This is a genomic window from Streptomyces sp. NPDC051041, assembly GCF_044456065.1.
In the GTDB taxonomy this organism is placed as follows: Bacteria; Actinomycetota; Actinomycetes; order Streptomycetales; family Streptomycetaceae; genus Streptomyces; species Streptomyces glaucus.
Genome location: NZ_JBITFM010000009.1, coordinates 46211 through 101684, shown reverse-complemented (window position 1 = coordinate 101684; position 55474 = coordinate 46211). Strand labels below are relative to the sequence as shown.

Sequence of the window (55474 nt, the reverse complement as noted above, 5' to 3'; positions counted from 1 at the left end):
GACCTCCGCCGCCGGGCGGGAAACCCCCATGACCGGGCCCCCGCACACCTTCGAGTCCCGGAAGAGGATCCGGCCGGCGGCCGGTTCCGCGACCTCCACACAGGCGCCCTGAGGGTTGCTGTGCGAACTTTTTCGCCATGTCGGCGACGTGTCGCTGCGCGTCACTGTCGTCCCGGCGGGCGCATACCTCTGCTTCTTCACCGGTGCACCTCCGCGGTGAACAATTTTCCCCGTTATCCGAATGCAATTGCATTCCGGCTGCCACCTGGAGAATCGCCGGACCCGACGGCATGTATGCGCGCCTGCGGCGAATCTGTCGCAAATACGCCCCAGGGTGGCATGCAAATGCGCCCGCCTCCGAAAACGTTCATCACATGGTCGGACCGTCACGGCGGTTTCCTGGAACACCTGGGCAGCAGTCGAATACCCGTGGGGGTCGCGCGGGCCGGACGGCACCGCTCTCACCAGGTCAAAAGACGGCGCGCGTCCCGGCGCGCGCGCCCTGTGCCGGATTCGAACATCTCCGGTTGCCGTCGTCGCGGAAGGCCACCGGGCGGGTGCCGGAACGGTGCCCCGGGGAAGCACACCGGCCGCGCACCCGGCGTATTCCGTTTAGCGTCGGCCGCGCTCGGCCACCGTGGCCGATCGACAGCAGGACCCCGGCAGTTGTGGTTGGCGCCGCCGCCGGGGCCCTGCGTCCACGACTCCGAAGGAGAAATCGCGATGGCGACTTCCCCCCGGCACCGCCGCCGTAAACCTCGGCACGCGCGCCCCCGTCCCCGCCGGATGGCGCGCCCGTGCGCGAACTGCCTGCTGCGCGGCCTGGAAGCGATGACCTCGCCGGCAGGACACGCCCTGCTCCTGCAGCAGCCCGAGCCCCACACCGTGCTCACCGCGCTCCTCCTGTTCTGTCTGCAGCCGGCCTTCCACCGGGCCGTCTGCGTCCCGGACCGCCGTCCGATATGACCGCGTGCGGGGCGCCGCACCCCGGCGGCGCCCCGCACGCCTCCAGCACTCGGCCACCCCCCACGCCAGCGGAGCCCCTCCCATGTCCTCTCAACCGCAGCACCGCCCGTCGCCGGCACCCACTCACATCGGCCTCGTCATGGCATCGGTCTGGCAGCGAAGCCGCCTCCCGCTGGACGCCGTGGCCCGGAGAACCGGAAGCGACGTGCGCCACATCACCGCCGTCCTGGCGGGAGAGCGCTTCCCCAGCCGCCGCTTCACCGACCGCTACGCACGGGTCTGCGGAGCCGATCCGCTCGTCCTGCTGCGGATATGGGAGGACGAGCACGAACGCCGGCGGCGCTCCGGCGGCGGCCGGCAGGAGCTGCCCGGGGAGGGCCGGCCATCGGTGCGGCGCTGACGGCGAAGGCGCGCTCCGGCGCCCTTCCGTCCCGGCCGGCGCCCGCAGGAGCCGTCGGCGCTCCGGCGGCGTCGCCCCGGTGGCCGCCGGTGCCGTGCGACGACGTGCGGAGCGGGCCCGCCGCCGGTCGCCCGGCGGCGGTCGTGACGGGCGGCCACGGCGCGCGGCAGGGCTGTGACACGTCCTCGCCGACGGGACCGGTGCCGCGGCGCTCGCCGCGGCAGTGCGCCGGTCGGCGCGGGCGGGCGGCGAGTCGCCCGTGCCCCGGCGTCGTCCGCGAACGGCCGAGGGCCCTGCCCGGCGTACCGGACAGGGCCCTCGTTCCCGAGCGCCGGGCAGGCCTTGCACCTGCATCTCCCCGCAGGAAGCGGGGCGTCTTTCCTTGGACCACCAACGCGTCGTGGGCCACCGGGAGTCCCGGCGCCCATCTCAAGATCCACTGTACAGCATGCGTCCGCCGGGACCGGCCCGGACCGGCCGCGGGGGCGGCCGGCCGGGCCGGCGTCCGCGGGCTCAGGGCAGCGGCGTCCCCCCGGTCGCGTTGAGGATCTCCGCGGTGATGAAGCTCGCCTCCTGGGAGGCCAGGTAGACGTAGGCCGGGGCCAGCTCGGCCGGCTGGGCCGGGCGGCCCATGGGGCTCTGCTTGCCGAACTCGGCCGTGTCCGGCATCGTCGCGGGGATGAGCGGGGTCCACACCGGGCCCGGCGCGACCGCGTTCACGCGGATGCCGCGCTCCGCGACCATCTGCGCCAGCCCCTGGGTGAAGGTGACGATCGCGCCCTTGGTCATCGCGTAGTCCAGCAGGTGCGGACTGGGCTTGTACGCCTGCACGGACGTGGAGTTGATGACGCTGCCGCCCCGGGGGATGTGCGGCAGGGCGAACTTGGTCAGCCAGAACATGCCGTAGAGGTTCGTCCGCACGACCCGGTCGAACTGCTCGGTCTCGATCGCCTCGATTCCCTCCGGCTGCGACATCTGGTAGGCCGCGTTGTTCACCAGGACGTCGATGCGGCCGAACTCGGCGACCGCCCGGTCGATCAGCGCCCGGCAGTTGGCCTCCTCGCGGATGTCGCAGGAGACGGCCACCGCCTTGCGTCCGGCGTCCTCCACCAGGCGGGCGGTCTCGCGCGCGTCGCTCTCCTCCTCCTGGAGGTAGGTGAACAGGACGTCGGCGCCCTCGCGGGCGAAGGCCAGGGCCACCGCCCGGCCGATACCGGAGTCCCCGCCCGTGATGACGGCCTTGCGGCCCTCCAGCCGGCCGGAGCCGCGGTACGACTCCTCACCGTGGTCGGGCGGCGGATCCATCGGTCCGGTCCAGCCCGGATGGGCCTGGTCCTGGTCGGGAAAGTCGGGGCGGGGGTGCTGGGTGGTCGGATCCTGCTGGGTGTGCTGCTCTTCCGCCACGTCGGCCTCCTGTCTGTCGAACGGACCGGACAGGAGGCCGGGTTCCCTGATCGCCCGGCCCGAAAAGTGTTCCCACCTGCCGGAATCGCCGAGCGTCCCGCGGCTCGGCGGCGACCGCCGCCGGGCCGCGGTCCGGCACGCCGTGCCGCGGCCGCGGTCCGGCGCGCCGAGGGGCCGCGGGGCCCGGCGAACACCGACCGTGACCGCTCATCTGAGACTTGTGCGACACATGGTGCGGTCGGCGGGCTTGCACCGGCCGTCTCAGGGCACCCGACTTGCACGGATCGGCCTCCGCTTCGGCCCCACGGGCCGCGGCCCGGAGCGGCCGACCGGAGGACACGGCAAGGGGAGAAACCGACGTGCGCATCGGGGCAGAGGAAGAGTTTCACGTACTGGACGTGGAGAGCGGGCACCTGGTGCCACGCGCCCGCGCCGTGCTGGACCGGCTGGACAGACCCGGTTTCACCACCGAGCTCCAGCAGTCGGTCGTGGAGAGCAACAGCCGGGTGCACGACACCCTCGACGACCTGTACACCGACCTGGCCGGGGCCCGGCGCCGGCTGGACGCGGCGGCCTCCTCGCTCGGCCTGGCCGTGGTGGCGGCCGGCACGGTGCCGCTGGCCCGGGTCACCCCCCGGGACGTCACCGCCGACGCCCGCTACCGGCACATGGCCGAGGAGTACCGCAGGGTCGCCGACGAACAGCTCATCTGCAGCGCCCAGGTGCACGTCGACGTGCCCGACCGCGACACCGCCGTGCGCGCCATGTGCCTGGTCTCGCCCTGGCTCGCGCCCCTGCTGGCGCTGTCGGCCAGTTCGCCGTTCTGGCTAGGCGCGGACACCGGGTACGCGAGCTGGCGCACCATGCTGTGGCAGCGCTGGCCCACCGCCGGGCCGGTCGGCTGCCACGCCAGTGCGGCGGACTACGACACGGCCGTGCAGGAGCTGATCGGCTCGGGCGTCATCAGCGACGCCGGGATGGTCTACCACGACGTACGGCCCTCGGCCCACCAGGGCACCCTGGAGCTCCGGATATGCGACGCCTGCCCGCGCGCGGAGACGGTCGTGCTGGTCGCCGGTCTCTTCCGGGCGCTGGTGCGGGACGCGTGCGAGCGGCTGGCGGACCGGGACGGCCCGCTGTGCGACGGCCACCACGACTGGCTGCGCGCCGCCGCCTGGCGTGCCGCCCGCTCGGGCCTGGAGGGGTACCTGGTGGATCCGGCGACCCGGCGGGCCGCGCCGGCCCCCGAGGTGCTGCGCGGGATGCGCGACCGGCTGCGCCCGGCCCTGGAGGCGTCCGGTGACTGGGACACCGTGCACGGCCTGCTGGAGGAGGCCCTGGCCGCCGGGAGCGCCGCCCACCGGCTGCGGCGCGCGGCGGCGGCCGAGGACCTGCTCGCCAGCGTCGACCTGATGGTCGACGAGACCCGCGGCGGGCGGGCCGGCCGGCGCGCCGCCCCGGCCGCCCGGCGGCCGGTCCCGCCGGTCGGAACCGGCGGCGCCCGCCTTCGCCGTACGACGGCCGGGGGCACGGCCGCCTGATCCGATGCCGCACCGCCCCTTCGTCACCTCCCGCGTCGGCCGGGCAGCCGCCGGACCGGCTGTGCCGCCCGCCCGGGCCGCCGTACGCCGGTCCCGGCCGGACGAGCCGACACCCAACCCTGTGATCGAGGAGAGTTCCACCGTCATGCCCAGCATGTCCCCGTCCCCCGTCGGCCTGTGGAGGGGCGCCGCCGCACGGCGGTCCGCACCACCCGAGCACCTGCGCGGAAGGGGGTCCGTCTGATGTGCGGCCTCAGCGGTGAGATCCGCTTCGACGACGGGCGGCCCGACATGGCGGCGGTCGAGCGCATGACCGACCGGCTCGCGCCCCGGGGTCCCGACGGCCGCGGGCTGTGGTCGCAGGGGCCGGTCGCCCTCGGCCACCGCCGGCTCAAGATCATCGACTTGTCGGAGAGCGGCGCCCAGCCCATGGCCGACCCCCGGGCCCGGATCGTCGGCGTCTTCAACGGGTGCGTCTACAACTACCGCGAGCTGCGCGAGGAGCTGCGCGGCCGCGGCCACCACTTCTTCTCGGACTCCGACACCGAGGTGGTGCTCAAGGCCTACCAGGAGTGGGGCACGGCCTGCGTCGAGCGCTTCTACGGCATGTTCGCCTTCGTCGTCGTCGAGCAGGACACCGGGCGGGTGGTCCTGGCCCGCGACCGGCTCGGCATCAAGCCGCTGTACCTGGCCGAGACGCCGGACCGGCTCCGGTTCGCCTCCTCCCTGCCGGCTCTGCTGGCGGGCGGCGGCGTGGACACCTCGCTGGACCCGGTGGCCCTGCACCAGTACCTCAGCTGGCACGCCACCGTGGCCGCGCCCCGGACCGTCCTCAACGGCGTGCGCAAGCTCCCGCCGGCCACGGTCCGCGTGATCGAGCCGGACGGCACGCACCGTGACCACTGCTACTGGCAGCCCTCCTACACCCGCCGGCCCGAGTACGCCGGCCTGAGCGCCGACGACTGGACGGACGCCGTGCTGGAGGCGCTGCGCACCGCCGTGCGCCGCCGGATGGTCGCCGACGTGCCGGTCGGCGTGCTGCTGTCCGGCGGGCTGGACTCCAGCCTGATCGTGGCCCTGCTGGCCGAGGAGGGGCAGCAGGACCTGGCCACCTTCAGCGTCGGCTTCGAGTCGGAAGGGGGCGAGGAGGGGGACGAGTTCCGCTACTCCGACCTGGTGGCACGGCACTTCGGCACCGACCACCACCAGCTGCTGGTCCCCTCCGACCGGGTCTCGCACGCGCTGGACGGGGCGGTCCGGGCCATGAGCGAGCCCATGATGAGCCACGACGTGGTCGCCTTCCACCTGCTGTCCGAGCAGGTCGCCAAGGAGGTCAAGGTCGTCCAGAGCGGCCAGGGCGCCGACGAGGTCTTCGCGGGCTACCACTGGTATCCGGACATGGCGAACGCGTCCCGGCAGCACGCGGCCCGGGCGTACGTCGACACGTATTTCGACCGGTCGCACGCCGACCTCGCCCGGATCCTGGAGCCCGGCCTGCTGCCCGACCACGACGCGTCCGGCGACTTCGTCCGCGCGCACCTGGCGGCCCCGGGCGCAGAGACCGCGCTGGACGCGCAGCTGCGGCTCGACACGCACGTGATGATGGTCGACGACCCGGTCAAGCGGGTCGACAACATGACCATGGACTGGGGTCTGGAGGCCCGCGTGCCGTTCCTCGACCACGAGCTGGTCGAACTGGCCGCCGCCTGCCCGCCCGAGCTCAAGCTCGCGGACGGCGGCAAGGGCGTGCTGAAGGCCGCCGGGCGCAAGGTGCTGCCGCGGGAGGTCGTCGACCGGCCCAAGGGCTACTTCCCGGTCCCGGCCATCAAGCACATGGCCGGCCCGGTGCTGGAGCGGGTCCGCGAGGCCCTCACCGCCCCCGAGGCGAAGGCCCGCGGCGTCTTCCGCCAGGAGTACGTCGCCCGGTTGCTCGCGGAACCCAACGCGCACCGCACCCACCGGGGAGCGAACACGCTGTGGCAGGTAGCTTTGCTGGAGATATGGCTGCAGACGCACGGGATCAGCTGACCGGCGGCCGGGCCCCGCGGGCGTCCGCGTCCCCCCGGCCGGGCCCCGCGGACGTCCAGGCCCCGCCGTCCCCGGACCCGGCGGCGACGCCCCTGGCCGGCGACGGGACGCCCCTGCCGGGGGCCGCCCCGCGGGCGGGCGCGGCCTTCGTGCCGTCCGCCCGTCCCGACGGCTCCGGGCCCGCCGCCCACCGCCGGGACGCGGTGAGCCCGGTCCGGGGCGTCCGGGCGGCGGACCTCCCGGACGACGTGCCGTCCCGGGCGCCGCTGCCCGCGCCGGCGCCGGTCGCGCTGCCGGACACCGCCGTGGCCCACGACGCGCCCCACCTCGTGACGGCCCACGGCTGCTGGTACCCCTCGGTGGACCCCAGCGGCCGGCACGTCGCCTTCATCTGCGACCGGGGCGGTGTGCCGCAGCTGTGGACGGGGCCGGTCGACGGCGGTGACGCCCAGCTGCTGGACGCCGGGCCGGACCCGGTGACCGAGGTGTCCTGGTCCCCCGACGGCCGGTGGATCGCGTACACCACCGCCCCGGAGGGCGGGGAGCTCACCCGGGTGCTGTGCGTGCGCCCCGACGGCACCGGGCGGCGCGTCCTGGCCGGGGCCGAGCCGGGCAGCTCCGCGCACCTGGGGTGCTGGCGGCACGACGGCTCGGCCGTCGCGGTGACCGTCGCCGAGCCGTCCGCGGGCGCCGAGCCGGGCGAGGCGGAGGCCGCGCCCGTGCGCGCCGAGCCCGGCACGGCCGCCGCGGGCCTCCCGCCCGGCTGGGCGGCGCGGGACGGCCGCGCCGTGCTGCTGGGCGGACCGCCGCCCGCCGCGGCCCCGCGGCCGCACGCCGTCACCGACGGCGGCGCGGCCGCCCTCGACGAGCCTGCGCCCCTGACGCTGTCGGCGTACCTCGTCGACCCCGAGGGCGGGTCGGCTCCCGTGTTCCTCGCCGGTGAGCGCGGCGCGGCCACCCTGCGCGTGTGCGACCTCAGCCGGGACGGCCGGCTGGCCCTGCTGCGGCGGGGGCCGCGCGGCCGCCGCGAGGCCCTCGTCGTGCGCCTCCCCGACCTGCGGGTCACCTGCGCGGTGCCGGTCGCCGACGGCGATCCCTGGATCGGCGGCTTCGCACCGGACGGCCGGACCCTGTGGCTGCGCAGCGACCACGGCCGGGAGTACGCCGCCCTGTACGCGGTCCGGCTCGACGCGCGGGGACGGCGGCTCGGGCTCACCGTGGCCGCCGAGCGCGCGGACTGCGGCCTGGAACTGCTGGCCCTGGACCCCACCGGGCGCGGCGCCGTGCTGGCGTGGAACGTGCGCGGCGTCAGCGAACTGCAGATCGCCGAGGTGCGCACCCCCGCCGGGGCCGGAACCGGAGGGGTTCCCGCCCCGGTCGCGGAGTTCGCGCCGCCCCCCGCCGCGCTCGGGTCCTGCCGTACCGTGCCGCTCCCCCACGAGGTGGTCACCCGCGCCGTGCCCACCGCGGACCCGGACGCCCCCGTCGTGGCGCTGTCCGGGTCGCAGCGCCGCCCCGGCGTGTGGTGGCTGCCCCGGGGACGGGCCCTGCGCACCCCGTGGTCCTCCCGCGACGAGGACGCGGTGCGCGGGGGCCGCCCGCCCGTGCGGCCCGTGCCGATGCGGCCCGTCGCCCGGGACGGGCTCGCCCTGGGCGGCTGGTACTACCGCGCGCCGGGCCGTTCCCCCGGCGAGCCCGCGCCCTGCGTCGTCCACCTGCACGGCGGCCCCGAGGAGCAGGAACGCCCGGTGTTCCACCCCCTCTACCACGAGCTCCTCGGCCGGGGCCTGGACGTCTTCGCCCCCGACGTGCGCGGCTCCTCCGGCTACGGGCGCTCCTTCGTCGACGCGGACCTGGGCACGGGGCGGTTCGCCGCCATCGACGACGTCGCCGACTGCGCGGCCCACGTGGTCCTGGCCGGGCTGGCCGACCCCCGGCGGCTGGCCGTCATGGGCCGCTCGTACGGCGGTTACCTGACGATGGCCTCCCTGGTGTGGCATCCGGACCTGTTCCGCACCGGCGTGGCGGTGTGCGGCATGTCGGACTTCGCCACGTTCTTCGCCGGCACCGAGCCGTGGATCGCCCGGTCGGCGGCCCACAAGTACGGGCATCCGGAACGCGACCGGGACCTGCTGCGCGCGCTGTCGCCGATGAGCCGGATCGACGCCCTGCGCGTCCCGGTGCTGGCCGTCCACGGCGAGCACGACACCAACGTGCCGCCGGGCGAGTCCGAGCAGTTCGTCCGCGCCGCCCGGGAGCGCGGGCTGGAGGCCGAGCTGCTCGTCCTGCACCACGAGGGGCACGACTTCCAGCGCGCCGACAACCGCCGCCTGTTCCGCCGGGCCGCGGCGGACTGGATCCAGCGCCATCTGACGGCCTGACCCCGGCGCCGCCCGGGCCGGCTCGAAGCGCGCCGGGGAGCCGGACCGGACCGGCCGCGGCGACGCCGGCGGCGTCGCCGCGGCCGGAGCGGGTACTCCATCGGCATGGCTCCTCATCAGCACACGGTGGCGCCCGCCCGCCCGCGTACCGCGCTCCGCGTACCCGCGACCGGCTTCGGACCTCCCGGCTCGTCCCCGTCGGGGCAGCGGAGGGCCGGATGACGGCCGATGCCACGAAGGCGGCGAGGATGGTCGCGGAGGCCGCGGCGGACGTCCCCGCCGAGGAGGTCCCGCGGCGGGTGTGCGCGGCGGCGTGCGAAGGGCTCGGCATGGACGGCGCCACCTTGTCGCTGCTCACCGACACCCCCTCCCGCCAGCTGCTCGCCGCGTCGGACGGCGCCGCCCTGCTGCTGGAGGAGATCCAGTTCACGGTGCTGGAGGGCCCCTGCATCAGCGCCGCGCGCACCGGCGAGCCCGTGGCCGTGGACGACCTGGACGGCGAACCGACGCCCTGGCCCCTGTTCGGGGCGACGATGCGTGAACGGCTGCCGCAGGTGCGGTCGGTGTACGCGCTCCCCCTCTTCTTCGGCGACTACGTCCTCGGGACGGCCGATCTGCTGGCCCTTCGCCCGCACGCGCTCGACGCGGACGCCCTGCGGGAGGCGTCCCGGGTGGCCGACGCGGTGACGGCCGCTCTCCTGCCGACCCGCCAGATGCTCCTCACCGGGACCCGGGCCCCGGCCTGGGAGCCGGAAGAGGTCGTCCGCGCCCACTGGTTCGACACCGCGCGCGCCATCGGAGCGCTGGTCTCCCGGCGGGGGGTCGCCCCGGAGGACGCGCTGGCCCTCATGCGCGCCGAGGCCTTCCGCACCGGCAGATCGCTGGCCGACATCACCGCGGACGTCCTGCGTGATCCGCCCCGCGACCCGTAGGGCGCGCGGGGCGGACCGCGCCCGGCACCACGCCCGGCCGCGGCGGCCCGTCCCTCAGCCGGCCGGCGGGCGGCCGAGCGGGGCGGCCGGGCCTTCCGCACGCGCGCCGGGGCCGGCGCCGGTCCGCCAGAACTCGCGCAGGGCGGTGACGAGCGCCTCGGGCGCCTCCTCGGCGATGTGGTGGCCGGAGTCGATCGGGCCGCCGGTCAGCCGGTCCCCCGCCCAGTCCCGCCACACGCCCAGCACGTCGCCGTACAGGTCGGCCATGTCGTCCCGGGTGGCCCACAGCACCTGCAGCGGGCAGCCGACGCGCCGGCCGGCCCGCCGGTCGGCGTCGTCGTGCTCCCGGTCGACGCCCAGTCCGGCCCGGTAGTCCTCGCACATGGCGTGCACGGTGGCCGGGTCGTGGACGGCGCGCCGGTAGTCCTCGTAGGCCTCGGCGCCCATCTGCTCGGGGGTGCCCCGGTACCAGGCGTCGGGGTCGGCGTCGATGATCCTCTCGGCGGGCTTGTCGGTCTGGCCCAGGAAGAACCAGTGCCACCAGCTCGCGGCGAACCCCGCGTCGCAGCGTCGCAGCGCCTCCCCGATGGGGACGGCGTCCAGCACGCTCAGGGCGGTGACCGCCTCCGGGTGGTCCAGGGCCAGCCGGGTGGCCACGTACGCCCCCCGGTCGTGGCCGACGACGGCGAACCGCTCGTGGCCCAGGCCCCGCATCACCGCCAGGCAGTCCGCGGCCATGGCCCGCTTGGCGTACGGACGGTGTTCGGGGTCGGTGGGCGGCTTCTCGGACCGGCCGTAGCCGCGCAGGTCGGGACAGACCACCGCGTGGCCGGCGGCGACCAGCAGCGGGGCGACCCGGTGCCAGGTCGCGTGCGTGCGCGGATGGCCGTGCAGGAGCAGCACGGCCGGGCCGGTGCCGCCGTGGCGCACCCGTAACCGGGCCCCGTCCCCCTCGCACTGCCTCAGCTCGAACCCGTCGAACATCTGACCTCCCCGTGCCTCGGCCGGTGCCGCTCGTCTGCCCCGGACCGCCTCGCCCACACGGCCGCCGTCCCGCTCCGGCCGGGCGGCCACCGGTTCAGGACGGGCGGGACCGCGGCGGCGGGGTCATCGCCCAGCGGATCGTCCGGGTCAGGGCCTGGCCGGCGGGCCGTACGGCGATGTCCTCGACGACGGGCAGACGGGGCAGCCACAGCACGCCGCGCGCCCACGGCGGCAGCAGGGCCACGGCGTTGGCGGCCAGCCCGGCGTAGAAGGGCCGGGCCGGCAGGGGCAGGGGCGGCTGGAGCAGCAGGAAGCGCGCGGCTGCCCGCGCCTGTGCGGTGACCCGCAGCTCGGGGCGGTAGGCGTCCAGGACCTCGGCCAGCTCCCGGCGGTCGCGCGGGGGGTCGGTCACGCCCAGCGCCTCGGCGACCCGTGCGGTGTCGGCGACGTAGGCGTCGTAGCCGGCGGCGTCCAGCGGGCGGGCGCCGAAGCGTTCGTGGGCCCGCAGGAAGCTGTCCGTCTCGGCGGCGTGCACCCAGCCGAGCAGGTGCGGGTCGGCCGCGTGGTAGGCGATGCCCTCGGGCGTCGTCCCGCGGATCCGCTGGTGGATGCGGCGGACGTGGTCGACCGCCTGCTGGGCGTCCGCCGCGGTGCCGTAGGTCGTCACGGCCAGGAAGGTGCTGGTGCGCTGCAGCCGTCCCCAGGGGTCGCCGCGGTAGCCGGAGTGCGCGGCCACGGCCGCCATGGCCAGCGGGTGCAGGGACTGCAGCAGCAGCGCGCTCAGCCCGCCGATGAACATCGACGCGTCGCCGTGCACCGTGCGGATGGGACGGTCGGGTCCGAACCAGCGCGGACCGGGGGTGTGGTGGATGCGGACGCGTGCGGCCGGCCCGTCCGGTCCGGCCACGCGGTGGAACAGGGCCTTGCCCAGCTGTGCGCGTACGTGGGTCAGCATGGTCGCCTCCCGTCTCCCTCCAGTGTCCGGCATGTCCGCGGCCCGCACGGCACCCGGCCGCCGCGCTGCCGGTGCGTCCCCGTGCGGGGGCGGCGGTCGTGGCCGCCCGGTCCGCAGGGGGCCTCCCCCGGGTGCGCCGGCGGTCCGCCCGCCCCGCTCCCCGGCCGCGGGCCCCGCCTCCGGGCCGCCGGGGCGCTCCGTCCCTCCCCTCCGCCCGGCATCCCGGCCACCGCCGCCGGTCCGCGCGGTGGCCGGGTCCGCGCTCGGACCCCCGCTCCAGCCGCCCTTCCTCGGGAGCGGGGAAGCAGTTCTCCCGCCCCGCTCGTCCGAGTCGCTCCGGCCGCACAGGCCACGGAGATGACCGAAAACCACTCACGTTTCGGTGAGAGCGGCGCCGGCGGCTCGAGGAAGCCCGGCGGGCCGACACCTCGAGAAGGTGCGTTGCCGGACATTCGCCGTGGCCGGCAGCGGCCGGTCCACCCCCTGCCCTTTACCACTCCCAGCCGCCCGGGCAGCGGGTTCGCGACGAAATCGCCTGCCCGGCCAACTGCGCGGTTCCATGGATCACTTCACCTGAAAGGGTGACTAGCATGAGCCCGTACCTGGTCCGGAAGATCACGTCCGTCTGACGCTCTCATCCTGGCCCGCGGCCGCCGTGCGCCGGCCGCGACTCGTCTCTCCCGCAGCAAGGACCGAGGAACCGCGGAATGTCAGAGCCTGCACCGGCCGGCCAGCACCGGCCGGTCACCACGCGCCCCGCCTCGCCGGCCGTGCCCGCGGCCGTGCTGCTGGTGAGCGCAGCAGCCGCCGGCGCGGCGATGGCGGCGGCGCCCGCGGGCGCCCGTTCCTGGACGGTGGCCACGGCCCTGGCCGCCTGGTCCGGCGTGGCGGTCACCGTCGTCGTCAGCGCCCTGCTGATCCGGCGCGCCCGCCGGTCCTCCACCGCGCGGAGCGACGAAGTCAGCCGTCTCGGCGCCCAGTTGGCGCGGCAGAAGGCGGAGTCGGCGCACCTGGTGAACGTCACTCTGCCCGCCGTCGTGAAGCGGCTGCGGGACGGGGACGGCGCGAGCGGCGCCCTGGCGGGGGTGACGCCGCCCGACGATCCGCAACTGCGCCGGATCCTGCACACCTTCACCTCCTCGGTGGAGGAGGCCGTGCAGTACGCCACCGCCCTCGACACCGAACTGCGGCACGCCCGGCAGGAACTGGCCCGGGCCGCCGAGGAGACGGAGCGGCTGACGCGCGAGGTCCTGCCCGCCGCGGTCGCCAGGCTGCGGGAGGGCACCTCGGCCGACACCGTGCTCGCCGAGGCGGAGCTGCCGCGGTCCCCGCTGCTGCGGACCCCGGCGGAGTCGTTCGTCCGGGAACTCGCCCAGAGCGAGCGGCGGGCCGCCGCCGCGCAGGCCGCCTCCGCGAAGGCCCTCAGCCGCGTCCAGGCCAAGGCCGTGAGCATGCTGGCCGACCTGCGGGAGATGCAGGAGCGGCACGGCGAGGAGGTCTTCGGCGACCTGCTGAGACTGGACCACAGCACCTCGCAGCTCGGCCTCATGACCGACCGGCTGGCGCTCCTGATGGGCGGCCGGTCCAGCCGCGCCTGGAACAAGCCGATCGTGATGGAGAGCATCCTGCGCGGCGCGGTCGGCCGGATCGCGGCCTACCAGCGCGTGCGGCTGCACTGCTCCACCGACGCCGCGATCTCCGGCTTCGCCGCGGAGGGCGTCATGCATCTGCTCGCCGAGCTGATGGACAACGCCACCACCTTCTCGCCGCCCGTCGACGAGGTGCACGTGTACGTCGAGGAGCGCAGCGCCGGACTCGTCGTCACGATCGAGGACAGCGGGCTGAAGATGGCCGACGCGGCCATGCGCCGCGCCGAGGAGGCGGTGGCCGGGCGCATGACGGACCTGGCCTCGCTGCAGGGCACCCGGCTCGGCCTGGCCGTGGTCGGGCGGCTGGCCGTCAAGTACGGCATCAGCGTCAACTACCGGCCGTCGTCGCGCGGCGGCACCGGCGTCGTCGTCCTGCTGCCCCCGCAGCTGCTGGCCCAGAAGCGCGAGCCCGCGCCGGGCAGGGCCGCGCGGCGTCCCTCCGCCGCGGCCCCCGCCCCCGCCGCGCGGCCCGCGGCGCCGGAGCTGCCGCACCCCGCCGCGCGGCCGGCCGTCACGGCGCGGCCCGAGCGTCCCGGACCGGACGCGCCCCACCGCCCCGCGCCGGCCACGCCGAACGGCCTGCCCGTGCGGGCGCCCGGCCGCACCATGGCCGAGGCCGAGCGCGAGCGCCGGCAGCGCAGGGCGGCGGCCGAGACCCCCGCGCGGGACGACGCGCGGGGGGAGGAACGCCGCGACGCGGGCTCCCGCTTCGGCGCCTTCCACCGCGGGCGCCGGACCGGCGGCGAGTCCGGGGCCGGCCCCGGATCCGGGCCGTCGGCCGCCGAGTAGGTCCACGCCCTTCCCGTACGGCGCCCGGGGCTCCGGCGCCCACTTCCCCGCTTGAGTTCGTGAGATAGGAGGAACGGGCCGGTGGCCGGGACACCCGGACGCCGGCCCCATCACCTGCCATGCAGACCACCGACAACAGCCTCACCTGGCTTCTGCAGGGCCTTCTGGAGCGCACCCCGGGCACGCGGCACGCGCTGGTCCTGTCCCGGGACGGCCTGAAGCTCTGCTGGACCGAACACCTGACGCTCGACCAGGCCGACCAGCTGGCGGCGATCTGCTCGGGCATGCAGGCCCTCGCCCAGGGCGCGTCCGTGGAGTTCGGGGACGGGAGCGGCGGGGTCCGCCACTCCATGACCGAGTTCCACGGCGGCCTGCTCTTCATCGTGGAGGCCGGGGAGGGCGCGCATCTGGCGGTCCTCGCCGAGGAGGACGCCGATCCCGGGGTGGTGGGCCACCGGATGACCGAGCTGGTCGAGCAGATCGGCGAGCATCTGCGGGCCGAGCCCCGCCAGGGCGCCCGGGGGAGCGCCTCGTCGTGACGCGCAGGCCCGTGGACACCGGTGATCCCGACCGGCTCTACACGGTCACGGGCGGACGCAGCCGCGCGGACGACGCGTTCGACCTGGTCACCCTGGTGGTCAGCGAGTGCGAGCCCACCGCCGGGATGCAGTCGGAGCACGCCCGGATCCTGGAGCTGTGCCGTCATCCGACGGCCGTCGTCGAGATCGCCGCGGAGCTCAGGCTGCCGATCACCGTGGTGCGCATCCTGCTGGGCGACCTCCTCGCCATGGGCCGCGTCACCGCCCGTCATCCGCGCGCGGCCCGGTCCGCCGCGTCGCTTCCCGATCCCGCCCTTCTCAAGGAGGTGCTGCATGGGCTCCGCAACCTCTGAGCTGCCTTCCCGGCGTACTCCCCTGTCCCTCACCGCGGAGACCGGCCTGAAGATCGTCGTCGTGGGCGGATTCGGTGTCGGCAAGACGACCCTGGTCCGCTCGGTCAGCGAGATCCGGCCGCTCAACACCGAGGAGGTGATGACCCAGGCCGGCGTCGGGGTCGACGAGACCCACCCGGTGGCGGCGAAGACCACCACGACGGTGGCGTTCGACTTCGGCCGGATCAGCCTCAACGAGCGCATGGTCCTGTACCTGTTCGGCGCTCCGGGGCAGGAACGTTTCTGGTTCCTGTGGGACCGGCTCTTCTCCGGCACGCTCGGCGCGGTCGTGCTGGTCGACACGCGCCGGATGGACGACTCCTGGTACGCGATCGACCGGCTGGAGCACCACAGGACGCCGTTCGTCGTGGCCGTCAACCGGTTCGACGACGATCCGCACCGGTACTCCCTGGACGAGATCCGCCAGGCGTTGTCCCTGCCCGCGCACGTGCCGCTGGTCGACTGCGACGCACGGGTCAGGTCGTCGGGCAAGGACGTTCTGATCACCCTCGTGGACCACCTCCACGACATGGCCGTGGCGCAGGAGACGACACCGTGACCGACACCGGATCCCCTTCCCCGAGCACGGCCGCCCCGGGCTGCCCCGCCCACGCCGACGCGGTGCCTCTGGCCGGCCTGGAGTACCAGCAGACGCCGTCGCAGCTGTACCGCGCCCTGCGCCGGGAGCACGGGGCGGTCGCGCCCGTGCTGCTCGACGGGGACATCCCCGCCTGGCTGGTCCTCGGCTACTCCGAGGTCACCTATGTGACCTCGCACGACGAGCTGTTCGCGCGCGACTCCCGGCGCTGGAACCGGTGGGAGGACATCCCGCCGGACTGGCCGCTGCTGCCGTTCGTCGGCTACCAGCCGTCGGTGCTGTTCACCGAGGGCGACGAGCACCGGCGGCGGGCCGGGGTGATCACGCAGGCGCTGGAGGGCGTCGACCAGTTCGAGCTGGCCCGCGCGTGCGAGGGGATCGCCGACCGGCTCATCGCCGCGTTCGCCGGGAGCGGCCAGGCGGAGCTGATGAGCGCCTACGCGCACGCCCTGCCGATGCGCGCGGTGGTCCAGATGTGCGGGATGCCGCACAGCGGGACCGACACCCAGCAGCTCGTGGACGACCTGCGGATCTCCCTCGACGCGGCCGAGGGCGACGATCCGGTGGCCGCGTACGCGCGGGTGGGCGAGCGGATCCGGCAGCTGGTGAAGGAGAAGCGGGAGCGGCCCGGCCCGGACGTCACCTCGCGGATGCTGCTGCATCCGGCCGGGCTGACCGACGAGGAGGTGGTCCAGGACCTGATCTCCGTCATCGCCGCGGCGCAGCAGCCGACGGCCAACTGGATCTGCAACACGCTGCGGCTGCTGCTCACCGACGAGCGTTTCGCCCTGAACGTCTCGGGGGGCCGGCTCAGCGTGGGCGAGGCGCTGAACGAGGTGCTGTGGCTGGACACGCCGACGCAGAACTTCATCGGCCGCTGGGCGGTGCGCGACACCCAGCTCGGCGGGCGGCGGATCCGGGCGGGCGACTGCCTCGTGCTGGGCCTGGCCGCGGCCAACACCGATCCGCAGATCTGGCCCGAGGGACACGTCGGGGCGGAGAACGCCGCGCACCTGTCGTTCAGCAACGGGGAGCACCGCTGCCCCTACCCGGCCCCGCTGCTGGCCGACGTCATGGCCCGTACGGCGGTCGAGACGCTGCTGGAGCGGCTGCCCGACCTGGTCCTGGCGGTGGAGCCGGAGGAGCTGACCTGGCGCCCGTCCATCTGGATGCGCGGCCTGACCGCCCTGCCGGTGGAGTTCACGCCGGTGGTGCAGTAGCGCACCGGACCGGGGCGGCCGCCGTCCGGGCCGCGGGAGCGCCGCCGTCCGGGACGCCGTGCGAGGCCCGGCGGCCGTCCGCCCGCCGGGCCCGCGGGCTCAGGCCGCCGCGGGGGTGAACCGCACCGGCAGGGACTGCGGTCCACGGGTGAAGACGCCCTGTTCGACGGGGTCGAAGCCGTCGGCGAGCCGCAGGTCGGGCATGGCGTCCAGGAGCTGGGAGACCCCGGTCTCGACCTCGGCCTTGGCGAGCAGGGCGCCCACGCAGAAGTGCCGGCCGAGCGCGAAGGCGAGGTGGTCCGCGGCGGCCGAGAAGGCGGTGGTCACCGTGAGGTCGTCGCGGAAGATGTCGAACCGGTCGGGGTCGCGGTACCGGCTCTCGTCCCGGTTGGCGGCGCCGATCAGGCAGGTGACGGTGGCCCCGGCCGGGACGGTGCCGCCGCTGAGCGTGACCTCGGTGGCCGACTGCCGCATGATCATGTGGACCGGGGGTGTCCAGCGCAGCGTCTCGGCGAAGGCGCGGGGGATCAGGCCGTGGTCCTCCCGTACGGCCGCCAGCTGCTCGGGGTGGAGCAGGAGGTTGGCGAAGATGCCGGCGATCGCCTTGTCCGTGGTCTCGCCGCCCGCGGCGAGCAGCAGGCTGCAGAAGGCCTTGATGTCCTCGTCGCTCATCCGCACGCCGTCGACCTCGGCGGCGCACAGGGTGGACAGCAGGTCGTCGCCGAGGTTCTCGCGGCGCTCCCTGATGATCGGGAACATGTACTCGGCGAACTCCGCCCGGGTCCGCTCCCCGGCCGCGGTCACCTCGGGGTCGCCCGAGAGGTTGCCGAGGAAGGCGATGACCGAGGTGTACCAGCGGTGGAAGCGCGCGTGGTCGGCCTTGTCCAGGCCCAGCATGTCCGCGATCACGTTGACGGGGAAGCGGGTCGCGTAGTCGGCCACCAGGTCGGCGGATCCGGTGTGCCGGAACGCGTCGATCAGTTCGCGGGAGTTGCGCTCGATCACGGGCAGGAACTTCTCCCGCAGGTCGCTGCCGCGGAAGGCCGGGGCGACGAGCGCGCGCCGCACCGCGTGCTCGCGCCCGCTGAGCTGGAGGATCGTCCTGCCGTGCACGGGCTCGATCTGCCAGGTGTAGTTGTCGGTGGTGAACTCGCCGTTCTTGTCCTTGAAGACCCGCTCCACGTCCTCGTAGCGCGAGATGATGTAGCTCCGGGTGGCCTCGTGCCAGAAGAGGGGAGCGCTCTCCCGCATCACGCGGTAGGCCGGGTAGGGGTCCGCGGCGAACTCGGGCGAGAGGATGTCGGGGACCTGCTGCGCGGTGGACATGGAGCTCCCTGGGCTCGGTGACGGGCGTACCGCGCAAGGCTATTGATCATCGATCGGCCCGAACAGCGGAGTCCTGGCCGACTGGTGCGCGAGGAACGGCCGATGGCCGGAAATCGCCCCTGGGCCGTACCGCGTGGCCCCGGCTCGGTCACACCTGCCGGTGGTCGATGCCGAGCAGGCTCGCGGCGGCGCGGAAGTCGGCCGCGTGGTGGCCGACGGCGAGGGACCAGTGGTGGCCGACGCCGGTGGCGCTCCAGGCGTCGACCCACTCCCCGGGGTCGCGGCCGAAGTCCACCCGGCTGGTGGTGTTGCCGATCTCCAGCAGCGGACCGGGGACGACGGTCCCCTCGGAGGTGACGAAGGAGAGGGCGCCGCCGGGGTCCTGGCCGAGGCCGAGGAGGGTGACGGGGCCGTGCCGGACGTCGAACTCCACGCTCACGCCCCAGCCGCGCTTGCCGTGGTAGACGCCGAGCCCGCGCAGCAGCGGGTCGCGGGAGCTGACGGCGAGGTGGCCCGGCCCGTCGTGGCCCATCTCCACCACGCCGTCCCGGAAGTCCAGGGCCTGGATCTCGGTGAAGGACCCCCCGGCGCCGACGCACTGGGTGGCCAGCTGGGCGACGCTGGTGCGCAGTTCGTACTCACCGGCCGCGGGCACGCCTCGGGCGGTGAGCAGGGAGGCGCCCAGGATCATGCCGGCGCCGAGCCGCTCGTGCAGTTCGCCGTCGAGCCCGCGGTGGTAGTACGCCAGGGTGTCGAGCCCGAAGTCCTCGACGAGCCGGTCGAGCGCGACCGACACGGTCGCGCCCCAGGCGAAGTCCTCGTCCACGACGCTGTCGTCGAGGGTGAAGACCCGCCGGGCGAGCGCCATGCGCTCCCGGGTCTGCGCCTCGGTGACCTGCTCCACCCGGTGCCGCAGATCGTCGAACTCCAGCACCTCCACGTGCGAGCCGAACGTGGCCGCCAGCAGCGTCGGATCGGTCGACACGTCCAGCATCCCCGGATACAGGTGCCCCATGAGGCCGTGCCGGGCGTGCCGCAGCGCTGCGCGGACGTGCGCGGCGCGGATCCACTGCTCGACGCGCCGCCAGGCGGACTCCTGGCGCAGCCAGCCCGAGACCGACCGGAAGGGGATGCCGGCCCGGCGGAAGACGTTGCCGGTCTCGGGCACCGGGCACTGTCCGCAGTAGGCCAGCCAGGCGCCGGTGTCGAAGGACGCGTGGTCCATCCTCTCGGTCGGCTGGAGGTCGACGACGAGGACCGGGGCGTGCGCGCGCTGCGCGATCGGAAGCACCATCGACGAGGTCAGGTAGGTGGCCAGGAACAGCACGATCAGGTCGCAGTCGGTCCGGCGCAGCTTCTCGGCGGCGGCCGCCGCCTCCTCGGCGTCGGAGACGAATCCGGCGTCGGTCACCTCCGCGTCCATGCGCCCGAGGCGCTCGGCGACATAGTGGGCCGACTCCCGCAGTTGCGGGAGGAGACCGGGGAACTGCGGCCAGTAGGTGCCCAGTCCGCCGGCGACCAGCCCGATCCGGGTGCGGCGGCGGACGGCCGGCGGGAGCAGGTCGCGCAGGACGGCGGTCCGTGCGGCGGCGCGGTCCTCGGTCGTGCCCGTCCGGGGTTGGGTCGTTGCCATGGTCGGTGCTCCTTGTGTGGTCCGGTGAGGGCCGGCCCGGCCCGGGCGGCCCTCGGCTCCGGGCGGCCTTCAGGTGCGGGCGGCCCTCGGGTGCGGGCGGGCGGCGGCGCCGGGGGCGCGCGGGACGAGGACGCGGATGACGAAGACGCCCGCGAACGCCGCCAGTGCCATGCAGGCGGTGATCGACCAGAGGAGGACGGCCGCGCTGTACTCGGCCAGCGCCGGGGTGAAGAACGCGGCGACCGCGAAGACCCCGCGCGACAGGGCGTAGGTGAGGCCCTGGGTGGTGCCGCGGGTCTCCGCGGGCAGCGTGAGCTGCGACCAGACCTTGTAGTTGGCCTCGCCCGCGAAGGGGTTGGAGAGCTGGTAGAGGACGAAGAAGACGAGCATGCCGGCCAGGGCGCCGGCGGTGAGCGCGGCGACGACGAAGGCGAGCACCTGCACGGCGGCGGCCACGTGGAACAGCCGGTCGCGCCAGGGGCTGTCGGCGACGCGGACGAAGGCGAGGGTGAGCGCCACGCCGATCGGGATGAAGGCCAGGTTGATCCCGGTGGCCAGGCTCTGCGAGGCGTCGCTGACGGTCACCAGCAGATAGGTGCCGAACTGGCCGAGGGTGTTGGCGCCCAGGCCCCAGGTGACGTAGAAGACGAACGTCGCCGCCATCGGCAGCAGGGCGGCACGCGTCCAGATGTCCTTCGCCCTGACGCCGTGCGGGACGGCCGCGTCCTCCGTCTCCCGGCCGGCGGCCCGGTCCTCCGGCGCGTCGTGCCCGGCGGGCGGCTTCAGCCGGGCGCGCAGCAGCCAGGTGACGAGGGCGGCGAGGGCCAGCTGGCCGGTGACCAGCCGCGCCCCGGTCATGCCCGCGGTCGACAGGACGAAGCCGAGGAGGGCGGCGACGGCGATGCCCAGCATCCACATGACCTGGGTGAAAGCCACGAGCCGCCCCCGCGCCCAGGCCGGGGCGGCGTCCGAGACCACGGCCAGGGAGGTCGGCAGGTCGGCGCCGGCCGCGAGCCCCGCGACGAGGACGCCGACCAGCAGCACGATGTCGTTCGGCGCCAGGGTGACGACCACCGCCCCCAGCGCGAAGCAGAAGATGTCCCAGTTGTAGACGCGGCGCCGGCCGAACAGGTCCGCGAGCCATCCGCCGACGAGGGATCCGACGGCGATGCAGACGGTGACGATCGCGCTGATCGCCCCGGCCATCCACACGCCCATGCCGTAACCGTCCCGGTAGACGGCCAGGTTGACGGAGATGCTGACGATCAGTCCGGCGTCGAGGTACGAGGCCATGCCCGACAGGGCCGCCGCCCGCCACAGATGTCTCGGGATCGGCCGCCGGGCGGGGTCCGGGGCGGCCGGGCCGGGGACGGGCGGTGTGCGGGCCATGATGCGACTCCGTCGTCTGGGGACCTCGCGGCCCCGGGGCCGGGTCGCAGCGAATATAGGGGCGGAAAAACGTTGCAACAAGGTGTCGGGCACGCATCCGCCGCATGACGCCGCTTTCCCGCCCCTCTTGCGGGATATGGCGCGAACGCCCCGGGCCGCCTACGGTGAGGGGACGTCAGAAACGTTCCAGGGGAAGGAGCGCAGCCGTGCTCTCCCCCTCGCTGCGGCGGCTCTTCGACGCACCGCCCCGGGACTTCGGCCCCACTCCCCTGTGGTGGTGGTCGGGCGCGGAAGTCACCCGCGAGCGTCTGAGGTGGCAGATGCGCCGGTTCGCGGACGGCGGCGTCCACAACCTCGTGGTGATCAATCTGGCGCCGGCCGGCCCGGGGTTCGGCGCCCGGGCCGACGAACCGGCGTGGTTCGGCGAGGAGTGGTGGGCCCGCTTCACCGACGCCTGCGAGACCGCCGCGGACCTCGGTATGCGCCTGTGGTTCTACGACCAGATCGGGTTCTCCGGCGCCAACGTGCAGGGCGGCGTCACCCGGCGGCACCCCGAGGCCGCCGGCCGGGCCCTGCGCTCGCGTACCGCGGCCGTCTCCCGGGGCGCGGTCGCCCTGCGGGACGCCGAGACGCTGGTGGGCGCGTACGACGCCGACGGCCGGCGTCTGCCGGTCACCGGGCCCGCGCGGGTCGCGGCCGCCGACGGCACCCGCGTACGGCTCGTCACCGCCGTCCCCACGGCGTTCGACTACCTGGACCCGCATGCCGTCGGGCTGCTGATGGACGCGGTCCACCACGAGTACGACCGGCGCGTGCCGCGGTACCTGGGCGGGGTCGTCGCGGGCAGCTTCCAGGACGAACTGCCGCCCACGAACGCCTGGACCGGCCGCTTCCCGGCGGAGTTCCGCGCCCGGCGCGGCTACGACCTGCTCGACCACCTGCCGGCCCTGTTCGGCGCCGGCGCCGGCGGGCAAGCGGCGAAGGTCCGCGCCGACTACTACGCCGTCCGCGCGCAGCTCACCGAGGAGGCCCTCTTCCGGCCGCTCGCCGCCTGGCACCGCGAGCGCGGCATGCTGCTGGGCTGCGACCAGGCGCATCCCGCCCGCGCGGGCCACCCGGTCCAGTCGACGCAGCTGTACACCGACTACTTCCGCACCCACCGCTGGTACGGGGCCGCCGGCACCGACCACCACGGCGACGCCAAGGTCCACTCCTCCCTGGCCCATCTCTACGGCCACGAACGCGTGTGGATCGAGGCGTTCCACTCCTCCGGCTGGGGCGGCACCCTGGAGGACACCTACGACTGGCTGCTGCCGTTCCTGCGCAGCGGCGCCAACCTGTACAACCCGCACGCGAGTTACTTCGGCACGGCGGGCGGCTGGTTCGAGTGGGCGCCGCCGTCCACCGACTGGCGCCAGCCCTACTGGCGGCAGTACCCGGCGTTCGCGCGGGCCGTGGCCCGGATCTGCTCGATCATGTCCTGGGGCAGCTACGACACCGCCGTGGCGGTGCTGCACCCCACCGCGACCGTGCAGGCCCTCGTCCCGCTGGACGCGCCCGTCCGCCACTTCGGCGACGGCCGGCTCGGCGACGGTTACGCCGACGCCGACGAGACGCAGCGGCACTACCTGGACCTGTGCGGCACGAACAACTGGCTCGCCCCCCGGATCGGCGCCCTGGACCTGCACCGCGTGTCCTTCGACGTCATCGACGACGACTCGGTCCGGCGCGCCCGGGCCGCCGACGGCGCCCTGCGGATCAGGGACCTGGCGTACCGGGCGGTGCTGCTGCCGTCGGCGAGCGTGCTGGAGGAGGACACGGCGCGCCGGCTGACCGAGCTGCTCGACGCCGGCGGGCGGGTCGTGGTCGTGGGGCGTCCTCCCGCCACGGCCGCCGGTCTGGCCGGTGACGACTCCGTGGTCGCGGCGCTGTCGGCGCATCCGCGGCTGGAGCGGGTCCGCGACGCCGGGGCCTGCGCGGCCGCGGTGGCCGACGCGGCCGGGCACGCCACGGGCGAGGTGCCGCTGCTGGTCAGGAGGCGGGGGAACGAGGGGGTCGCCCTGGTGACGGGCGCCTTCCCCGACGCCGGCCTGCCCGGGCCGCGCGCCGGCTCCCCGGGGCCGCGCGAGAGCCACGTCGTCGACCCCTCCCGCTACGCCCGCGCCTCGTCCGTGACCGTGCGGGCCCCGGTCGCCGAGGCCGAGGTCTGGAACCCGGCGACCGGCACCCGCGTCCCCGCGCCCGTCGCGGTCTCCGCGGAAGGGATCTCGACCGTCGAGGTGCCGCTGGAGGGCGCCCCCGCCGTCCTCGTCGTCTGGCGCGAGGGCCCGCCCGCGCACCCGGCTCCCGCCCCGCCGGCGCGGGAGCCGGAGGAGGCGGCCGACGTCTCGGCCGGCTGGCAGGGCCGGCTGGTCCCCACCCTGGACAACACCTGGGGCGACCTGGCGCTGCCGCCGGGGACGCCCGTCGACGAGCCGCAGATCTGGGACATGCGGTGGACCGAGGGCGACGCGCCGGACGCGGAGTGGGGACGGGCTCGGGCGACGTACGGCGACCGGGTGCGCGTCCTGCCCCCGGTGCCCCGCGCGCGGGCCCCCGAACCGCTGGACGCGGTGTCCGCCGCACGGGTCCTGGCCGGAGAGCTGCCCCTCGTACCGCCGGACGCGGGCTGGGAGGTGTCGGTGTACTCGCCGAGCCGCGGCATCCCGGACCAGGGCGGGCTGCTCGGCACCAAGGGGCTGGTCGCCGAGGAGTTCGTCCGCGTCCCGGTGCCGGGGAGCGGGCGGGCCGCCCGGGTCCGGGCGATCGTGGAGACCGGCCGCCGGGGACCCGCCGACCTGCACGTCGGCGCGGAGGCGGCCAAGCGCGTGTGGTGGAACGGCGAGCGGCTGGCCGCGGGCGACGGCGGGTACCTGGCCTCCGCCCGGGTGGTGGTGGAGCGGTCCCGCAACGTCCTGGAGTACGAGCTGTCCGACGCCCGGGACCGCCCCTCGGTGATCTCCGCCTCCGCCGGCACCCCGCTCGGCAGCTTCTTCTGCCTGTCCGCGCCGGGCGCGTTCGCGCCGCGTCCGCGCTTCATGCGCCTGCCGGACGGCGTACGGCCGCGGGGCCAGGTGACGTACCGCGCGCGGCTGCGGATCCCGCGCGGCGGCGCGGAGGCGGTGCTCGTCGTGGGCGCCGCGGCGGCGGTCACGGTGCTGCTCGGCGAGGCCGTCGTGGCGCGGCAGGAGAAGGCGGAGTACTACGAGGCGGACTGGGGCGCGGTGCCGGTGTTCTTCCGCCACGCGCTGACCCTCCCGGCGGGCGAGCACACGCTGCGCGTCGTGACGGACGGCGCACGCCTGCGGGACGCGGTCTACGCCGACCTCGTGGCGCGGTCGGGGTCCACGGTGACCGCGCTGGTCAGCGGCGCGGGCTGGGAGGCCGCATCGGGCCGGTGGCGGGGCCGCGCCGTCGAGGACGAGGACAGGCGGGGCGAGTTGCAGCACTGCCACGCCGCGGTACGGCCGCACCCGTTGCCGGACGCGGAGTGGCTGGCCGGCCCGCCCGTGCTCGGCCGGCGGGCGTGGCCGCTGCGCAGCACCGACGACGTCCGCGAGGCGGTGCAGCGCTTCCGCTTCACGGTGCCCGCGGGCACCGTGTCGGTCGATCTTCCGCTGGCGCTTCCCGCGCGGGTGCGGGTCGGCGGCGGCCCGCCGCGTCCCCTCGACGGCCCGGTGCTCACGCTGTCCCCGCCGTCTCCCGGGCCCACGGTCGTCGAGGTCGTCACCGCGCCCACGGCCGTCCTGCGGGGCGGCTCGGCCTGGCGCGGGCCCGTGCGCGTGCGCACCGTGCCCGCGCCGCTGGGCCTGGGGGACTGGCGGTCGCTGGGGCTGGGCGGCTGGAGCGGGGGCGTGACCTACTCGCGTGCGCTGCGGGTGCCGCCGGGGCCGGATCCCGTGCTGGATCTCGGACGGGTGCGGGGCAGCGTCGAGGTCTGGCTGGACGGGGAGCCGGCCGGCGAGGCGTTCTGCGCCCCGTACCGCTTCCCGCTGCGCGGCGCGGCCGGGCGGACCGTCCGGGTCGACGTGACCGTCCGCAACACCCTGGCGCCGTATCTCGCCGAGGCCACGCCGACCGCGTGGGCCTTCCCGTCCCAGCGGGTGTCGGGCCTGCTGGGACCGGTGACGCTGCGGATCCCGCGGCCCGGCGGCGACGGCGCCCGGTGACCCGGACCCGGGGTTCCCGGGGGTGCGCCGGGTGTCCGACGCGCCGGCGGCGGCCGGGTCCGGCGACGCGCGTGAACGCCGCCGGACCCGGCCGGCGGACCGTGGTCGGCGATCCGCCGCAGGCCTTCCGGCCCGGCTCACCGGGCGCCGGCGGCGTGGGGCCCCGCGGGCCGGGTCCGGGGCGAAGACGTGTGTCCCTGGACGTGTCCGTCGCGGCGGCGGACCGTGCGGGGCACAGCGGCGCGGGCGCGGCCGGTTCCGGCGTTCGTGGCCGCCGCCCGGTGTGCGTACAGTGGAATGTCTGGTTCCGTCCGCGGCACACCGCCGCCGTCGGCGCCCGTCCCGCCGTAGCACCCGTCCCGGAGCAGTCATGTCCCTCCCCTTCACCGCCCCGGACGACGACGGCTCCGGCGCCCTGTTCGGCCTCGACGCCCTGGGATCCCCCGATCCGGACCGCTCGCCCCGTACCGGGCCGCTGTTCCGCGACTCCCCCGCGGCCCGCCGTCTGCTGCCGGTGGGGGAGATCCACGCGGAGCCCGCGGCCGCCGCGTCGCCCCGCGGCCGGCAGATCCTGGCGCGGTTTCCCGCCGCGCGCCTCGTCGAGGTGGACTCCCACTGGCGCATCCCGGGGCTGCACGGCAACGCCGGGCACGTCGGACGGTGGGTGCGGGTCAAGGGCGAGACGCTCGTCCTGGGGGAGAAGAAGACGCTGACCGTCCGCCCCAACGGCCGCTCCGCGGACTGGATCGCCCCGGGCGCCTCCAACGGCTGCGCGATGGCCTGCGCCTACTGCTACGTCCCCCGCCGCAAGGGCTACGCCAACCCCGTCACCGTCTTCACGAACATCGACCGGATCATCGCCCACCTGGGCCGGCACGTCGCGCGCCAGGGGCCCAAGACCGAACCCAACCAGTGCGACCCCCAGGCGTGGGTGTACGACATCGGGGAGAACGGCGACTGCTCGGTGGACGCCCTGATCTGCGACAACACCGCCGACCTCGTCCACGCCTTCCGGCAGTGGCCGACCGCCAAGGCCTCCTTCGCCACCAAGTTCGTCAACCCCGACCTGCTGGACCTGGACCCGCGCGGCCGTACCCGGATCCGCTTCTCCCTCATGCCCGCGGACGACTCCCGGCTGCTGGACATACGCACCTCGCCGGTCGCCGACCGCATCGCCGCCGCCGGTGACTTCCTGGACGCCGGCTACGAGGTGCACTTCAACCTCTCCCCCGTCGTCGTCCGCCCGGGCTGGCGGGAGGCCTGGACCGAGCTGCTGAGGCAGCTCGACGACGTCCTGCCCGACCGGGTCAAGCGGCAGGCGGCCGCGGAGGTGATCATGCTGACGCACAACCAGGAGCTCCACGAGGTCAACCTCGGCTGGCATCCGCGGGCCGAGGAGGTGCTGTGGCAGCCGGCTCTCCAGCAAGCCAAGCGCTCCGAGAACGGCGCCCTGAACGTCCGCTACCGCAGCGGTGTGAAGGCCGGGGCGGTGCGCGTCCTGCGCGGACTCGTCGCCGCCCACGCCCCCTGGCTGCGCGTCCGCTACGCCTTCTGAGCGCCGCCCCCGCGGACGGGGCGGCCCGCCCCGGTGCGCCGGCTCCGCCCGTTCGCGGGGCGGCGGACCGGCCGGATGCCCGAGACTGTCAGGTGTGACCGCGCCGTGCCGCTCGCCCGCGCCGTGTCGGCGAGCACGGACCGGGGAAGGACGACGACATGATCATCTTCGGCACCAAGGGATACCTGTACCAGCTCGCGATACTGACGCTGGTGTGCGGCCGCTGCGGCAACCCCTCCGCGCACACGCTCAGGAAGCGCGTCACGAAGTTCACCCTGTTCTTCGTGCCCCTGTTCCCCCTCTCGACGAAGTACACGACGCAGTGCACCTTCTGCGGGACGGAGCAGAAGGTGACCGAGGAGCAGGCGGAGCAGCTCCGGGCGCAGGCCGCCGCCGGGCACGGCGGTCAGGCGCACGGGCAGCCGCGGCAGCAGCCGTACCAGCCCTGAGCGGCGTCCGGCGGCCGTCCGGCGGGCGCCGGCCGGACGGCGCGTGCGGGCCGGACGGCGCGTGCGGGCCGGTCGGTTCGCCGGCCGGCGAACCGGTCAGCCGGTGTACGACTCCAGGGTGCCGCGACGCCGCACGTCGAGGGTGGCGCAGTGGAAGGAGCCGCCGAACGGCGCGTAGTGCAGCAGGTCGCAGGGGATCGGCTCGAAACCCCACTTCTCCAGTGCGCGCAGCATCTCGGTGTGGTGCCGCTCCGCGATCACCCGTTTCTCGTCGACCATGAGCACGTTCATGCTGAGCCATCTGCCGCACATCGAGGTGATCTTCAGCAGGTGCTCGTCGATCGGGTCCGGCTCGGGGGCGATCAGGATGTCCCACGAGCTCAGGACGTCGGGCAGGCGGTCGACGTCGACGTACTCGGGATTGACCAGTGCCTTGCCGGGCGCGAGCGGGATGAAGGTGGTGTCGATGTGCATGGGCGTACGGCAGCGGCTCTCGATCTCGTGGATGCGGTAGCCGGGTCCGAGGTGGCGGCGCAGCCATTCGATGCCCATGCGGTTGGTGACGTTGCTCCGCGTCACGAACAGGTCGCGCCCCGCGCGGACGAAATCCGCCGCGTCGAAGACCGGCTCGAACTCGGTGAGGATGTAGCGCATGGGCTCGCCCGGCCCCGGGACACGGAAGTCCTTCTCGAACAGCGCGTCGGTGAGCTGCGGCTTCGGCGCCGCCGTCCAGCGCGCGCCGCGCCGGAAGTAGTCCTTGAGGATCTCCCGGTAGGAATGGGTCTCGAAGTACCGGCACGGCCATGCCATCGGGGTCTCGATGATCTCGTCGCCGATCACGAGCATGCTGTCGCGCGGGCAGGAGTTGCAGAAACCGCGCGACGACCAGTCGGGGGTGCTGAAGCGCTGCCGGTGGTCGACCGGGGCCGGGCGCCTGACCGTGACGTCGAGGGACTCCAGGAGGGCGATGAACTGGTCGAGCTCTTGGCGCGCCCGCTCGACCAGCAGCCGCGGGTATCTGAAACCGGCGGCCAGTCCCTGCAACCGCGCCGCCCACGGCGGGATGTTGCAGGTCACCACCGGGTGGTCGGAGGGGATCGTCGCGCCGTCGAGGCGGCCGACGATGATCTCCTCCAGCGGGTCCCACTCGTTGTGCGAACCGACCGGTGAGACGAGCGGTTCCGCCGCGTCGGCAGTGGTGACTGATGGTGTCGACATCACACGTGGCCCCCAGGGCGTGTATGGGCAATCGTTGTCCGCCGCCGGCACCGGAATGCCGGGTATCCGCACTACCGTCGCACTCGACCGCTTTTCGACCAGGCCGGTGACTCACCATATCCAATGCGTTACCGGAAGTGAATGTCCGGACGCGGCCCTGCGCGACACGCCGGAACCCGCCCTGCCGGAGGGCAGGACGCGGCACGGGCACACGGACCCGGACGGGTGGGCTGGATATGTCTGCAATGGGTAACCGGAGGACAGGAGGAACCAGATCCGACATCCGAAGGAAGGGACCCCATGCCCGGCATGATGAACCGCATCAAGCAGTTCGCCCGGAGCCCTCAGGGACGGCGTGCGACCGAGCAGGCCCGGCGGGCCGCGGCCGACCCGCGGCGCCGGGCGCAGGCCCAGCGTCTGCTGGGCAGGCTCCGCGGCCACCGCTGACCGTCGTGCCCCCCACCCCCCGCGCGGCCCGGCATCCCGTGTGACCGGGCCGCGCGGCTGTCGCGGGGACCGCGCGCACGCCGGTCCGCACCGGGTCGGCATCCCCCTGCCCCGTGTCGGGGGCGCCCCGGGGACCGGTTCGCCGGGGCGGCGTCACCCCCCGTGTCGGGGCCGTCTCCCCCAGTACAGTCGGACCAGGAAAGGAACGCCGTGGATCGAACGTCACTCCGCGCGGTGGGCTGGGCCCGCTCCCTGCCGTTGGACACGGAGGTGAAAGCGGCACGGGACTGGGCGCGTGAACACCTGGACGCCCTGGGCTGGACCACCAGCGCCCCCGAGACCGTGGACGCCGTCCTGCTGACCGTCTCGGAGCTGGTCACCAACGCCCACGCCCACGCGCGCAGCAACGCCCAGCTCATCCTGACCTGGGACGACCGCTGCCTGCACATCTCCGTGCACGACACCTCCACCACCCTGCCCTCGCCCCGCACCCCCAGCACCGAGCGCGTCGGGGGGCGCGGCATGTTCCTCGTCGACGCGCTGGCCGACACCTGGGAGACCCGCCCCTGCCCCCACGGCAAGACGGTCACCGCCTGCTTCCGCGGCCCCCGGAACTGACCCGCGCCCCGGAACCGGCCCGCACCGCGGACGGAACCCTGCACGGACGACCCGCGCCGCGGACCGCGAAGGCCGGTGCGGATGCCGGCGACCGGCGCCGGGGACGGGCCGGGGAGCGCCGTGCCGCCGGGCGGACCCCCGGACCGCGCCGCGGTCGGTGACGTCCCGGGTGCCGCGCGGGAAGCGGGGGTTCGCCGGACGGACCCGGCGCACCGGCCCGGTAGCGGCGTCCCCGCCCGCCGCGCATCCGGGCCTGGCACGATCATCCGTATGGACGCGGAGATCACACCGGCCCGGATCAGCGACCTCCACGACGTGCTGGAGCAGCACGCGCGGTACTGGGGCGAGCGCGACCTGAGGTCGCTGCACCTGTTCTCCCTGGTGCACGAGTTCGGCTCCACCTGCCTGGTGGCCCGCGGCGCGGACGGCGTCCGCGGATACCTCATCGGTTTCGTCACGCCCTCCGGAACGGGATACGTCCATCTGGTCGCCACGCGGGACGACGCCCGCGGCACCGGTCTGGGGCGGCGTCTCTACGCGGCGTTCGCGCAGGCCGCGCGTGAGCAGGGCGCCCGGAGGCTGAAGGCCGTCACGTCGGTCGGGAACACCGGTTCGCTCGCCTTCCACCGCAGCCTCGGCTTCGGCACGCGGGTCGTCGAGGACTACCACGGCCCCGGCCGACCCATGGCCGTCTTCGAGCGGCCGCTGCCGCCGGAGGGCGAGGTCTGGTGACGGGACCCCGGACCGCCGCCGGCGTTCCCCGCGGCGCCGGCCGGTCGCGGCGTGTCCGCACGGCGCCGGACGCCGCGTGACGGGCGCCGGCCGGTCCGCGGCGATGCTCGCGCGCCCGTCCCCCGCCCCGGCTCCGGGGGCCGGGCGCCGACGCGGGACGCGGGACCGAATCGTTCCCCGAGGGCTTGACGGGACGCGATGCACTCGGCCTACTGGAAGGCGCGGCCGGGGGGTTGCGGGGACTCCGCCTGTGCCGGACCCGTAGCCCGACCTCTTCTGTCCGCCCCGCTGAGACGCAGGTCAGGGGCCCGATGATGCGGCGGCGGTGGGCGGTGGCGGCGGTCCTGGCCGCCGCGCTGCTGTTGCTGCACCTCCTCGGCCCGGGCGGCGGGCCGGACTCGGGCACGGCGGCGCGGGCCGTGGCGGCGGCGGACGCCGCGACGCCCGACGACGCGCCGGCCGCCGGAACCGAAGCCGCCGGGACCGAAGCCGCCGGGCAGCCGTGTCCGTGCGCCGAGGACACGTCGGTCCGCCATTCCGCCGCCCGGTCGCCGAGAACCGCCGGGGCGGCCGGGTCCGGCCACGCGGTGCCGGGTGGCCCGGCGCGCACGGGCGTGGTGGACCGGGGCGGTACGGACCTCCGCCGCGCGGGAGCGGCGGAGCGTCCCGGCACGGGTGACGTCACCCGGAGCGCTCCCGCACTGCAGACGTTCCGCTGCTGAGCGGCGGCAGGTCCCGGCGAGGGCCTGTGCCATGCGGCTCCAGTGCTGTCTGGTGCCCGTCCGCCGTCCGGGCAGGCCCTCGTGTGTCCCTCTCCCTTCCACGACACAGGAGGCAGGCGTGCCCGGAAAGCGCATTCTCGTTCTCAGGCCGGAGGAGCTGAGCTCCGACGACCACAAGATGTGGCGGGAGATCCGCGCCGAGTGCGGAGCACCGGCGAACCCGTTCCTCGACCCGGAGTTCACCGCGGCCGTAGGCCGGGTCAGGCCGGGAGCCAGAGTGGCGGTGCTGCAGGAGGACGGGTCCCCGGTCGGGTTCTTCCCCCACGAGCGCGGGCCGCTGGGGCAGGGCCGGGCGGTCGGACTGGGCGTGTCGGACAGCCAGGGGGCCGTCCTGCGCCCCGGCATCCGGCTCGACGCGCGCAGGCTGCTGGCGGCCTGCGCGCTGTCGTCCTGGGAGTTCGACAACCTGGAGGCCGGTCAGGGCCTGTTCCTCCCGTACGCGGTGGAGGAGTCGGCCTCCCCGGTCGTCGACCTCGACGGGGGGTTCGAACGGTACGCGCGGCGGCTGCGGGTGACCTCGCCGAGCTCGCTGAGACAGACCCTGGCCAAGGAGCGGAAGCTCGCCCGGCAGGTCGGCGAGGTGCGGTTCGAGTACGACGCCCGGGACCCGGACGCCCTGCGGGCGCTGATGCGGTGGAAGTCCGCGCAGTACCGCAGGACGGGCCGGCGGGACCGGTTCGCGCAGGAGTGGATCACCCGGCTGGTGGAGCTGCTGGCCGACGGCGACGAACCCGAGTGCCGGGGGGTGCTGTCCGTGCTGTACGCCGCCGACCGGCCGGTGGCCGCTCACTTCGGGCTGCGCTCACGCACGGTGCTGTCCTGGTGGTTCCCGGCCTACGACCGCGCGTACGGCCGGTACTCCCCCGGGCTGGTGCTGCTGCTGCGCATGCTGGAGGCCGCGGCCGCCGACGGGATCGGGACGGTCGACCTGGGCAGCGGGGCGGCCCGCTACAAGGAGTCGTTCAAGACCCGCGACCTGCGGGTGTACGAGGGCGCGGTGGTGCGTGCGCGGCCGGGCGGGGCCGCGTACCGGCTGGCGCGGGAACCGGCACGGGCCGCCCGGCGCTTCGTGCGCGGCCGCCCCCGGCTGGCCGGCGCCGCCGCGCGCACACTGGAGGAACTGGGGCGGCTGCGCGCGCGGTGAGGCGGGCGGGGAGTCCGCCCGGGAGGACGGGAACGGGGGTGGGACGCCCCTCGGCCGCGCCGTCGGTGGCCGCGGGGCGTCGCTCCCGGCCCGCCTCCGGGCGGGGTCAGATCCGCCCGCCGGTGAGCCGGGTGAGGGGCCCGTGCGTGTGCCGCCCCGCGCGCCGGCCCACCGCGTACGACGCGGCGCTCAGCGCGGTCAGGCCGGCGCCGACGCCGGCGGCGAGGGCCTTGCGGTGGGCGATCACCGTCCAGGCCGTCCGGGCCGTGGCCGCGACCTGCCCGGACGCCGTGGCGAGCGCCTGCCGGCCCGTTTCCACGCCCCGGGCCGCGGTGTGCGCGGCCTCCGTGGCCGCCCCGGCCGTACGCGCGGCTCCCGCCTTGGCGGCTGACGCGGCGTCACCGGCCTTCCGGGTGCCGTTCCTCGCGGCCTGCGCGGCGGGCGCGGTCGCCTTGTCCGCGGCGCGGCGGGCCTTGTCCCCGGTCGCTCGCGCGGAACCGGGCTTCTGGTTCGTGTCGTTGTTCGGTTCGCTCATGGACACCGACTTGCCTCGGGCGCGATCGGCAAACGCGACGCGTCCCGTTCGGCCGGGGCGGACCCCGATTCCCGCCCGGCAGGCGGCACTTCGGCCGAAATCCTGTCCGAAACGCACCCTCGGCGAGGGGGCGCCGCCCGGGGCGGGTATGCCTCGCACACATCCGCACCCGCGGCGGAGGGGGGAGCTGGCCCCGGTGACGAGGTGGCGCCGCAGAGCCGGTGAGCGCGAGTCGCGCCGTGCCCGGCGACGGCGGGTGGTGGGACTCCTGCGCTCCCAGGGGCGGTACGGCCCCGAGTTCCGTGAGGTGCTGCCGGTGCTGGCCGGGCTCGTGCCGGCGCTGTCCGGCGCGGTCGCGGGCGTCGCGGCGGCCTACCGCGCCCTCGGCATCGGGGTGCCGCTCGCCGTGCTGGCCCTCGCCGCCGTCGCCGTGCCGGTCCTCGTCCGGCGCCACCGCCCCTCCGCGCGCCGGCGCCTCGGCTACTACACCGCGGAGGAGATCGCGGACCTGGACGTGGCGGGTCTGGCGCTGGCCGTCGCCCGGATGCTGCGCCGGGACGGCTGGTCCGTCCGCTTCCCGGCCGGGGAGCGCGTCCGGCCCCGTCTGCAGGCCCGCCGGGGCGACGGGCAGCGGCTGGAGGTGGCGTTCCGGCCCGTCGCCGAGCCGCTGCCCGACGAGGATCCGCCCGCTCCGCCCGCACGTGGGCCCGGCGGCGAGCCGCCCCTGCGTCTGATCGTGCACCGCGGCGCCTTCGGCCCCAGGGACGTGCGGTGGACGCGGGCCGGCGGGAACACCCGCCTCGTGGACGGCGCGCTGCTGAGGCGCTGGGCGGACGGCACGCCCCTGCACAGGTTGATCGACCTCCGCTGAGCGGCGAACGGTCCGGACACCGGCGCGGTCCGCACGCCCTGCGGCGGGCCTGCCGACGGCGGCGGGCGCCGCGCTCGCCGCCCCGGGCCGCTTCGCCGTCCTTCTCACCGTCCAGGCCCCGCCCCTGACGACCCGCCAGGCCCCGGAGGACTGCCCACGGGCCCGCTGCTCGCCCCCTGCGGCTCCCCGTCACCCGGCTCGCCGTGGTCCTCCGCGAGTGCGGCGCGCGCCGGTACGTCGATTCCCTGGCGCGGCGCGCCGCGGGGCCGGGGCGGCGGTCCGGGAGGCGAAGGGCGGGACGGCTCCCGCGCCGGCGCGCGGTGCCGTCCGGCGCGGGAGCCGGGGACGTGCCGGACCGGACGGAGCGTACGGCCCGGCGCGTCCCTGCGGTCCCGTGGCCGGGGACGGCCGCACGCTCCGCCGTCCCCGGCCGCGGACCGGCGGATCAGCCGCCCAGCGCGCCCAGCACCACCTGCTTGGCCTCCTCCTGCACCTGGCCGAGGTGGTCGGGGCCGAGGAAGGACTCGGCGTAGATCTTGTAGACGTCCTCGGTGCCTGAGGGGCGGGCCGCGAACCAGGCGTTCTCCGTGGCGACCTTGATGCCGCCGATGGCCGCGCCGTTGCCCGGCGCCTCGGTGAGGACCGCGGTGACCCGCTCCCCGGCGAGGGTGTCGGCGCTGACCTGGGCCGGGGACAGCTTGGCCAGGCGGGCCTTCTCCTCCCGGGAGGCGGGGGCGTCGATACGGGCGTACGCGGGTTCGCCGAAGCGGGCGGTGAGCGCGGCGTAGTGCTGGGACGGCGTCTTCCCGGTGACGGCCGTGATCTCGGCGGCGAGCAGCGCCAGGATGATGCCGTCCTTGTCGGTGGTCCACACCGAGCCGTCGCGGCGCAGGAAGGACGCCCCGGCGGACTCCTCGCCCCCGAAGCCGAGCGATCCGTCGACCAGCCCGTCCACGAACCACTTGAACCCGACGGGCACTTCGACCAGGCGGCGGCCGAGGTCGGCGGCGACCCGGTCGATCATGCCGGACGACACCAGCGTCTTGCCGACGCCCGCGCCGGCGGGCCACTGCGTGCGGTGGGCGTACAGGTAGGCGATGGCGGTGGCCAGGTAGTGGTTGGGGTTCATCAGCCCGCCGTCGGGGGTGACGATGCCGTGCCGGTCGGCGTCGGCGTCGTTGCCCGTCGCGATCTGGAAGCGGTCGCGCTGCTCGATCAGCGACGCCATCGCGTACGGCGAGGAGCAGTCCATGCGGATCTTCCCGTCCCAGTCCAGCGTCATGAACCGCCAGGTCGGGTCGGTGAGCGGGTTGACCACGGTCAGGTCGAGCCGGTGCTGCTCGGCGATGCGGGTCCAGTAGGCGACGGAGGCGCCGCCCAGCGGGTCGGCGCCGATCCGCACCCCGGCCGAGCGGATCACGTCCAGGTCCAGCACGCTCGGCAGGTCGGAGACGTAGCGGCCGAGGAAGTCGTAGCGGCCGGTGCCGGGCGCGGCCAGCGCCCTGGCGTAGGGCACGCGCCGGACGTCCTTCAGGCCGCCCTGGATGATCTCGTTGGCGCGGTCCTGGATCCAGCCGGTGGCGTCCGAGCCGGCCGGGCCGCCGCTGGGCGGGTTGTACTTGAAGCCGCCGTCGGCGGGCGGGTTGTGCGAGGGGGTCACGACCACGCCGTCGGCGAGGCCCGAGGTGCGGCCCCGGTTGTGGGTGAGGATGGCGTGGGAGACCGCCGGGGTGGGGGTGTAGCCGTCGGCGGTGTCGACGAGCACGGTCACGTCGTTGGCCGCGAACACCTCCAGGGCGGTGATCCGCGCGGGTTCGGACAGGGCGTGCGTGTCCGCGCCGAGGAAGAGGGGGCCGTCGGTCCCCTGTTCCCGGCGGTACTCGACGATGGCCTGGCTGGTCGCGGCGATGTGGTCCTCGTTGAACGCCGCCGCCAGGGACGATCCGCGGTGTCCGGACGTGCCGAACGCCACGCGCTGCCCCGGCTCGGCCGGGTCGGGGTGCAGCGCGTAGTACGCCGTCACCAGCCGGGCGACGTCGATCAGGTCCTCGGGTCCGGCCGGCCTGCCCGCTCGCTCATGCTGCATGAGCCCGCTCCTCCACATCGGTCGTGCGTTCGCTCGCGATCTCATCTTCCCCCCTGCGGGGCGTGCGCTCGCACCCGGCGGGGAGAGGAAGGTCACGGGTGCGAGCGGCCTAGGGTGGGGGCATGATCGAGGTGGAGGTGCTGCAACTGCTGGTGTCGCCCGCGCACCGGCTGTCCGGGCGGCCCGCGGACGGGCCCTCCCCCGGCCCGGCCGACGAGCGCGTGCCGCAGGTCGAGGTACGGCGCGGCCTGGGGCTGGTCGGCGACCGCTACTACGGCCGGCCCGCGCACCGGGACGCGGCGGTGACCATCATGGCCGCGGAGCACCTCCCCCTGGCCGTCGACCCGTCCGCCGACCTGCGGCACACCCGCCGGAACGTCCTCCTGCGGGGTGTCGACATCGACTCCTGCGTCGGCGCGACGATCGCCCTGGACTGCGGGACGGGGCCCGTGCTGTTCGCCGTGAACCGCCCCGCCCGCCCGTGCGCGTGGATGGACGTCACCGTGGGCCCGGGCGCGCAGCGCGCCCTGCGCGGCAAGGGCGGTGTGCGGTGCACGCCGCTGAGCGACGGGCTGCTCGCGCTCGGCCCGGCGTCCTTCCGCGTCGTCGGCGGGCCGGACGCGCGCGCGTGACCGCGCGCCGCGCGGGCCCCGGGCCGTCGCCGGCGCGTCCCGGCGTGCCCGCACCCGCCGGGCGGCCGATCGCCCAATAGTTACCGTAGCGTAACTTACCGAGACGTTACCGACGGTAAGCAAGCGGCGCTAGGTTCTCCTCCCCTGCACTGGAGCAGAGCGAGGAGTGAGCCGTGAGCCGCAGCAGAACCCCTTCGCGTTCCACCCCCCGAAAGCCCGCGCGCAGATCCCGCAGAACCCTGCTGGCCGGCGTCGCCGTCACGGCGGCCTGCGTCTGCGCGTCCGCGCTGCCCGCCTCCGCCGCCCCCGCCGCCGGGTCCGAGCCGGTGGTGTCCCGGGGCGTGCCCATCCCCGCCTTCTACACCCCGCCCGCCCGCCTGCCCGCCGGCGACGGCACGCTGGTCCGCCACGAACCCCTGCGGCTCGGACTGAGCCTGCCGGGCCTGGACGGCCGCCGGATACCGGGCACGGCGACCCGCCTGATGTACACGTCCACCGACTCCAACGGGCAGCGCACCGCTGTGACCGGCGCCTACATCGAGCCGTACGCGGCCTGGAAGGGCGGCGGCCCCCGCCCGCTGGTGGCCGTGGCGTCCGGCACCATGGGCCAGGGCGACCAGTGCGCGCCGTCGCTCGCCCTGCAGCACCCGCTGACCCTCACCGGCGAGACCGTGTCGATCGGCTACGACAACCTGGCGGTCTACCGGCTCCTGGCCACCGGCGCGGCCGTCGTCGTCACCGACTACGCCGGCCTCGGCACCACCGACCGGCTCCACACCTACGTCAACCGCCTCGACCAGGGACGCGCCCTGCTGGACGCGGTCCGAGCGGCCCGCTCGGTGCCCGGGGCGTCCGTCACCGCCGCCTCCCGCGTCGGCCTGTACGGCTACAGCCAGGGCGGCGGCGCCAGCGCGTCCGCGGCCGAACTGCAGCCCTCCTACGCGCCCGAGATCGACCTCGCCGGCACCTACAGCGGTGCGCCGCCCGCCGATCTGACGGCGGTGATGAAGGGCATCGACGGCAGTGCCCTGGCCGGCGCGCTGGGCTGGTCGATCAACGGGTTCGCCCAGGCCGAGCCCGATCTGCGCGACGTGCTCGACCAGCACGTCAACGGCACCGGGAGGGCAGCGCTGAAGGACCTCTCCACCATGTGCGTCGGCGACGCGATCCTCGGCCACGGCTTCACCAGGAGCACCCGGTGGACGGTGGGCGGCACCTCCCTCGGCGACGTCATCGCCGCCGAGCCCCGTGCCCGGGCCGTGCTCGACAGGCAGCGCCTTGGCGACGCGCGGCCCGGCGGCCCGGTGCGGCTGGCCACCGGCGTCCACGACGACATCGTCCCGCACCGCCAGTCCCGGCAGCTCGCCGTGGACTGGTGCGCCGAGGGGGGCGACGTCACGTACGAGGCCGTGAACCTGCCGAACCTCGGCGACAAGATCCTCACCAACCACCTCGCCCCCTACCTCGCCGACCAGGGCGAGGCGGTCTCCTGGCTGGCCGACCGGCTCGCGGGCGAGCCCGCGAAGCCGAACTGCGCGACCCTGCCGCTGCGGCGGTGAGCCGGCCGGTGTTCCGCCGGGCGGCGCGCCCGGCGGAACACCGGTGTCCCCGCTACTCCGGGGGCGTCGGGGTGTCGGGCGTGCGGTACATCGCCTGGACGTCCAGCTCCAGTTGCACCGTCGGGCCGACCACCGCGATCCCGCGCGCCAGCATCGACCGCCAGTTCAGGGTGTAGTCCTCGCGGTGCAGCTCCGTCGTGGCCAGGGCCGCGCAGCGCAGCTCCTCCCCGTAGCCGCCGTTGACCGTGCCCAGGTAGGTGGTGTCCAGCGACACCGAGCGGCTCACCCCGTGCATGCTGAGGGTGCCCAGGAGGTTCCACTTGCTGCCGCCGCGGTAGACGAAGCGCGTGCTGGTGAAGTCGATGTACGGGTAGCGCTCGACGTCGAGGAAGTCGGCCGAGCGCAGGTGGTTGTCCCGCGTGGTGTTGCCGGTGTTGATGCTGGACGCGTCGATGCGGACCTGCACGCGGGAGCCGGTCATGTCCGGCGCGATCTGGATGGACCCGTCGAAGCGTTCGAAACGGCCGTGGACGTGCGCCATGCCGACGTGCTTGGCGATGAAGCGGATCGCGGTGTGCGGCGGGTCGAAGAGCCAGCCGCCGGCCGGCGGGAGGGGCAGCTGCCGGGCCGGCTGGAGCCGGATGTACTGCGGCGTGGGGCTGCTGTCACCGACGATGTCGAGGGTCTCGCGGTGCGGCTCCAGGCCCTCGGCGACGGTCAGCATGCTGTAGCGCCCGGGCGGCAGGACGGCGACGAAGGTGCCGTAGGGGTCGGTGGTGCCACGCGCGGCGACCTGATGGGTGGTCAGTGCCGTGATCGTGACCTCGGCGCCGCCCAGCGGCTGGTCCACGGGGTCCAGGACCGTGCAGCCGAACGCGCCCGCGCCGGGCGGCAGGGGCAGTGTGAGACCCGCCGCGCCGGCCGCGGCCTGCTTGAGCCGTCGGCGCCGGAGCAGTCCGAAGGCCATGGTGTTCACCTCTCATAGGTTGCCAGTGGGGGGATGAGTGCCGGCGCGGGACGGGTGGGGCGCGTGCCCCGCCCGTCCCGCGCCGGCACGTGCGGTGTGCGGAATGATCATGACATCCGTGGGGTCCGGTCCCGACACGCGGCCTCCGGAACGTCCGCGCACCCTGCGCGGCGGCCTCGCGCGGGCCGGGACACGCCTGCTGCCCGGCGGCCCGGGCCGGCGAGCGGGGCGCGCCGTGGAGGCCGGGCCCGGCCTCCGCGGCGCGTGCGCGGCGTCGTCCGCCCCGCGGGCGCGGGTCGGCCGCGCCCGCGCCGCCGGTGCGGCGGGCGGATCCGTCAGGCGTGTCCGAGGATCCGCCGCAGCGCCTCGGTCAGCAACCGCTCGGCGTCCTCGGCGGCCACCGGGTGCCGGAAGGCGACGTACCCGTCGGGCCGGACGAGCAGGGCGCCCGCGTCGGAGATCTCGCTCAGCCGCGCCCAGTCCCCGTAGGGGTCCTCGTACTCCTGGCCGGGGCCGATGACGGCGGTGGCGACGGTGAGGGGCTGGGCCTTCGCCGCGCGCAGCCAGCAGTCGCCGCCGATGCCGGTGAGCAGGGTGAAGCGGCCCTTGCCGACGGTGTCGAGGGTGGACAGGGTGCGGGTGCCCGAGGTGATCCAGGCGTGCGGGAGCTTGGCGCCGGGGCGGGAGGTGGGCTGGTGGTACAGCTCCGGGTCGCGGTCGAAGCCGGGGTCGGGCGTGCCGTCGGGGACGATCGCGCCGGAGGTGTAGCGCTGGTTGAGGTCGACGCCGTGCGCGTTGAACTCGTACGCCTTGAAGGCGATCGCCTCGCGCAGCCGCGCCCGCTGCTTCTCGGCCGCTCCGGTGGGCTCCTTGCGGGCGGCGATGTTGGCCCACAGCTGCTCGGGGGTCTGCGGGGAGAGCCCGTCGAGCGCCTCGAAGACGGGCGCGGTCTCGGCGATGGACTTGTTGGCGCGGGTGACGATCTGCCGGCCGACCGGGGCGCGTTCGGCGCTGTAGCTGTCGAGCAGCCTGGGGTGGGCGATGCCGTCGAGGACGAGCTTGAGCTTCCAGGCGAGGTTGTAGGAGTCCTGGATGGAGGTGTTGGAGCCGAGGCCGTTGGACGGCGGGTGGCGGTGCACGGCGTCGCCGGCGCAGAAGACGCGGCCGCTGGAGTACCTCTCGGCGTACATCTCGTTGACCGTCCAGGCCGAGGAGGACTTGACGGTCACCGGTATCTCGTCGTCGCCGATCAGCTTGCGGACGACGGACTCGGCGTATTCGGCGGTCAGGTCGGGGGCGCCCGCGGTGACGTCGTACCCCCACACGACCAGCCACTCGGTCCAGGGGCGGACGCAGCGCACCAGGCCCGCGCCGATGCCGCCGACGGTGGCGCCGGGGGCGAGCACCCAGTAGAGGGTGGCGGGGCGGTGGGCGGTGTACTTCGTCAGGTCGGCGTCGAAGACGATGTTGATGCTGCCCGCGACGCCCGTCCGGCCGGCCATCGGCAGCCCGGCGTCCTCGGCGACCTGGGAGCGTCCGCCGTCGGCGCCGATGAGGTACCGGGCCCGGATGGTGTACGTGTCGCCGCGCACCCGGTCCTCGACGGTGACCGTCACACCGTCGGCGTCCTGCACGAAGGACTTGTAGACGGTGCTGAAGCGGAAGACGGTGCCGCGGGCGATCGCCGCGTCGACGAGCACCGGCTCCAGCAGGTGCTGCGGCATGTCGCACATGCGGGTGGGGCTGGCGAGTTCGTGCGCGGCCTGCACGAGCGGGTCGTTGCCCCAGGAGCGGATCCGGCCCAGTTCCTCGCCCGCGAGGCTGGTGCAGAACGTCGTGTTCCCCATCAGGTGCTGCGGGGTGGCCCGGGCGACGACCTCCTGCTCGACGCCCAGGTCGCGCAGCACCTCCATGGTGCGCTGGTTGGTGATGTGGGCCCGCGGGGTGTCGGCGAGGCGCGCGTGGCGGGTGACCACCATGGTGCGGACGCCGTAGGTGCTCAGGGCCAGGGCGGCCGAGGCGCCCGCGGGGCCACTGCCCACGATCAGTACGTCGGTCACGACATCGGGCTCGACGGTGTGCACGGGAACGCTCCGGTGAAGGGGGAAGGGGACCGGCCTTCAAGATCATGAAGCGGGGCGGGCGGGCGCGGGTGTCTCAATACGAGACAGCGGACGGCGGGCGGGCGGCGGCCGCGGCGGTCGTCGCGTCCTCGGCCGCGCCCGCTACGGTGAGGGGTGCCATGACCACCGCAGAGCACTCCTCTCCCCCTGTCCGGCATCCCCCCGCCCACTGCGCTCTCGCCCTTCTGCGCCAGGCCCGCGAGCGGTTCCTGGCCGGGCGTCCCCTGCCCGACGGCGTGCCGGAGGAGATCGCCTCCGCGTGGCGGCGCGCCCGTTTCTTCGGCGTACGGCCCGACGCGGCAAGGACGGCACCGCTCCGGCCGCCGGAGTCCGCGCTGGCCAGGACCGCCCGGCCCGTGCTGGAACGGCTCGCTCCCGCCCTGGACGGCGGGCGGTCGGCGCTGGTCCTCACCGACGAGCGGCTGCGGGTGCTGTGGACGGCCGGGGGCGCGCCGCACGGCGCGCCCCGCCCGGACCTGTCCGAGCAGCGGGTCGGGCACAACAGCGCGGCCCTCGCCCTGCGCACCGGCCGCCGCGCCGAGGTGCACGGACCCGAGCACTTCCTCGACGCGTGGCAGGACGTGTCCGCGGTCAGCGCGCCGGTCCGGGCGCCCGGCGCCGGGCGCGTCCTGGGCACGGTGACGGTGGCGTTCCCGCTGTGCGCCGGGTGCGGGGCGCACCCGGCGGCGGCCCTGGTGGAAGCGGCGGCCGCGGCGGTGGAGACGGAACTGGCGGCCCGGTCGCGGCCGGTGGAGCGGGTGCTGCTGGACGCCCACCTCGCGGCGGCAGCGGGGCGGGAGCGCGCGGTGGTCACCTTCGGCGGGCACAGCCGGCTGGTGAGCGAGGCCGCCGGGCGGCTGCTGTCCGCGGAGGAGCTGCGGGACCTGGAGCGGGGCGTGGCGGCGGCGCTGCGGCAGGACCCGGACGGCGGTGGCGGGGCGGACGGCGGTGGCGGGGCGGACGGCGCACGCGGGCCGGACCCGGCCGGGGCGGACCGCCCCGGCGGATCCCGGGCGGCCTCCCGCGGGTCGTACGAGGTCCGGCTCCCGCCCGGCGCCGGGTGGTCGGCGAAGGCGACGCCCGTGCGGCACCGGGACCGCGTCGTCGGGGCCGTGGCCGTGCTGGGCCCGGTGCTCCGCGCGCCCGGGCGGGGGCCCGTCCCGGCGGACGGGCCGGCGCGGGTCGCGCTGGCGGGGCGTTCGGTGCCGTGGCGGCACGCCGTCGAGCGCGCCGCGGAGCTGGCCGCCTCCCGCGCTCCGCTGCTGATCGTCGGCGAGCGCGGCACCGGGAAGACCGCGCTGGCGTGCGAACTGCTCGGTGACGGGCCGGTGGTGGACGCGGCGGAGGGGGAACTGGGCGACGCGCTCGGCCGGGCCGCCGGGCACGGGCCGCTGGTCCTGCGGCACGTCGAGCGTCTGGCGCAGCCGGACGTCGCCACGCTCATCTCGCTGCTGGAGGCCCGTCCCGACGCCCCGCTGCTGGCCACCTACACGCCCGGCACGTCGCCGGGGCCGTGCCTCCAGCGGCTGCTGGACACGCTGGCCGCGCGCTCGGTCGTCCTGCCCGCGCTGCGCGAACGGCCCGAGGACATCGAGGAACTGCTCCCGGCCGTGGCGCCCGGGCCCGCCCCGGGGCGGCCTCCGCTCACCTGGACGCTGGACGCGCTGCGTGCCCTGCGGCGGTACCGGTGGCCCGGGAACGTCACCGAACTCGCCCATGTCGTGCGGTCGCTGGCGGAGCACCGCAGGGCCACGGGCCCCGTCCGGCGCGCCGAACTGCCGGATGCCGTGCGCGAGGGGCCCGCGGCACGTCCCCTGAACCCGATGGAGGAGGCCGAGCGCACCACCATCCTGGAGGCGCTGCGCCGCCACGGCGGCAACAAGGCCCGCACGGCGGCGGCCCTGGGCATCGGCCGCGCGACGCTCTACCGCAAGCTGCGCCGTTACCGGAGCTGAGCGGCCCGGCCGGCGGGCGGTTCCCCGGCCGCGCCGCCGGGCGCCCGGAAGGCGGCCCGCCGCTTTGCGCGGTCGTCAGGTGATCCGGTGGACGAGCTGGCTGGTCAGTTCGTAGCGGGCGCCGACGACGGCCAGCCGGCCGGCGGCCACCTGCGCGGCGAGGTCCGGTTCGGCGGCGAGCTGGGCGCGCACGGCCCGTACGTGGGCGTCGATCGTCGCGTCCACCCGGGCGTCGCCCTCCTCGGTGCGGTCGATGGCCGGGCCTATCCGGTCGGCCAGGTACTGGATGTGGGCGGGCAGCCGCTCGCCGGAGGCGTCCGCCTCCACGGCGGCGCGTACGGCGCCGCACGACTGGTGTCCGAGCACCATCACCAGCGGTATGCCGAGTTCGAGCACGCCGTAGGCGACGCTGCCGAGCACGGCCTCGTCCAGGACCTCGCCGGCGGTGCGGACCGTGAGCAGGTCGCCGAGGCCCTGGTCGAAGACCAGTTCCGGGGGCACCCGGGAGTCGACGCAGCCGAGGACGACGGCGAAGGGGTGCTGACCCGAGGTCAGGCTTCGCCGCAGGGCGGGTGTTTCGTCCGGGTGCTTCTCGCGGTACGTGCGCCAGCGCAGGTTGCCCGCCGCGAGGGCGCGCAGGGCCTGCGCGGGGGTGGCGGGCCGGGGGCGCGGGCCGGGGGCCGCGAAGGCGGGGGCCGCACCGAGGGCGGCGCCGGCGCCGAGGGCCGCGGCTCCGGTCAGTCCGGCTCGCAGCAGCGCGCGTCGGGCGGTGGCCGGGGAAGCCGGCTCGGGGCCGGCGGGTCTGTCGGGGGCGACTTCTGAGTCCACATCGGGGACGGTAGGCGCGAGTCCGAAGCCGATCGCCCGAGTTACGAAAGCATGACCGGGTGCAGCCAAGTCCTGATCGGTTGTTGGTCTGCACTTGACGTTTCCGTGGGAGCTACGGGCGGTGCGCCGCGGCTTCCTTCGCCAGCCGGACGGCCGAGAGCAGGCTGAGGCCGGGCACCGCTCCGCGCAGCACCTTGATCGCCTCCACGGAGTCGGCGGGGCCCTCGTGACCGGCCGCGGCGAGGCGTTCGCGCACCCAGCGGATCCGCAGGTCCGCGTCGGAGGCGGCGGCCGCCTGCTCGATCAGGGCGACGGCGCGCTCCAGGCCGGGGCGCTCCTCGGGGGCGGCCCCGGCGAGTGCCGAGCGCACGCTCTCGGCGATGACGTCCGCGTCCCGCAGGACGAGGATGTTGAGTTCTTTCGACTTTCCCTGTCCGAACATGGGGCCATGCTGGACGTGTCCCGCGCCGGCGCTCAAGCGATATGAGGTGTTCCTGAGCTTCGGGCATCCGCCCGCCCGGCGGCGGGCGGATGTCCCCTCACGCCTTGCCGCCGCCCTCCGCCAGGGTGTGGGCGACCAGCGCGTTGGCGTGGCCGTGTCCCAGGCCGTGCTCGGTCTTGAGCCAGGTGACCAGCTCCATGTGGCGGCTCAGCGGCGAGGCGCGGATCAGCTCCGTCCACTCCGCCACGGGACGGCCGTACTTCTTCTCGATCGCGGGGAAGTAGCTCGCGGGTCCCTTGGCCTTCTCCGGCATGTCGTCCTGCTCCTCGTCGCGGTCGCGGGCGTCCCGCTCATACGCGGTGCGCCCCGGTCGGGTCGGTCGCTTCCTACGACCGGACGCGGTCGCGGGACTCATCGCCCCCGGCGAGTGACCCGTGTCACAGCCGACGGCTTCCGGGCGCCGGGCGGGCCGGCGGGGCCCGCCCGGTTCACTGGTCCGAGTAGCCGATGTCCCCGACGGTCCAGGCGCTCACGTCCGCCAGGGCGACGCGGTACATGCCGCCGGTGTCGGGGATGCCGTAGCTGCCCTGGAGGATCCGCGCGAGGTGGAAGTGCAGGTGCGTGGGCCGGGTGTCGCGCCCGGCGGCCTCCGGGCCGGCGAACGGGAGAGCGAAGCGCCTCAGCCGTCCGGAGTCCCGCAGCACCTCCGCCACGCGTTGTTTCCACATGGCCTCGGGAGCCAGCCGTCCCGTGATGACGGCTCCGGGTACCACCACGGTGAGGGACATCTGACTGCTCTGCTCCGACTCCACCAGTTCGGCGATCGCGAGAAGCAGTTCATCAGGGTGTGCCATGGACCGGGAGCCTAGTGCAACGGAGGAGCGGCGCAGCAGGGTGGTGGGGGGTGTCACGCGCGACGGCCGGGCCGCCGGGGCCGGACCCGCGTGGCGGGCGCCGCGCGGGGTACCCGGTGGATCTCTCGTGGCGGAGCTGCCGGGAAGGAGTCGAACGTGGAGGTCCGCGGAACGGCCGGCGGGAACGGACTCGGTGACCTGGAGCCCGGGACGCGTCAGCGGGACCAGTTGCGCGTGCGCGTCGCCGACATCGCCTGGACCGCGCTGTGCACGGTCCTCGCGCTGTGGGCGGTCTGGAGCGCGGTCGGCGCCGCCCGCGCCACCATCGCCTGGGCGTACTCGGCCGTGGCCTGCGTGCTGCTGGCCGTGGCCCTGGGCGCACGGGCGGTGGCCGTACGCCGCAGGGCCAGGATCCGGGCGGGGAACGCCCCCGGGACGGGGACCCGCGTCAGCCCTGACGGGCCTTGAAACGCGGATCCCTCTTGTTGATCACGAAGGTCGCACCCCGGCGGCGCACCACCTGCGCGCCGGGCTTGGCCTTCAGAGCGCGCAGGGACTTGCGCACCTTCATGGCGGGTGTCCTTTCCCCGGTGCCCCGGTTCAGCGTGTCTCGCGGAAGGCGACGTGCCGGCCGGTCACCGGGTCGTACTTGCGCAGGACCAGCCGGTCGGGGTCGTTGAGTCGGTTCTTGCGCGTCACGTAGGTGACGCCGGTCCCAGCCGTCGACTTCAGCGTGACGACGGGACGCGTGCCGGTGCGTGCCATGGGGTTCTCCTTTCGGCCACCGCGCGGGCCTCTGGCCCGTGCATGTCAGCCACGCATCCGTCAACACCGCCCTCCGCCGGAGCATTCCCGGACCGCCGCGCGTGGCGGCGCGCCACTGTGAGGACGCGCGGGAAGCGGGAAGACGCGCGAATGTGAACACCGTGTGGAGCACACGGGGACGGAGCGCCCGGCCGGAGGACGATCCGGCCCAGGAAGGCGGGTGAAGGTGACCTTGACGGACGGACACGGCAGTGGGGACCACCGGGTGGTCCCGGTGGTGGACTGGCTGCTGGAGACCGTTTCGCTGCGGGCGTTCCTGCGGCATCTGGTCGACGACGCCCTGGCCGTCTCCCGGGCCGATGGCTGCGGGGTGACGCTGCAGCGCCGTCATCGCCCGCTGACCGTGGTCAGCAGCGGTCCCACGGCCGACAAGCTGGACGAGAAGCAGTACGGGCAGGACGACGGTCCCTGCCTGCACGCGTTGCGCACCGGGCGGATCGTGGAGGTGCCGGACACCCACGGGGAGACCCGCTGGGGCGACTACCCCGCGTACGCCTCCTCGCTGGGCGTCCGCTCCCTGCTGTCGGTGCCGGTCCCCGTGCGGACGCACACCGTCGGCGCCCTGAACTTCTACGCCACCGAACCGAACGCCTTCGGCGAGCGGGACAGGGACCGTCTCGCGCGGATCGCGGCGCAGGCGGGCGGCGGCATCGCCCTGGCCCAGCGCCTGAGCGACGCCGAGGACCTGGCGCGCGATCTGCAGGCGGCGCTGCGGTCCCGGGCCGTCATCGACCAGGCCATCGGCGCGGTCGTGCAGCAGCGGCGGTGCAGCGTCGAGGAGGCCTTCGACATTCTGCGCACGACCTCGCAGGAGACCAACACCAAGCTCCGCGATCTGTGCGAGCGGCTGATCGCCGACCTGAGCGGGCAGCCGCCCGCCGCCCGGCCCCCGCTGCCTCCCCGCCCCTGAATCTTCCGGCCCCGCCGGGGGAAGGCGCCCCCTCCGGGACTCCTACGGGACTCCTCCAGGACTCCTCCGGGACGTGCGTCGCGCCCCTTCGCTCCCGCACAACCATTGACAAGGCCCGGTCCGGTCCGGAGACTCCCTCGCAACGCCGAGTGCATATTTTTTCACTACGCGAACAAAGACACCGGAGGAACGGGCGAGGCCCCTCCCGCCGGTGACGAGCCGCCACCGGCGGGAGCCGCAGCCGCTTCGGGCCCCAGAGCCCGTGCGCGGCTCCCGCCGCCTCGCTTCTCACGACGCCGTGAGAGAAAGTGAGCCTCCATTGAGCGCCCCCGCGTCCCCACCGAGCCGCTCCTTCAGAGCCGTCGCGCCCGTCATCGCGCTGTGCTGGCTGGCCGTGTTCTTCGACGGCATGGACGTCAACATCTACGGCGCCGTCATGCCGCACCTGCTCGACGACCCCGGTCTCGGTTTCTCCCCCGGCACCGCGGGCACGGTCGGCAGCTGGACCACCTTCGGGATGCTGATCGGCGCGCTCGCCGCCGGGACCCTCACCGACTGGCTGGGCCGCAAACCGCTGGTGACCGGCAGCGTCCTGCTGTTCTCGCTGGGCTCCGCGCTGTGCGCCGTGGCTCCCGGGGCGGCCGTGTTCGGCGCCGGGCGGTTCCTGTCCGGGCTGGGACTCGGCGGACTGATGCCGATCGGGCTGGCCATCGTCGCCGAGTTCGCGCCGCCGCGCCGGGCGGCCCTGGCCACCGGCCTGATGATGACGTCGTACCACGCCGGCGGCATGGCGGCGACGGGCATCGGCCTCGCCGTGGCCCCCGAGCACGGCTGGCGCTGGGTCTTCTGGGCGGGTGTGCTGCCCGCCGTCGTCGCCGTGCCGCTGGTGCTGAAGTGGCTGCCCGAGTCGCCGGGCGTGCTGTTCGCCAAGGGCCGCGTCGAGCAGGCGTACGCGGTCGCCGACCGCTACGGCCTCGACCGGCCCGGCGCCACGGAGGCACCGGAGGCGGGCGCCAAGGGACGCATGGCGGCCATCGGCGCGCTGTTCGCGCCGGGCACGCGCTGGGCGACCCCGCTGCTGTGGATCGCGTCCTTCGCCGGCCTGCTCCTGGTCTACGGCGTCTCCACCTGGCTGCCGGAACTGATGCGCGCCTCCGGCTACTCCCTGTCCTCGTCGGTCACCTTCCTGATGGTGATCAACGCGGGCGGCATCCTCGGCATGCTGGTCGCCGGCCGCACCGCCGACCGGTTCGGGCCGGTGCGGGTCTCGGCGATCTGGTTCCTGCTCACCGCCGTCGGCACGTTCCTGCTGCGGGCCGAGCTCCCGCTGGGCGTGGCGTACGCCGTCGTCTTCATCACCGGCGTCTGGCTGTTCAGCGCGCAGGTGATGGTCTACGCGGCCACCGCGCGGGTGTACGCGCCCGGTGAGCGCGCCACCGGGCTCGGCTGGGTGACCGGCGTGGGCCGCACGGGCGCGGTCGTGGGCCCCTGGCTCGGCGGCGCGGTGATCGCGGGCGGCGACGCGGGGATCGGCTTCACCACGTTCGCCGTGACCGCCGTGCTCGGCGCCGCGGCCATCACGCTGGTGCCGCTGGCCGGCCGTGCCCGGCGACGCCCGGCCACGGGTCACCGCACCGCGCTCGCGGGCGCCGCGGACTGACGCCCCGGGGCGCCGTACGACCCCGTACGGCGCCCCGGACGGCGTCGGGGGCGCGGCGCGAGCCGGACGGGGCTGCCCGTCCTCGACGGAGACGGCGTCCGGCGGCGGGGCGGGGCGCCCGCCGAGGACAGGGCGTGCTCGGCCCGGCCGCCGTCGTGGTCGACGCCGCGGGCGAGGGTGACGCCGTCGCGCACCTCGCCCGCGTACGGCGTCGCGCGCCGGCCCGCCGCGCCTCAGGCGGAGGGGCGCAGGGGCGGGACCGCGGGGACCTCCGGGGCGTTGTCGATGTCCTCGGCGGCGAGCCGGAACCGCTCGGGGTAGGCGTCGCGCCGCGTGCGCCGGGCGGGCTCGGTGGTGCGCCAGGTGTAGCGGCAGCGGCGGCACTGCAGGACGTCCCAGACGCCGGGGACGGGTGAGGAGTGCAGGGTCTCGACGGTGTCGAAGGCGCAGCGGGGGCAGTGGGTCATCGGGGATCTCCTTCGTGACTGCGGTGACGGACTCCGGGGCCGGTCAGCGGCGGTTCTCCGCCAGGAGCCGCTGGAGCCTGGCGATCCACTCCCCCGTCTCGGGGAGGTCCTTGACCGGGGTGGCGAAGTTGCCGCGCCGGTCGGGGTGCACGGGGGTGGTCGCGTCGATGATCATCTTGCTGGTGACGCCGGCGGGCTGCGCGGCGGGCGCCAGTTCGACGACGGAGAGGTTGGGCACGATCACCACGTCCTCGGACGGGTTGACCTTCGACGACACCGCCCACATCACCTGCGGCAGGTCGAACGGGTCCACGTCCTCGTCGACGACGATGACGGTGGTGATGTAGCCGAGCCCGTGCGGGGTGGTCATGGCCCGCATGGCGACGGCCTTGGCGAAGCCGCCGTACCGCTTGCGGGTGGAGACGATGGCCAGCAGGCCGTGCGTGTACATGGCGTTGACGGCCTGGACCTCGGGGAACTCGGCGCGCAGCTGCTTGAGCAGCGGCACGCAGGTGTTCGGCCCCACCAGATAGTCGCACTCGGTCCACGGCATGCCCAGGTACAGGGACTCGAAGACCGGCCTGGTGCGGTGGGAGACGCGGTCGACGCGGATGACGGGCATCCGGCGGCCGCCGGAGTAGTGGCCGGTGAACTCGCCGAAGGGGCCCTCGATCTGCCGCTCGCGGCTCTCCACGACCCCCTCGATGACGACCTCGGACCCCCAGGGCACGTCGAAGCCGGTGAGCGGGGCGGTGGCGATGGGGGCGGGGGCGCCGCGCAGGGCGCCCGCCATCTCGTACTCGCTCTGGTCGTAGCCCAGGGGCATGCCGGCGACGATGGCCATCACCGGGTCGTTGCCGAGGGTGATGGCGATGGGCAGGTCCTCGCCCCTCTCCTCCGCCTTGCGCAGGTGCAGGGCGATGTCGTGCACGGGGACGGGCTGCATGGCCAGCCGGTCGCGGCCGATGACCTGCAGGCGGTAGGTGCCGACGTTCTGCTTGCCGAAGTGGCCGGGGTCCTCGGGGTCGCGGGAGACCACGGCGGCCTTGTCGAGGTAGAAGCCGCCGTCGCCGTCGTTGAGGCGGAACAGCGGCAGGACGGAGAAGAGGTCGACGTCGTCGCCCTCCTGGGTGTTCTCCCGCCACGGGGCGTCCTCGCGGCGCTCGGGCGCCACGGGGAAGGCGTCCCAGCGCCGGGCGAACTCCGCCACCTGTTCCTTGACCGGGGTGTGCTTGGGCAGGCCGAGGGCGAGCGCGTGGTTGGCCCAGGAGCCGTGCACGTTCAGGGCGATGCGGGCGTCGGTGAAGCCCTTGACGTTGTCGAACCACAGGGCGGGCGCGCCCTCGCCGATGCGGCCGGCGGCGTTGGCGGCCGCCGCCAGGTCGGGTTCGGGCAGGACTTCCTCGCCGATGCGCAGCAGCTGGCCTTCCGCCTCCAGCGTGCGGAGGAAGCTGCGCAGGTCGTCGTGGGGCACGGGAACTCCAGGGGTGTCGTGAGGGGCTGGGGGGAACGCGGGCGCGAAAGGGGGCCGCGGGGCGGTCGTCAGGGCGCGGGCCGCAGGGACCGTGCGGCGCGCATGCCCTGCCACCGCCTGGCGGCGGGCGCGGGCAGGTCGAACTGGTCCAGGACGCGGGCGACGACGTGGTCGACGATGTCGTCCACGGACTCGGGGTGGTTGTAGAACGCCGGCATGGGCGGCACCATCCGCACGCCCATGCGGGCGAGCGCGAGCATGTTCTCCAGGTGGATCTCGCTCAGCGGCGTCTCGCGCGGGACCAGGACGAGCCGGCGGCCCTCCTTGAGCACCACGTCCGCGGCGCGGCCGACCAGGCCGTCGGCGTAACCGGCGCGGATGCCCGCCAGCGTCTTCATCGAGCAGGGCACGACCACCATGCCGTCGGTGCGGAAGGACCCGGACGAGATCACCGCGCCCTGGTCCTCGGGCCGGTGCACGACGTCGGCCAGCGCGCCCACCGCGTCCGCCGACAGGCCGGTCTCCAGCTCGATCGTGGTGCGCGCCCAGCGGCTGAGCACGAGATGGGTCTCCACCTCCGGCAGCTCCGCCAGGTTCTGCAGGAACCGGACACCGAGGACGGCGCCGGTCGCTCCGGTCATCCCCACGACCAGCCTCATATGTCGGCTCCCTTCCGCATTCACGCTGTTGACCTGCACCGACGCCTCCACGTTAGGAGCGTGGGAGTGGTCACCCGCGGTACGCTCGGGACTCGTCATGGGAAGAAACGGACAGTCTGCGGAACGGCCGGTGATCCGGGAGCTGGAGTTCCGCCGTACGGCCGGGTCCCCGCCGGGACTGGAGCTGGTGGCGCTGGCGGGGCTGGCCGAACGCGCCCTCCGGCACGGCAACGACCCGTACGCGCCGCTGCGGCCCGCCTTCCACCAGCTCGTCGCGGTGCGCTCCGGCGGCCTCACCGTGTCCGTGGACTTCACCACCCACGCCCTGGCGGCCGGGGACTGGCTGTGGATCCGTCCCGGGCAGGTGCAGCGCTGGGGCCGGGACCTGCCGGAGGCCGACGGCGTGGTGGTCGCCTTCCCGCCGGGTTTCCCCGACACGGCCACGGCCGCCGCGGTCCTGGCCGATCCGCTGTTCCCCGAGGGCCCGGTCAGCCCGGCCGGCCCGGACGCGGAGGGGCTGCGCCGCGCGCTCGGCCATCTGCGCTACGAGTACGACGCGTTGGCGGAGCTGCCGCTGGAGTCGCACGTCCGGGTGGTCCGGCACCTGCTGGCGGTGCTGCTGCTGCGGCTGGCGAAAGCGCGCGGCACCCGTCCGGGGGCGCCGGTCCCGAACGACACGTTCCGCCGTTTCCACGCGGCGGTGGAACGGGACTTCGCCGGCACGCGCCGGGTGGAGGACTACGCGGCGGCCCTGGGCTACAGCCGACGCACGCTGACCCGTGCCACGGAGGCGGCGACCGGGATGTCCGCCAAGCGCTACATCGACGAACGGGTGGTCCTGGAGGCCAAGCGGGAGCTCGCGCACAGCCCCCTGCCGGCGGGCGCCATCGCGGCCCGGCTGGGGTTCCGCGACTCCAGCGACTTCACCAAGTTCTTCCGGCAGCGCACGGGGACGACCCCGGCGGCGTTCCGCAGGGCGGCACGCGGCGCGTGAGGAGCCGAGCCGCCGGGACCGGACGGCGGGGACCGACGGCCGCGGCCGGACGGCCCTCACGCACGAACCCCGCCCCGGGTTCCCGGGGCGGGGTTCGTCGCTGGAGCGCCGGGCAGGCCTTGCACCTGCATCTCCCCGCAGGAAGCGGGGCGTCTTTCCTTGGACCACCAACGCACTGTCCGGAGCCGGGAGTTCCGGCGCCGTGAACTGGATCAACCATAGCGCACGCGTTCGGCGTTCCGCCAATCGGCCGAATCGGCCGCACGGGTGGGGCCGTGCCGTGGCGGCGCGCGCGGACGGGCCGGGTGAGGATCGGTGGATGGGTGTCGTAGTGCCGGTCCTCTTCGCGCTGCTCGCCGCGTTCAGCAACGCGCTGGCCACGGTGTTGCAGCGGCGTGCCGCGCTGAGTGTGCCGCAGACCCGGGGGTTTCGCGCGGGCCTCGTCGCCGACCTGGCGCGCAGGCCGGTGTGGCTCGGCGGAATGCTGGCGGTCGTGGTCGCCGGCGCGGGGCAGGCGGCGGCGCTGGCGACCGGCCCGCTGTCGCTGGTCCAGCCGCTGTTCGTGCTGGAACTCCCCCTGGCGCTGCTGCTGGCCTCGCTGATGACCCGGCGCGGACTGCCCGCGGCGCTGTGGGCGGCCGTGGCCGCGGTGGTCTGCGGACTCGGCCTGGCGCTGGTCGCGGCGGCGCCGTCCGGCGAGGACACGCACGTGTCCGCCGCGCGCTGGCTCCCGGCGCTGGCGGTCTGCGCCGCGGCGGCCGTCCTGTCGGCCGGCGCCGGGCTGAGACGGCCGCCGGGCAAGGCGCGGGCAGGGTGCCTCGGCGCGGCCACCGCGGTCTGCTACGCGCTGACGGCGGCTCTGCTGAAGGACGCCATGCAGGCGTTGGACACCGGCGGCGCGGCCGGTTTCCTGACCGCCTGGCAGACGTACGCGTTCGCCGCGGCCGGCGTCTGCGCCGTGCTGCTGCTGGAGCACGCCATGCAGGGCGGTCCCCTGGTCGCCTCCCAGCCCGCCCTCACCCTGGGGGACGCGACGGTGAGCCTGCTGCTCGGCGTGCTCCTCTACCGCGAGCACCTGCGGGCCGGCTGGTGGCTCCTGCCGCAGGTCCTGGGCGTCGCGCTGGTCGTCGTGGGCGTCCTGACCCTGGCTCGGCGGGGGTTCGACCTGAGAACCGGACGGTGAGCGGCCCGGCGGCGTCGGCGCGAGCCGGCGGGCGGCCGCGGCGAAAAGCCGGGAGAGCGATCCCCGCATTGGCATGGACCTGACCGGCCGCCGCCGCTAAGCTCCGCTCAAGTTCCCGTGAGAGCGCTCTCACCTCGCGGTTGTTCCGCCCCCACCTTGCTGGAACGACGAAGGGCAACTCCCATGAGACGCACCCGACTCAAGCACGTCGGCCTGGCCGTCCTCCTGGTCCTGAGCGGCTGGACCGCGGCCGGCGCCCTGCCGGCCGCGGCGAGCGACTCCCCCGCTCCCGCCGCGTCGGCGCCGCCCGCCTCCGCCGGCCTGCTGCGGGCGATGCAGCGGGACCTCGGCCTGACGCCGGATCAGGCCGAGGCCCGGCTGGCCGCCGAGCGCCGCGCCACCGGTCTGCTGCCCGAGGCGCGCCGGGCGGCCGGAGCCGCCTACGCCGGCTCGTGGTTCGACGCCGGCAGCGGCAGGCTCACCGTCGCCGTCGCCTCCGACGCCGCCCCCGCGGCGGTCCGGGCCGTCCGGTCCACCGGCGCGCAGGTGCGGACCGTCGAGCACAGCGCGCGCCGGCTGGACGCGGCCAAGGCGCGCATCGACCGGCTGCGCGCGCCCTCGGGCGTCAGCAGCTGGCACGTCGATCCGGCCGCCAACGCGGTGGTGGTCGACGTCGTCGACGGCGAGCGGGCCGACAACGATGTCCGGCGGTTCCTCGCCGAGGCGCGCGAGGCCGGCCCGGTCACCGTGCGGACGGTGCCGTCCGCCCCGCGCACCTTCGCGGCGGGCACGGTGGGCGGCGACCCGTACTACACGGGCAACGCCCGCTGCTCCATCGGTTTCTCGGTCCACGGCGGCTTCGTCACCGCCGGGCACTGCGGCCGGGCGGGCGCGGGGGTCAGCGGCTGGGACGGCTCGTACATCGGCACGTTCCAGGGTTCGTCGTTCCCGGACAACGACTACGCCTGGGTCAGCGTGGGCAGCGGCTGGTGGACGGTTCCGGTGGTCCTCGGCTGGGGCGCCGTTCCCGACCAGCTGGTGCGCGGCTCGGCCGAGGCGCCGGTCGGGGCCTCGGTCTGCCGCTCCGGTTCCACCACGCGCTGGCACTGCGGCACGGTGCTGGCGAAGAACGAGACGGTCAACTACAGCCAGGGCGCGGTGCACCAGATGACGAAGACCAGCGTCTGCGCCGAACCCGGCGACTCGGGCGGCTCCTTCATCAGCGGCGACCAGGCGCAGGGCGTGACCTCCGGCGGCTGGGGCAACTGCTCCGGCGGCGGGGAGACCTGGTTCCAGCCGGTCAACGAGATCCTGGGTCGCTACGGGCTGACCCTGCACACGGCCTGACTCCCCGGGGGTTCCGCCGGACGCCGGACCGCCGGCGGAACCCTCCCTCCCCCGCCCGGCCCTCTCCGCGACCGCCTCGTACCGGCCGGTGCCGGCGGCCGCGACGGCCGCCGGCACCGGCCGACGGCTCGCGCCGGACGCTCCACGGCGCCTCGATCCGCAAGTCGGCCGGTCCATCCGTTACGCCGTTGAAGTCGTCTTTCGAGGCTCTCGGCGGGAAACGGGGGGTACATGGCCGATGCACGGTTCGACGGGCCCCTGCGGAGGAATTCGTTCCTGGACTGCGAGATCGGTCACGTGCCGTCACCTCACGCATTGCGGAACCGGTCCGGGGCACTTTCTCTGAGAAGACGCACGCCACACGGCGTCAGAACGGAGGCCGCGATGCTGTCCCACGCCCTGGAGCATGGTGTCCTGGTCGTCACGGTGGACCAGGACCCCGGAATCGGCGGACGCGCCGAACTCTCGACCCGTATCACCCAGCTGGTCGGCGCCCACGCGCCGACTCCCGTCGTCATCGTCCTCGGCGAAGCGGCCTCCAGCGACGCGGCGGTGAGTGCCGTGCTCCGGGCCCATCGGCTGTGCGCCCGTCTGGGCGTACTGATGTCCGTGGTCGCGCACAGCGCCCCGATACGGCGGCTGCTGGAGGGCAACGCCGACGACCTCTGCCCCCGTCTGGTCGTCCACGCCCGCGTCGACACCGCCATCAGCACGACCTTCGCCGCCGCGGCCTGAGCGGCCGGGCCGCGGGGAACGGGTGACGGCCCCGGCCGCCCGCGGGCGGCCGGGGCCGTCACCCGTTCCCCGCGGCCCGGCCGCTCAGG

General features: G+C 75.2%; 51 protein-coding genes (1 of these 51 only partly in view). 30 read left to right on the top strand and 21 right to left on the bottom strand.

The window, feature by feature from the left end:
- A protein-coding gene (locus ACIBAI_RS16985) for a DUF397 domain-containing protein (RefSeq protein WP_399035109.1) crosses the window boundary here: on the bottom strand, positions 1 to 165 show its 5' portion. Its footprint begins 33 nt before the window's first position; only the first 165 of its 198 coding nucleotides appear in the window; its start codon is at positions 163 to 165; the stop codon falls past the left edge of the window.
- A 558-nt stretch (positions 166 to 723) separates the two neighbouring features.
- Between ACIBAI_RS16985 and ACIBAI_RS16980 the strand changes: the two genes are divergently transcribed.
- Both ACIBAI_RS16980 and ACIBAI_RS16975 read left to right on the top strand, forming a co-directional pair.
- Positions 724 to 966, top strand: a complete 243-nt coding sequence (locus ACIBAI_RS16980; RefSeq protein ID WP_399034920.1) for a hypothetical protein — start codon at positions 724 to 726, stop codon at positions 964 to 966.
- Between the two features lie 82 nt (positions 967 to 1048).
- Positions 1049 to 1366, top strand: a complete 318-nt coding sequence (locus ACIBAI_RS16975) for a helix-turn-helix domain-containing protein (RefSeq protein WP_399034918.1) — start codon at positions 1049 to 1051, stop codon at positions 1364 to 1366.
- 513 nt (positions 1367 to 1879) lie between these two features.
- Here the strand turns inward: ACIBAI_RS16975 and ACIBAI_RS16970 are convergent.
- Positions 1880 to 2770: an SDR family oxidoreductase gene (locus tag ACIBAI_RS16970; RefSeq protein ID WP_399034917.1), complete on the bottom strand. Its 891-nt coding sequence runs from the start codon at positions 2768 to 2770 to the stop codon at positions 1880 to 1882.
- A gap of 359 nt (positions 2771 to 3129) precedes the next feature.
- Here ACIBAI_RS16970 and ACIBAI_RS16965 point away from each other — a divergent pair, with 359 nt between their 5' ends.
- The 4 genes from ACIBAI_RS16965 to ACIBAI_RS16950 all read left to right on the top strand — a co-directional run bounded on the left by ACIBAI_RS16965 (position 3130) and on the right by ACIBAI_RS16950 (position 9652).
- Complete coding sequence (locus tag ACIBAI_RS16965) at positions 3130 to 4311, top strand: glutamate--cysteine ligase (protein WP_399034916.1); 1182 nt, start codon at positions 3130 to 3132, stop codon at positions 4309 to 4311.
- A 243-nt stretch (positions 4312 to 4554) separates the two neighbouring features.
- Positions 4555 to 6339 (top strand): N-acetylglutaminylglutamine amidotransferase, encoded by a 1785-nt coding sequence (locus tag ACIBAI_RS16960; RefSeq protein ID WP_399034914.1) that lies wholly within the window; start codon positions 4555 to 4557, stop codon positions 6337 to 6339.
- A complete protein-coding gene (locus tag ACIBAI_RS16955; RefSeq protein ID WP_399034912.1) occupies positions 6312 to 8720 on the top strand; it encodes a S9 family peptidase in 2409 nt (802 codons plus the stop codon). Before ACIBAI_RS16960 ends, ACIBAI_RS16955 begins: the two co-directional genes overlap by 28 nt.
- Before the next feature lie 218 nt (positions 8721 to 8938).
- Positions 8939 to 9652: a GAF and ANTAR domain-containing protein gene (locus tag ACIBAI_RS16950; RefSeq protein ID WP_399034910.1), complete on the top strand. Its 714-nt coding sequence runs from the start codon at positions 8939 to 8941 to the stop codon at positions 9650 to 9652.
- Between the two features lie 54 nt (positions 9653 to 9706).
- Here the strand turns inward: ACIBAI_RS16950 and ACIBAI_RS16945 are convergent, their stop codons facing one another.
- The gene (locus ACIBAI_RS16945) at positions 9707 to 10636 is read right to left on the bottom strand and encodes an alpha/beta fold hydrolase (RefSeq protein WP_399034908.1); all 930 of its coding nucleotides are present in this window, start codon (positions 10634 to 10636) and stop codon (positions 9707 to 9709) included.
- 94 nt (positions 10637 to 10730) lie between these two features.
- Positions 10731 to 11591 (bottom strand): oxygenase MpaB family protein, encoded by an 861-nt coding sequence (locus ACIBAI_RS16940; RefSeq protein ID WP_399034906.1) that lies wholly within the window; start codon positions 11589 to 11591, stop codon positions 10731 to 10733.
- A gap of 707 nt (positions 11592 to 12298) precedes the next feature.
- Between ACIBAI_RS16940 and ACIBAI_RS16935 the strand changes: the two genes are divergently transcribed.
- The 5 genes from ACIBAI_RS16935 to ACIBAI_RS16915 all read left to right on the top strand — a co-directional run bounded on the left by ACIBAI_RS16935 (position 12299) and on the right by ACIBAI_RS16915 (position 16778).
- Positions 12299 to 14029 carry a sensor histidine kinase gene (locus tag ACIBAI_RS16935; protein ID WP_399034904.1) on the top strand — a complete coding sequence of 577 codons (1731 nt, stop codon included), beginning with the start codon at positions 12299 to 12301 and terminating at the stop codon, positions 14027 to 14029.
- A 119-nt stretch (positions 14030 to 14148) separates the two neighbouring features.
- The gene (locus tag ACIBAI_RS16930) at positions 14149 to 14568 is read left to right on the top strand and encodes a roadblock/LC7 domain-containing protein (protein ID WP_344606118.1); all 420 of its coding nucleotides are present in this window, start codon (positions 14149 to 14151) and stop codon (positions 14566 to 14568) included.
- On the top strand, positions 14565 to 14921 hold the full coding sequence (locus ACIBAI_RS16925) for a DUF742 domain-containing protein (protein WP_399034902.1): 357 nt from the start codon (positions 14565 to 14567) through the stop codon (positions 14919 to 14921). The genes ACIBAI_RS16930 and ACIBAI_RS16925 overlap by 4 nt, the downstream gene beginning before the upstream one ends.
- Positions 14902 to 15519 (top strand): GTP-binding protein, encoded by a 618-nt coding sequence (locus tag ACIBAI_RS16920; protein WP_399034900.1) that lies wholly within the window; start codon positions 14902 to 14904, stop codon positions 15517 to 15519. Before ACIBAI_RS16925 ends, ACIBAI_RS16920 begins: the two co-directional genes overlap by 20 nt.
- Positions 15516 to 16778, top strand: coding sequence for a cytochrome P450 (locus ACIBAI_RS16915; RefSeq protein ID WP_399034899.1), 1263 nt, complete (start codon positions 15516 to 15518; stop codon positions 16776 to 16778). Before ACIBAI_RS16920 ends, ACIBAI_RS16915 begins: the two co-directional genes overlap by 4 nt.
- Positions 16779 to 16877: 99 nt before the next feature.
- Here the strand turns inward: ACIBAI_RS16915 and ACIBAI_RS16910 are convergent, their stop codons facing one another.
- The 3 genes from ACIBAI_RS16910 to ACIBAI_RS16900 all read right to left on the bottom strand — a co-directional run bounded on the left by ACIBAI_RS16910 (position 16878) and on the right by ACIBAI_RS16900 (position 21126).
- Complete coding sequence (locus tag ACIBAI_RS16910; protein WP_399034896.1) at positions 16878 to 18104, bottom strand: cytochrome P450; 1227 nt, start codon at positions 18102 to 18104, stop codon at positions 16878 to 16880.
- Between the two features lie 148 nt (positions 18105 to 18252).
- Positions 18253 to 19737, bottom strand: coding sequence for an arabinose isomerase (locus tag ACIBAI_RS16905; RefSeq protein WP_399034894.1), 1485 nt, complete (start codon positions 19735 to 19737; stop codon positions 18253 to 18255).
- Positions 19738 to 19806: 69 nt separating this feature from the next.
- Positions 19807 to 21126, bottom strand: a complete 1320-nt coding sequence (locus ACIBAI_RS16900) for an MFS transporter (RefSeq protein ID WP_399034893.1) — start codon at positions 21124 to 21126, stop codon at positions 19807 to 19809.
- A gap of 206 nt (positions 21127 to 21332) precedes the next feature.
- Here ACIBAI_RS16900 and ACIBAI_RS16895 point away from each other — a divergent pair, with 206 nt between their 5' ends.
- From ACIBAI_RS16895 to ACIBAI_RS16885, 3 genes are all read left to right on the top strand, one after another.
- On the top strand, positions 21333 to 25334 hold the full coding sequence (locus tag ACIBAI_RS16895; RefSeq protein ID WP_399034891.1) for a glycosyl hydrolase: 4002 nt from the start codon (positions 21333 to 21335) through the stop codon (positions 25332 to 25334).
- Positions 25335 to 25704: 370 nt separating this feature from the next.
- A complete protein-coding gene (locus ACIBAI_RS16890; RefSeq protein WP_399034889.1) occupies positions 25705 to 26889 on the top strand; it encodes a spore photoproduct lyase family protein in 1185 nt (394 codons plus the stop codon).
- A 158-nt stretch (positions 26890 to 27047) separates the two neighbouring features.
- Entirely contained in the window at positions 27048 to 27338 is a 291-nt protein-coding gene (locus ACIBAI_RS16885; protein ID WP_399034887.1) for a zinc-ribbon domain-containing protein, read from the top strand.
- A 96-nt stretch (positions 27339 to 27434) separates the two neighbouring features.
- On the opposite strand, the gene ACIBAI_RS16880 is transcribed toward ACIBAI_RS16885, so the two are convergent.
- Complete coding sequence (locus ACIBAI_RS16880; protein ID WP_399034885.1) at positions 27435 to 28556, bottom strand: amidinotransferase; 1122 nt, start codon at positions 28554 to 28556, stop codon at positions 27435 to 27437.
- A gap of 300 nt (positions 28557 to 28856) precedes the next feature.
- On the opposite strand from ACIBAI_RS16880, the gene ACIBAI_RS16875 reads away from it, so the two are divergent.
- From ACIBAI_RS16875 to ACIBAI_RS16855, 5 genes are all read left to right on the top strand, one after another.
- Complete coding sequence (locus ACIBAI_RS16875) at positions 28857 to 29003, top strand: hypothetical protein (protein WP_344606138.1); 147 nt, start codon at positions 28857 to 28859, stop codon at positions 29001 to 29003.
- Positions 29004 to 29213: 210 nt separating this feature from the next.
- Entirely contained in the window at positions 29214 to 29621 is a 408-nt protein-coding gene (locus ACIBAI_RS16870; RefSeq protein ID WP_399034883.1) for an ATP-binding protein, read from the top strand.
- Between the two features lie 270 nt (positions 29622 to 29891).
- A complete protein-coding gene (locus ACIBAI_RS16865; RefSeq protein WP_344606142.1) occupies positions 29892 to 30353 on the top strand; it encodes a GNAT family N-acetyltransferase in 462 nt (153 codons plus the stop codon).
- A 311-nt stretch (positions 30354 to 30664) separates the two neighbouring features.
- On the top strand, positions 30665 to 31075 hold the full coding sequence (locus ACIBAI_RS16860) for a hypothetical protein (RefSeq protein WP_399034880.1): 411 nt from the start codon (positions 30665 to 30667) through the stop codon (positions 31073 to 31075).
- Positions 31076 to 31193: 118 nt separating this feature from the next.
- On the top strand, positions 31194 to 32279 hold the full coding sequence (locus tag ACIBAI_RS16855; RefSeq protein ID WP_399034878.1) for a GNAT family N-acetyltransferase: 1086 nt from the start codon (positions 31194 to 31196) through the stop codon (positions 32277 to 32279).
- A 106-nt stretch (positions 32280 to 32385) separates the two neighbouring features.
- On the opposite strand, the gene ACIBAI_RS16850 is transcribed toward ACIBAI_RS16855, so the two are convergent.
- Positions 32386 to 32814, bottom strand: a complete 429-nt coding sequence (locus ACIBAI_RS16850; protein ID WP_344606148.1) for a hypothetical protein — start codon at positions 32812 to 32814, stop codon at positions 32386 to 32388.
- A gap of 196 nt (positions 32815 to 33010) precedes the next feature.
- Here ACIBAI_RS16850 and ACIBAI_RS16845 point away from each other — a divergent pair, with 196 nt between their 5' ends.
- On the top strand, positions 33011 to 33685 hold the full coding sequence (locus tag ACIBAI_RS16845) for a hypothetical protein (protein ID WP_399034876.1): 675 nt from the start codon (positions 33011 to 33013) through the stop codon (positions 33683 to 33685).
- A 445-nt stretch (positions 33686 to 34130) separates the two neighbouring features.
- Here the strand turns inward: ACIBAI_RS16845 and pgm are convergent, their stop codons facing one another.
- Positions 34131 to 35771: a phosphoglucomutase (alpha-D-glucose-1,6-bisphosphate-dependent) gene (gene pgm / locus ACIBAI_RS16840; RefSeq protein WP_399034874.1), complete on the bottom strand. Its 1641-nt coding sequence runs from the start codon at positions 35769 to 35771 to the stop codon at positions 34131 to 34133.
- A 122-nt stretch (positions 35772 to 35893) separates the two neighbouring features.
- Here pgm and ACIBAI_RS16835 point away from each other — a divergent pair, with 122 nt between their 5' ends.
- Positions 35894 to 36403 carry a molybdenum cofactor biosysynthesis protein gene (locus ACIBAI_RS16835; protein ID WP_399034873.1) on the top strand — a complete coding sequence of 170 codons (510 nt, stop codon included), beginning with the start codon at positions 35894 to 35896 and terminating at the stop codon, positions 36401 to 36403.
- A gap of 173 nt (positions 36404 to 36576) precedes the next feature.
- A complete protein-coding gene (locus tag ACIBAI_RS16830; RefSeq protein WP_399034871.1) occupies positions 36577 to 37962 on the top strand; it encodes a lipase family protein in 1386 nt (461 codons plus the stop codon).
- Between the two features lie 52 nt (positions 37963 to 38014).
- Here ACIBAI_RS16830 and ACIBAI_RS16825 read toward each other — a convergent pair whose 3' ends face one another.
- Both ACIBAI_RS16825 and ACIBAI_RS16820 read right to left on the bottom strand, forming a co-directional pair.
- A complete protein-coding gene (locus ACIBAI_RS16825) occupies positions 38015 to 38929 on the bottom strand; it encodes a YceI family protein (RefSeq protein WP_399034869.1) in 915 nt (304 codons plus the stop codon).
- A 335-nt stretch (positions 38930 to 39264) separates the two neighbouring features.
- Positions 39265 to 41013 (bottom strand): FAD-dependent oxidoreductase, encoded by a 1749-nt coding sequence (locus tag ACIBAI_RS16820; protein ID WP_399034868.1) that lies wholly within the window; start codon positions 41011 to 41013, stop codon positions 39265 to 39267.
- A gap of 158 nt (positions 41014 to 41171) precedes the next feature.
- Here ACIBAI_RS16820 and ACIBAI_RS16815 point away from each other — a divergent pair, with 158 nt between their 5' ends.
- Positions 41172 to 43007, top strand: coding sequence for a helix-turn-helix domain-containing protein (locus ACIBAI_RS16815; protein ID WP_399034866.1), 1836 nt, complete (start codon positions 41172 to 41174; stop codon positions 43005 to 43007).
- Positions 43008 to 43082: 75 nt separating this feature from the next.
- Here the strand turns inward: ACIBAI_RS16815 and ACIBAI_RS16810 are convergent, their stop codons facing one another.
- The 4 genes from ACIBAI_RS16810 to ACIBAI_RS16795 form a co-directional block, all read right to left on the bottom strand.
- Positions 43083 to 43835, bottom strand: a complete 753-nt coding sequence (locus ACIBAI_RS16810; RefSeq protein ID WP_399034864.1) for a carbonic anhydrase — start codon at positions 43833 to 43835, stop codon at positions 43083 to 43085.
- Between the two features lie 112 nt (positions 43836 to 43947).
- Positions 43948 to 44277, bottom strand: a complete 330-nt coding sequence (locus tag ACIBAI_RS16805) for a hypothetical protein (RefSeq protein WP_399034862.1) — start codon at positions 44275 to 44277, stop codon at positions 43948 to 43950.
- Between the two features lie 97 nt (positions 44278 to 44374).
- The gene (locus tag ACIBAI_RS16800; RefSeq protein WP_399034860.1) at positions 44375 to 44590 is read right to left on the bottom strand and encodes a DUF4287 domain-containing protein; all 216 of its coding nucleotides are present in this window, start codon (positions 44588 to 44590) and stop codon (positions 44375 to 44377) included.
- Between the two features lie 175 nt (positions 44591 to 44765).
- Positions 44766 to 45131, bottom strand: coding sequence for a hypothetical protein (locus ACIBAI_RS16795; protein ID WP_399034858.1), 366 nt, complete (start codon positions 45129 to 45131; stop codon positions 44766 to 44768).
- 156 nt (positions 45132 to 45287) lie between these two features.
- Here ACIBAI_RS16795 and ACIBAI_RS16790 point away from each other — a divergent pair, with 156 nt between their 5' ends.
- A complete protein-coding gene (locus ACIBAI_RS16790) occupies positions 45288 to 45599 on the top strand; it encodes a hypothetical protein (RefSeq protein ID WP_399034857.1) in 312 nt (103 codons plus the stop codon).
- Here ACIBAI_RS16790 and ykgO read toward each other — a convergent pair.
- Complete coding sequence (ykgO, locus tag ACIBAI_RS16785) at positions 45580 to 45702, bottom strand: type B 50S ribosomal protein L36 (RefSeq protein ID WP_399034855.1); 123 nt, start codon at positions 45700 to 45702, stop codon at positions 45580 to 45582. The two genes, ACIBAI_RS16790 and ykgO, sit on opposite strands and share 20 nt — an antisense overlap.
- 29 nt (positions 45703 to 45731) lie before the next feature.
- A complete protein-coding gene (gene rpmG, locus ACIBAI_RS16780; protein WP_399034852.1) occupies positions 45732 to 45896 on the bottom strand; it encodes a 50S ribosomal protein L33 in 165 nt (54 codons plus the stop codon).
- Between the two features lie 226 nt (positions 45897 to 46122).
- Between rpmG and ACIBAI_RS16775 the strand changes: the two genes are divergently transcribed.
- Together ACIBAI_RS16775 and ACIBAI_RS16770 are read left to right on the top strand one after the other, a co-directional pair.
- Positions 46123 to 46866, top strand: coding sequence for a GAF and ANTAR domain-containing protein (locus ACIBAI_RS16775; RefSeq protein ID WP_399034850.1), 744 nt, complete (start codon positions 46123 to 46125; stop codon positions 46864 to 46866).
- Between the two features lie 319 nt (positions 46867 to 47185).
- On the top strand, positions 47186 to 48526 hold the full coding sequence (locus ACIBAI_RS16770) for an MFS transporter (RefSeq protein ID WP_399034848.1): 1341 nt from the start codon (positions 47186 to 47188) through the stop codon (positions 48524 to 48526).
- 233 nt (positions 48527 to 48759) lie between these two features.
- Here ACIBAI_RS16770 and ACIBAI_RS16765 read toward each other — a convergent pair whose 3' ends face one another.
- From ACIBAI_RS16765 to ACIBAI_RS16755, 3 genes are all read right to left on the bottom strand, one after another.
- Positions 48760 to 48993: a non-oxidative hydroxyarylic acid decarboxylases subunit D gene (locus ACIBAI_RS16765; RefSeq protein ID WP_399034846.1), complete on the bottom strand. Its 234-nt coding sequence runs from the start codon at positions 48991 to 48993 to the stop codon at positions 48760 to 48762.
- Positions 48994 to 49036: 43 nt separating this feature from the next.
- On the bottom strand, positions 49037 to 50467 hold the full coding sequence (locus ACIBAI_RS16760) for a non-oxidative hydroxyarylic acid decarboxylases subunit C (RefSeq protein WP_399034844.1): 1431 nt from the start codon (positions 50465 to 50467) through the stop codon (positions 49037 to 49039).
- 68 nt (positions 50468 to 50535) lie between these two features.
- Positions 50536 to 51126: a non-oxidative hydroxyarylic acid decarboxylases subunit B gene (locus ACIBAI_RS16755; RefSeq protein WP_344606182.1), complete on the bottom strand. Its 591-nt coding sequence runs from the start codon at positions 51124 to 51126 to the stop codon at positions 50536 to 50538.
- A 130-nt stretch (positions 51127 to 51256) separates the two neighbouring features.
- Here ACIBAI_RS16755 and ACIBAI_RS16750 point away from each other — a divergent pair, with 130 nt between their 5' ends.
- From ACIBAI_RS16750 to ACIBAI_RS16735, 4 genes are all read left to right on the top strand, one after another.
- On the top strand, positions 51257 to 52120 hold the full coding sequence (locus ACIBAI_RS16750) for a helix-turn-helix domain-containing protein (protein WP_399034842.1): 864 nt from the start codon (positions 51257 to 51259) through the stop codon (positions 52118 to 52120).
- Positions 52121 to 52439: 319 nt separating this feature from the next.
- Positions 52440 to 53303, top strand: a complete 864-nt coding sequence (locus tag ACIBAI_RS16745; RefSeq protein WP_399034840.1) for a DMT family transporter — start codon at positions 52440 to 52442, stop codon at positions 53301 to 53303.
- 183 nt (positions 53304 to 53486) lie between these two features.
- A complete protein-coding gene (locus tag ACIBAI_RS16740) occupies positions 53487 to 54650 on the top strand; it encodes a S1 family peptidase (RefSeq protein ID WP_399034838.1) in 1164 nt (387 codons plus the stop codon).
- Positions 54651 to 55034: 384 nt separating this feature from the next.
- The gene (locus ACIBAI_RS16735) at positions 55035 to 55385 is read left to right on the top strand and encodes a hypothetical protein (protein ID WP_344606190.1); all 351 of its coding nucleotides are present in this window, start codon (positions 55035 to 55037) and stop codon (positions 55383 to 55385) included.
- Positions 55386 to 55474: the final 89 nt, after the last annotated feature.

What these genes read in the sequence shown, in the direction of transcription:
- ACIBAI_RS16920 (WP_399034900.1), top strand. Translation starts at nt 14,902, where the DNA reads ATGGGCTCCGCAACCTCTGAGCTGCCTTCCCGGCGTACTCCCCTGTCC.
- ACIBAI_RS16795 (WP_399034858.1), bottom strand. Translation starts at nt 45,131, where the DNA reads ATGGCACACCCTGATGAACTGCTTCTCGCGATCGCCGAACTGGTGGAG.
- ACIBAI_RS16815 (WP_399034866.1), top strand. Translation starts at nt 41,172, where the DNA reads ATGACCACCGCAGAGCACTCCTCTCCCCCTGTCCGGCATCCCCCCGCC.
- ACIBAI_RS16740 (WP_399034838.1), top strand. Translation starts at nt 53,487, where the DNA reads ATGAGACGCACCCGACTCAAGCACGTCGGCCTGGCCGTCCTCCTGGTC.
- ACIBAI_RS16980 (WP_399034920.1), top strand. Translation starts at nt 724, where the DNA reads ATGGCGACTTCCCCCCGGCACCGCCGCCGTAAACCTCGGCACGCGCGC.
- ACIBAI_RS16765 (WP_399034846.1), bottom strand. Translation starts at nt 48,993, where the DNA reads ATGACCCACTGCCCCCGCTGCGCCTTCGACACCGTCGAGACCCTGCAC.
- ACIBAI_RS16860 (WP_399034880.1), top strand. Translation starts at nt 30,665, where the DNA reads ATGATGCGGCGGCGGTGGGCGGTGGCGGCGGTCCTGGCCGCCGCGCTG.
- ACIBAI_RS16865 (WP_344606142.1), top strand. Translation starts at nt 29,892, where the DNA reads ATGGACGCGGAGATCACACCGGCCCGGATCAGCGACCTCCACGACGTG.
- ACIBAI_RS16875 (WP_344606138.1), top strand. Translation starts at nt 28,857, where the DNA reads ATGCCCGGCATGATGAACCGCATCAAGCAGTTCGCCCGGAGCCCTCAG.
- ACIBAI_RS16800 (WP_399034860.1), bottom strand. Translation starts at nt 44,590, where the DNA reads ATGCCGGAGAAGGCCAAGGGACCCGCGAGCTACTTCCCCGCGATCGAG.
- ACIBAI_RS16930 (WP_344606118.1), top strand. Translation starts at nt 14,149, where the DNA reads ATGCAGACCACCGACAACAGCCTCACCTGGCTTCTGCAGGGCCTTCTG.
- ACIBAI_RS16975 (WP_399034918.1), top strand. Translation starts at nt 1,049, where the DNA reads ATGTCCTCTCAACCGCAGCACCGCCCGTCGCCGGCACCCACTCACATC.
- ACIBAI_RS16755 (WP_344606182.1), bottom strand. Translation starts at nt 51,126, where the DNA reads ATGAGGCTGGTCGTGGGGATGACCGGAGCGACCGGCGCCGTCCTCGGT.
- ACIBAI_RS16850 (WP_344606148.1), bottom strand. Translation starts at nt 32,814, where the DNA reads ATGAGCGAACCGAACAACGACACGAACCAGAAGCCCGGTTCCGCGCGA.
- ACIBAI_RS16955 (WP_399034912.1), top strand. Translation starts at nt 6,312, where the DNA reads ATGGCTGCAGACGCACGGGATCAGCTGACCGGCGGCCGGGCCCCGCGG.
- pgm (WP_399034874.1), bottom strand. Translation starts at nt 35,771, where the DNA reads ATGCAGCATGAGCGAGCGGGCAGGCCGGCCGGACCCGAGGACCTGATC.
- ACIBAI_RS16890 (WP_399034889.1), top strand. Translation starts at nt 25,705, where the DNA reads ATGTCCCTCCCCTTCACCGCCCCGGACGACGACGGCTCCGGCGCCCTG.
- ACIBAI_RS16960 (WP_399034914.1), top strand. Translation starts at nt 4,555, where the DNA reads ATGTGCGGCCTCAGCGGTGAGATCCGCTTCGACGACGGGCGGCCCGAC.
- ACIBAI_RS16735 (WP_344606190.1), top strand. Translation starts at nt 55,035, where the DNA reads ATGCTGTCCCACGCCCTGGAGCATGGTGTCCTGGTCGTCACGGTGGAC.
- rpmG (WP_399034852.1), bottom strand. Translation starts at nt 45,896, where the DNA reads ATGGCACGCACCGGCACGCGTCCCGTCGTCACGCTGAAGTCGACGGCT.
- ACIBAI_RS16805 (WP_399034862.1), bottom strand. Translation starts at nt 44,277, where the DNA reads ATGTTCGGACAGGGAAAGTCGAAAGAACTCAACATCCTCGTCCTGCGG.
- ykgO (WP_399034855.1), bottom strand. Translation starts at nt 45,702, where the DNA reads ATGAAGGTGCGCAAGTCCCTGCGCGCTCTGAAGGCCAAGCCCGGCGCG.
- ACIBAI_RS16745 (WP_399034840.1), top strand. Translation starts at nt 52,440, where the DNA reads ATGGGTGTCGTAGTGCCGGTCCTCTTCGCGCTGCTCGCCGCGTTCAGC.
- ACIBAI_RS16905 (WP_399034894.1), bottom strand. Translation starts at nt 19,737, where the DNA reads ATGGCAACGACCCAACCCCGGACGGGCACGACCGAGGACCGCGCCGCC.
- ACIBAI_RS16825 (WP_399034869.1), bottom strand. Translation starts at nt 38,929, where the DNA reads ATGGCCTTCGGACTGCTCCGGCGCCGACGGCTCAAGCAGGCCGCGGCC.
- ACIBAI_RS16900 (WP_399034893.1), bottom strand. Translation starts at nt 21,126, where the DNA reads ATGGCCCGCACACCGCCCGTCCCCGGCCCGGCCGCCCCGGACCCCGCC.
- ACIBAI_RS16950 (WP_399034910.1), top strand. Translation starts at nt 8,939, where the DNA reads ATGACGGCCGATGCCACGAAGGCGGCGAGGATGGTCGCGGAGGCCGCG.
- ACIBAI_RS16880 (WP_399034885.1), bottom strand. Translation starts at nt 28,556, where the DNA reads ATGTCGACACCATCAGTCACCACTGCCGACGCGGCGGAACCGCTCGTC.
- ACIBAI_RS16940 (WP_399034906.1), bottom strand. Translation starts at nt 11,591, where the DNA reads ATGCTGACCCACGTACGCGCACAGCTGGGCAAGGCCCTGTTCCACCGC.
- ACIBAI_RS16910 (WP_399034896.1), bottom strand. Translation starts at nt 18,104, where the DNA reads ATGTCCACCGCGCAGCAGGTCCCCGACATCCTCTCGCCCGAGTTCGCC.
- ACIBAI_RS16885 (WP_399034887.1), top strand. Translation starts at nt 27,048, where the DNA reads ATGATCATCTTCGGCACCAAGGGATACCTGTACCAGCTCGCGATACTG.
- ACIBAI_RS16935 (WP_399034904.1), top strand. Translation starts at nt 12,299, where the DNA reads ATGTCAGAGCCTGCACCGGCCGGCCAGCACCGGCCGGTCACCACGCGC.
- ACIBAI_RS16835 (WP_399034873.1), top strand. Translation starts at nt 35,894, where the DNA reads ATGATCGAGGTGGAGGTGCTGCAACTGCTGGTGTCGCCCGCGCACCGG.
- ACIBAI_RS16945 (WP_399034908.1), bottom strand. Translation starts at nt 10,636, where the DNA reads ATGTTCGACGGGTTCGAGCTGAGGCAGTGCGAGGGGGACGGGGCCCGG.